The following is a 56285-nucleotide window of genomic DNA, read 5'->3' as shown; positions in this document are numbered from 1 at the left end:
GCCTCCCAGGATCTGCGGCACGGCGAAGCGGCCATCGGCGGCCTCGGGCGCCTCGGCCAGCGCCTCCCGCTGGGTCAGGCAGGGGGTCGGCTCGTCCGGGCGGGTGACGTTGACGTCCTTGAGCGGGTTGTCGGTCGCTTCGACGCCGGTGACGTCGACCGCCTGCACCTGGCTGACATGGGTCAGGATGGCGTCGAGCTGGCCGGCGAAGCTGTCGAGCTCGCTATCGGTCAGCGCCAACCGGGACAGCCGGGCCAGGTGCGCCACCTCGTCGCGGGAGATCTGAGACACGACACGAAAGCCTAGCCGCGAGTGTGCGGGCGGGTTCAGGCCCGTTGGTTCTGCGCAGAAATGCAGTCCACGCATCGCTGTGTAACAGTGTTGGCCGTGCCGTCGTATCTGTTGCGCATCGAGCTGGTCGACCGCCCGGGCAGCCTGGGCTCGCTGGCCCTGGCGCTCGGTTCGGTGGGCGCCGACATCCTGTCGCTCGACGTGGTCGAGCGCAGCGCGGGGTACGCGATCGACGACCTGGTGATCGAGTTGCCGCTGGGGGCGATGCCGGACACGCTGATCACCGCCGCCGAGTCGCTTTCCGGCGTCCGGGTGGAGAGCGTGCGCCCGCACACCGGATTGTTGGAAGCGCATCGCGAGCTCGAGCTGCTCGACCACGTCGCCGCGGCGGGCGACAAGGCGTCGCGGCTACAGGTGCTGGCCAACGAGGCGCCCAGGGTGCTGCGCGTCAGCTGGTGCACCGTGCTGCGCAGCACCGGCGATGAGCTGCAGCGCCTGGCCTTCAGCCCGGGTACGCCGGAGACGCGGGCGGATTCCGCCCCGTGGCTGCCCATCGAACGGGCCGCGACGCTGGACAGCACCGGCGAGTGGGTGCCACAGGCGTGGCGCGACATGGACACCACGATGGTCGCCGCCCCGCTGGGCGATCCGCACACGGCGGTTGTGCTCGGCCGCCCGGGCCCGGAATTTCGGCCTTCGGAGGTGGCTCGCCTCGGCTATTTGGCCGGGATCGTGGCCACCATGCTGCGCTGAACGCCGGCTACGCGGGCACCGGGTCCAACAGGCTGTTGTAGATGGCGATGATCTTCTCGGTTTGCACGGATTGACGGCCGCTGTCGCGGTGCTCGGTGGCGACGCCGGACATTTCCCGCAATCGGTCGCGGTCCGAGGAGAGCGCACGAATCGCCGCCGCCAGTGCGGACGGGGACGGGTCGGCGGCCAGGATGCCTCCCCCTTCCGGAACGGTTTCGCTCAGCGCGGGGTCACAGTAGATGACGGGCGACGACATGGCCACCGCTTCCAGCAGGACGAGCCCCTGGGTGTCGAAATCATATGAGGTGAACAGCAGCGCATCGCTCGATCCCATCGCGACCAGGCAGGCTTCGCGGTCGACCCGGCCGTGCAGGCGGATTCGGTGAGAGAGTCCCGCGGAGTGGATGAGTTTTTTCATCGACGCCTCGAGGTGGCCCTGGCCATAGATGTCGAGTCTGCAGTTGTCGACCTGGGCGACGGCCTCGATCGCTTCGAGAGCCCGCTTCTCCGACGATAGCCGCCCACACCAGACGAGTCGGAGCGGCTCGTCGTCCGACAAGGCGCCAACCACGGCCGTCCGGGCCCGGTCGACGACGTCATCGTCAAAGCCGTTGGAAATCGCCGATATTGGACGGGTCACCCCGCGTCTGGCCAGCGACCGCGCAAAATGCCGCGTCGGTGTGATCTGGTGGTCCACAGCTTGTGCGTTCGCAACCATGAACCGCCATGCCAGTCGGGAAGCCGCACTTTCCTTTTCGGGGGTCAGGTGGAATTCCTGCGCGAGGTATCGCTTTTGCACCCGACTGACCAACATCGCCAGGAAGAGCGGGGCCGGGGTGGCTTGCTCGAAATACGTGTCGTAGCGAGTGTGTTTGGTCTGAACCACCGGAATACCATGCCGGCGAGCGGCTTCCACGCCGGCTATCGCCACACCTAAGTCACCCTGGGTGTGCACGATATCGATGGGTCCTCGGCTGCCGAACGCCTCGTCGATGATCGCGCGATTCGCCTTGGAGGGCCACACCAGAACAAAGTCCTCATGCCTGCCCAATTTGCGCATGATCGGGTCGATGACGGGCACCGGCTTCAATTCGACGACGCAGGGGTCTGGATCGACCGCGCCGGGCATCGGTGCCGTGAAGACCGTGACCCGGTGCCCATACTGTTCGAGCGCACGACGCTGAGTGGCCACCGAAACCTGCGTCCCCCCGAGGCCGTCGGGGTGAAGATCGGTGAAAAGTGCGACATGCATGGGAGAACCTCGCGAAGAGTCGATTCGGGTGACGGTTGCCCGTCGGATTGGTCGGCAACCTACGATCGCCCCGCCCGCTCTGCCACGAGGGAGACCAAGCGGTCGTCGGACGCATCCTACTGACCGGTCCGGCGACATCCACAGGGTGTGGCGCCGCGACGGTTGCGACCGCGCTAGATCAGCACGCCTGCGAGTTCGATCGCGCCAGCACCGCATGGTCGTCGTCGTCCCACAGCAGCAGCTGTCGAACCGCCGGCCGCGGGCCATAGGGCCGCAGCATGGTGCTCGCCGGGCGAGGACGCACCCGCTGCGGCCACCAGAACCACCGCCCGAGAATTTTTGCGACAGAGGGCGTCATGAATGAGCGCACGATCAGCGTGTCGAACAGCAAGCCGAGGCCGATCGTCGTGCCGATCTGACCGAGAACCTGAAAACCGCTGAACACGAACGCACACATGGTGACGGCGAAGACGATGCCCGCCGAGGTGACCACCGATCCGGAGCCCGCCATCGCGCGGATGATGCCGGTGTTGAGGCCGGCTTGAATTTCTTCCTTGAAGCGTGAGATCAACAGCAGGTTGTAGTCGGATCCGACCGCCAGCAGCAGGATCACGGCAAGTGCGAGCACGACCCAATACAACTGGATGCCGAAGAGGTACTGCCACACCAGAACCGACAACCCGAACGAGGCGCCCAGCGACAGGGCAACGGTGCCCACGATGACAAGCGCGGCGATCAGGCTGCGCGTGATGATCATCATGATCAGCAGGATGAGACTCAGCGCGGCGAACGCCACGATCATCAGGTCGTACTTGGCGCCGTCCTGGATGTCCTTGTACGTCGAGGCGGTCCCACCGAGATAGATCCCCGCGCCCGCCATCGGCGTGCCCTTCAGGGCCTCGCGCGCGGCCTTGGCCATGGGATCGATGTGCGAAATGCCCTCTGGCGTCGCGGGATCTCCTTCGTGTGTGACGATCATGCGTGCGGCCTTGCCGTCGGGCGACAGGAACAGTTTCAGCCCGCGCTTGAAGTCGGGGTTGTTGAAAACGTCGGGCGGCAGGTAGAAGGTGTCGTCGTTCTTGGCGGCGTCGAAGGCCCGCCCCAACGCCGTCGCATTGTCGATCGCGGCCGCGGTCTGCGCGTAAATGCCGGACAGCGTGGCGTAATTGGCCAACGTCAGATCGCGATTGGTCTGCTGGCTGTCAATCTGCGGAGGTATGAGCGCCACCAGTTTCGGCTGCAGCGCATCGAGCTTGTCGAGCGAAGCCGTGAGGCCTTCAAACTTTTCGGTGAGTTGGTCAATGCCGTCGAGCGCGTCGAAGAGTGATCGGAACGCGAAGCAGATGGGAATGTCGAAGCAATGCCTTTCCCAATAGAAGTAACTTCGCACCGGCCGGAAGAAATCGTCGAAGTTGGCGATCTTGTCGCGCAGATCCTGAATTGTGCCGAGAGTGTCGTGGAAGCTTTGCGTTTCGTCGTGCGTGGTGTTCGCCAGCTGCTGCTGCAATACGTATTGCTGTCTGAGGATGTTGATGGTTTTGTTCAGTTCATTGGCCTGCTTGAGCGCATCCTCGGCCCGATCTCGTTGATAGGTAAGGTTTTCCTGCTGCGCCGCGCTGGAATTGCTGACCACGAACGCGAGCGAGCTGTGGACCAGTGGGGTGCCTAAGGGACGGGTGATGGTCTGCACCTGCGCGACGCCGGGAACGTGAAATACCGCCTTGGCCACCTTGTCCAGGATGAGCATGCTTTCCGGGTTACGCATGTCGTGATCGGTTTCGACCATGAGCAATTCGGGCTCCAGCCGGGCCCGCGAGAAATGCTTCTCGGCGGCGGTGTAGCCGACATTGGCCGGCGCGCTGGCGGGCATGTAGGGACGAGTGTCATAACTGGTCTTGTATCCGGGCAAGGCGATCAGACCCACCAGGGCCAGCGCGCAGGCCGCGGCGAGAACGGCACCGGGCCAGCGCACGATGGCGGTGCCGATCCGCCGCCAGCCGCGGGTTCTGACCGCCCGCTTGGGGTCGAAGATGCCCACCCTGGCGCCCAGGGTGAGGATCGCAGGCCCCAGGGTGAGCGCGGCGAACAGGGCGACGAGGATGCCCAGCGCGGCAGGAATACCCAAACTCTGGAAGTACGGCAGCCGGGTGAAGCTCAGACACGCGACCGCGCCGGCCACGGTCAGCCCAGATCCCAGCACGATATGGGTGGTGCCGTGATACATGGTGTAGAAAGCTCTTTCGCGGTCTTCACCGGTTCCGCGCGCTTCCTGGTAGCGGCCGACGAAAAATATCGCGTAGTCGGTGCCCGCGGCAATCACTAAGAGCGTCAACAGATTCGTCGCATACGTCGACAACCCGATGACCCCGGCGTTCCCGAGAAATGCGACCAGCCCCCGCGCGGCCGACATCTCGATCAGGACCGTGGCGAGCACCAGCAGCGTGGTGAGCACCGAACGGTAGACGAAAAACAGCATCAGCGCGATCACACCGACGGTGATCGCGGTGACCTTCGCGGTTCCCTTGCTGCCGACATCGAACTGGTCGGAGATCAGTGGCGCCGCGCCGGTCACGTAGGCCTTGACGCCGGGCGGCGGCTTCATGCGCTCGACGATGTCGCGCAGCGCCCCGACGCCCTCGTTCGCCAACGCCGAGCCCTGATTACCGGCAAGGTTCACCTGCACGTAAGCGGCCTTGCCGTCGCTGCTCTGCGACCCCGCCGCGGTCAGGGTGTCGCCCCAGTAGTCCTGGACATGCTCGACGTGTTTTTTGTCCTGCTCGAGCCGGCGGATCATCTCGTCGTAGAAACGGTGCGCGTCCGCGCCGAGCGGCTTGTCGCCCTCCAGCACGATCATGGCCGAGCTGTCGGTGTCGAACTCGTGGAACTTTTCACCGATGCGCTTGATGGCCTTGAGCGACGGAGCGTCGGGCGAGTTCAGCGCCACATTGTGCGTCTTACCAACCTCTTCCAACTGCGGCACCGCGATGTTGGTGATCGCGGCCAGCGCCACCCAGAACAGCAGGATGGGCAATGCGAGCCGGCGGATGGTGCGAGGGACGCGGGCCCGCGACTGTTCGTGGTTGCTCATGGTGGATTCATCCAGACTTGTCCAGGCAGAAGGTGTAGGCGTCGGCTTTGTCAACGGTGCGTTGGTCTTTCACTTCCCCGTTGACGGTGATGCGGCAGCCGAGGCTGTCTCCGTTGCCCTGTGCGACGACGTTGCCGATGACCGCGGGCTCTGTTGTGGTGATCGTGAACGACCACGGCAACGGGGCGTCCTTGACTTGCTGCGGCTGGGCGTTGACATCAAGGTAGTTGATGGTCGCGGTTGCGCCGGGCGTGCCAAAGACCTCGAGCACCACCTGCTTGGGGTTGAACGGGACGATCTCGTTGGCCAGGCCGCTGTCGGCGGAGGTCTTGCTCTGGGAACCGAAGATTCCGTGCAGGCGATAGATGGCGAATCCCGCGAGCACAACGACCAGCACCGCCACCATCACCATCCACCCGCGTCTGACGAGGGCAGTCAACGAAATCCCCTTCACCCGTTCACCTTTCGATCATCGGGCGACACCATCACCCCCGAACCGACGGCGACTGCCGGCGGGACGGGCGTGATCGACAGGTATGACAGTACGGTACGGGACCGTACTGTACAAGAGACGCGAGCGTACACATTCCGTCTCGGCGGGTTAACCCCGCGTTACGCGGTGGTTCTGGTCAGACCCGGGATGAGGAACCCGTCGACTAGCGCTTGCACGGTGCGGCGGGTGGGTGGCCGGCCGGGGATGAGGGACCGGAAGATGAGGTACCCCGGCAACAGGTCCCAGAGTTCGTCGGTGATGACTTCCTCGCTGATCTCACCGCGGTCGACGGCCTGGTGCAGCACATGCTGAATCAGCGCCTTGCGCTGCTTGAGGAATTGCTCCTGCATAGCGTCGTTGAGCGCCGGGTGCCGCGACACCTCGACCATCACCGCGCGAATGGTGCTGGCGTGCTCGGTGCCGTGCTGACCGCACGTCTCCCCCAGGCTCAACAGATCGCCTCGCAGAGTGCCGGTGTTCGGCGGAAGCGCCACCTCGCGTACGCCTTCGATGAAGGCGGCCAGGACCAGCTCGGCCTTCGAGGGCCACCGCCGGTACACCGTTGCCTTGCTGGCGTGGGCGGCACCGGCCACGGCTTCGACGGTCAGTTGGTCATAGCCGTGTTCTTGCAGCAGCCGCAGGGTCACCGCCAGTATCTCGGCCTCGCGAGGTGACCACGGCGATGCCTGCGTGCACTCCTCGGCCGTCTGCGTCATAGCGCCCACGATAGGACCGGTGCGGCGATGCGGGCCACTTTATGACCGGATAGCGGTGAGCGCCTGCTCGATGTCGGCGACCAGATCGTCGGTGTCTTCGATGCCCAGCGAGATGCGCGCGAACCCGTCGGCGACGTGATCGCCCCAGCGTGCGCGGCGGTCCACCGACGTGTGGAGGCCGCCAAAGCTGGTGGACGCGACGAGCAGCTCGCTGTTGTCGACGAGGGCGTGGACCGCGGCGGCGTCGGCCAATTCGACCGAGACCAGACCGCCGAACCGGCGCATCTGAACCATGGCCACGCGATGCGCCGGGTCTTCGGCCAACCCCGGGTAGCGCACCGCACGGACCGCGGGGTGGCGGGCCAACATCGTCGCCACCGCCCGGGCGTTCTGGCATTGACGCTCGAAGCGCAGACCGGCACTTGCCAAGCTGCGCAACAGCAGCCACGCCTCGAACCCGCCCAGGATCGCACCGGCGAGCAGTCGTTGGCGCTCCGCGCCGGCGAGCAACTCGGGATCGTTGGTGGCGACGTAGCCGGCCAGCAGGTCGCTGTGACCGGACAACGCCTTGGTGGCGCTGGCCACCACCGCGTCGGCGCCCAGCGACAGCGGCTGCTGACCCAAGGGGGTGGCGGCGGTGTTGTCGACGATCAAGCGCGCGCCGCGACCACGGCAGACGGTGGCCAACCGGTGCAGATCGATCACATCCAACGCCGGGTTGGTGGGAGTTTCGGCCAGCACCACGTCCGCGGCCGCGGCGGCGTCATAGATCTGCGAGATCGATGCCTCGATGACGGTCACACCCGCGGGCGCCAGGTCTTCCCTGGCCAAGCGGCGCACTTGGTAGTAGCCGTCGGCGGGCACCACCAGAGCCGATCCCGGCGTCGCCAGCGCCCGCAGAACGGCGCCGATGGCCGCCATACCCGAGCCGAACACCAGCGCGCCGGTCGCCCCCTCCAGCTCGGCGAGCGCCGACTCCGCTTGCCGCCATGTGGGATTCGAGCTGCGGCCGTAGCCGTCCGACGCACCGGTTTCGTCGCTGGATAGGTGGTAGGTGGCGGCCAGCACCGCCTGCGGCGCCACCGGTTGTCCCGAAATCGCCTGCGGGCTGGCCGCTTTGAGGCTGCGGGTGGAATCGCCGTAGCGACCGCTCATCGGCCTAGCCCGCCGGTGTTTCCGGCGGGCCCTCGGCCAACAGCTTCCGGAAGCCGTCCTCGTCGAGGACCGGCACGCCCAGCTCGATCGCCTTGTCGTACTTGGATCCCGGTGCATCCCCGGCGACGACGAAATCGGTCTTCTTCGACACCGAACCGGCGGCCTTTCCCCCGCGCGCGATGATCGCCTCCTTGGCGTCGTCGCGCGAAAAACCGGCCAGCGAACCGGTGACGACAATCGTCAGCCCTTCCAGGGTGCGGGGCACGCTGGCGTCGCGCTCGTCGGCCATCCGCACCCCGGCGGCCCGCCACTTGTCGACGATCGCGCGGTGCCAGTCGACGGTGAACCACTCGGTCAGCGCGGCCGCGATCGTCGGTCCGACGCCCTCGACCGCGGCCAACCGCTCGGTGGACGCCGACATGATCGCCTCCAGGCTGCCGAATTCGGTGGCCAGTGCGCGCGCGGCGGTCGGACCGACATGCCGGATCGACAGCGCCACCAGGACGCGCCACAGCGCCACCGACTTGGCCTTGTCCAGGTTGTCGAGCAGCCTCCTGCCGTTGGCGGACAATGCGCCGGCCTTGGTCCGGAAAAGCTCGGTGCGCAACAGGTCTTCCTCGGTGAGGGTGAACAGGTCGCCCTCGTCGGCGATCACCCCGGCCTTCAACAGTGCGATGGCCGCCTCGTAGCCCAGCCCCTCGATGTCGAGCGCTCCGCGGCCGGCGACGTGGAAGACGCGCTCGCGCAGCTGCGCCGGGCAGGACCGGGCATTGGGGCAGCGGATGTCGGCGTCACCCTCCTTGGCGGGCGCCAGCGTGGTTCCGCATTCGGGACACGTTGTGGGCATGACGAATTCGCGCTCGGACCCGTCCCGGAGGTCGACGACGGGACCGAGCACCTCCGGGATCACGTCGCCCGCTTTGCGGATCATCACCGTGTCGCCGATCAGCACCCCCTTGCGCTTGACCTCGGCGGCGTTGTGCAGGGTGGCCAGCCCCACTGTCGATCCGGCCACCTTCACCGGGGTCATGAAGGCGAATGGTGTGACGCGGCCGGTGCGTCCGACGTTCACCCGGATGTCGAGCAGCTTGGTCTGCGCCTCCTGGGGCGGATACTTGTACGCGACCGCCCAGCGCGGCGCCCGCGACGTCGTTCCCAGCCGGCGCTGCAGCGCAAAGTCATCGACTTTGACCACCACGCCATCGATTTCGTGGTCGATGTCATAGCGGTGCTCACCCCAATACCCGATCCGGTCCTCCACGGCGGCGAGGCCACGCACGCGCGCAGTCTCTTCGGCCACCGGCAGGCCCCAGGTTTTCAGCGCGGTGTAGGCCTCGTGCAGCGTCTTGGGCGCGAACCCGTCGGTGCGGCCGATGCCGTGACAGATCATTCGCAGCTTGCGACGGGCGGTGACCGCCGGGTTCTTCTGGCGCAGCGAACCGGCCGCGCTGTTACGCGGATTGGCGAACGGCGCCTTGCCGTCCTCGACCAGGCTGGCGTTGAGCACCTCGAAATCCGCGAGCATGAAGAAGACCTCGCCACGCACCTCGAGCACGGCGGGAATCGGCAAATCGGCACTGGCAGTGAGCCGCTCGGGCACGTCGTCGATGGTGCGCGCATTGAGCGTCACGTCCTCGCCCACCCGGCCGTCGCCGCGCGTGGCGGCCCGTTCCAGCCGGCCGTCACGGTACACCAGCGACAACGCCACCCCGTCGATCTTGAGTTCGCACAAGTAGTGCGGCTCACGGCCGATCTCGTTCTCGACGCGGTTGCTCCAGGCGACCAGCTCGTCGCGGTCGAACACGTCGTCGAGGCTCAACATGCGCTCGAGGTGCTCGGCCTCGGTGAAGTCGGTGGCAAAGCCCGCCCCGCCGACCAGCTGCGTCGGCGAATCCGGAACCCGCAGCTCCGGGTAACGGTCCTCCAGCGCGACAAGTTCGTTGAACATCTTGTCGAATTCGGCGTCGGAGACGATCGGCGCGTCCTTGATGTAGTAGCGGAACTGGTGTTCGCGGACTTCATCGGCCAGTTCCTGCCACTGTCGCCGGACCTCGGGCGCCACCGAATCAGCTTCTGGTGAGCTCACCCTCGCAGGCTATCCGAGAACGCCGACACTCCCGACTCAGTCCTCCACGTATGCCCGCAGCCGGTCCACCGCCGCATCCCACCGGCGCGACAACGCGGTGAGGTAGTCACTGGCCTGGGCCAAGGGAGCGGTCCGCACCGCCCAGACACGCTCGCGACCCCGCTTGCTGCTGGTCACCAAACCCGCCGACTCCAGCAGCTGCAGGTGTTTGCTGGCAGCCTGCCGGGTGACCGGGATGACGCCGGTGAGCTGCGATGTCGAGCTCGGGCCCAGATCGCAGAGCCGCACGATGATGCGCAGCCGGTTCGGATCACCGAGTGCGTCGAAGAACGGCGCGCCCACGGCGACGCGACCACTCATTCGCGGGCTTCTTCCAGATACCTGCGCACCAGGCCCGACTGGATAGCCCACCCCTCGGCGTTGGCCTCGAACGAGGACGGGCGGCGCGCTTCGGGAATGTCTTCGAATCCGGATTCGGTGATGCTGAGCAGCACGCCATCGGGAGCCTCCGACAAGGTGAACTCGACCAGCGTGGTCGGCTCTCGCTCGTAGTCGACGTCCGGGTCGACGGCGAAGGGATGCCAGCGATAGGCGAACCGCCGCTGCGGCTCGACCGCGACGATGTGCCAGGTGCTTTTCACCCCGGCGTGCGGCTCCTGACGCTTGGCGACCTCGTCGTCGACCGTGGTCGGGCTGATCACCGCGGCGACCGAAGTCCCGGCGACGAATGGCCCGTCGAAGCGGACGCCGAACCAGCGGCCGAACTCGTCGGCGTCGCTGATGGCCCGCCATACCCGATCCAACGGTGCGCGCAGCGTCACGCTCTTCTCAATCCTCATACGCAACCTCCTGGTTGCCTATGAGTCCATCACGCCACCAGAAAAAGCGCAATATTTTGGTTGCCTTTCAGATGGCGTCGGGATCCTTGGCGAACGCCTCGGCCGCCTTGCGGGCCAGCTCGATCGCCAGGCGGGCCCACTCGGGCGTCGCACCGGCCAGGCCACACGCCGGGGTGACGCCGATGCGGTCGCGCAACGCCGAGCGGGCGAAGCCGAGCCGATCCGTCACCGCAACGAGCGCGGCGGCCACCTCTTCGGTCGACGGCCGCCGTGGCGGTGCGCTGGCGGCAACCACACCCAGCATCACCGTGCGGCCCGATTCGACGAAGGCGGCGATACCGTCGAGATCCGTCGCGACCAAGGTGTTGGTGTCAACCGAAACCGCATTAAAGCTGCTGTCCTGCAACATCTTCCACGGCAGTTCCGGGGCGCAACTATGTAACAGCACCTCGCCTCCGACGGTGGCGACACAGGTGTCGAGCAGGGCGACGGCCACCGCTTCGTCGAGCGGGGCCACCGGGCTCAGCGCCGTCACACCGCCCAGCCGCCCGCCCAATGCCCTGGGCAGCGACGGCTCGTCGAACTGCACCACCACCGGTGTTTCGAGGCGGCGGGCCAGCGCCGCGCGATGGGCGGCGACGCCTTCGGCCAACGACGCCGCCAGATCCCGCACGGCGCCGGCGTCGGTGATCGCCCGGTGGCCGTTGGCCAGCTCGAGCTCGGCGGCCAGCGTGATCGGCCCGGGAGCCTGCACCTTGAGGACGCGGTCGGCACCGCCCAGGCCGGCTACCTCCCAGGCCTCTTCCAGTGCGTCCATGTCCTCCTCGAGGAGACTGACCGCGCGGCGGACGACCGCCCCCCGCCGAGCGGCAACGCGATAGCCGCGCGGCACGATGTCGATGGCCACATCGATCAGCAGCGCGCCGGCCCGGCCGAGCATGTCCGCACCCACTCCGCGGGCGGGCAGCTCGACGATGTGGGGCAGCCCGCCGGCCAGCTCCCCGACGACGACCTCGGCGGCCTCCCGGGGCTTGATGCCGGGCCACGACCCGATGCCGCTGCCGCTCGCGAAAACACTCACCCGCCCAACCGTATTCGACGCCACCTCGGACGCCCGTGGCCAGGGGTGTCTGCCGCGCGGCCGCACGGGTAGGTTCGACGCCAGAAGGGTGCGAAACGTGTCGCGGATGGCGAGATTGGCACGGCCGCTGCTGTGGTGCGGGGCAGTGGTGCTGGCTGCCGCGTGCACCCGGGTGGTGGACGGCGCGGCGGTGGCCGGATTCGGTGCCCCGCGCAGGGCCGTGCAGGGGGTCAATGTCGACACGGTCCTGCTGGACCAGTCGCGGATGCGCGCGATCACCGGCGCCGGCGAGCACCTCACGATCATCCCCTCCATGGACGGCACCAGCCTGGTTGACATCGACGCGCTCGCCGACACCACGCCGCACGAATGCCGATTCATCTACGCCGAGACGGCGACGTTCGGGCCCGAGGTCGAAGAGTTCCACAAAACGACCTTCCAGGACCCGCCCGACGGCGCGCTGATTTCTGAAGGGGCCGCGGCCTACCGGGACGCCGACACCGCACAGCGCGCGTTCGGCGCGTTGGTGAGCACGGTCGGGGACTGCGCGAACGACTCGTCCGGGCAGCAATACGTCGGCGACTGGACGGCCGACGCCGGTTCACTGCACCTGCGGCCGGGCGGCTGCGGCCGCGACTACCGGCTGCGTTCGGTGGCCATTCTGGAGGTCACGTTCTGCGGCTTTGCGCAATCGGTGTCCGACATCGTGATGACGAACATCGTCGCGAACGTGCCGAACTAGCGCGCGGTGTCGGCGATGATGGCGCTGCCGAGCACCTCGTCACCGTCCGAGTCGGGGCGGTACAGCACCAGCGTCTGACCGCACGCGACGCCGCGCAGCGGGGCGCGCAACCGCACGACCAGCTCGTCATCGACCAATTCCGCTACGGCACCTACGGTTTCACCGTGCGCCCGCACCTGCACCACGCACTCGACGGGACCAGACGGCGGCCGTCCCGCGGTGAAGACCGGCTCGCGCCCCCGCAACTCGCGTACGTCGAGGTCGGCCGCCTCCCCCACCCGCACGGTCGCGGTGTCGGCGTCGATGGCCGTCACGTAGCGCGGGCGGCCGTCGGGCCCCGGCCCGGCGATGCCCAGGCCTTTGCGCTGGCCGATGGTGAAGCCGTGCACCCCGTCGTGCTCGGCGACCACCGCGCCGTCGGCGCCGACGACGGTGCCGCGGCGGACCGCGATGCGCTCGCCCAGGAATGCCCGGGTATTCCCGGAAGGGATGAAGCAGATGTCGTGGCTGTCCGGCTTTTCCGCGACCGCGAGGCCGCGACGGGCGGCTTCGGCGCGGATCTGCGCCTTGGGGGTGTCGCCGATCGGGAACGTGGCGTGGCGTAGCTGGTCGGCGGTCAGCACGGCAAGCACGTAGGACTGGTCCTTGTCGCTATCGACCGCGCGGCGCAGCCGCCCGCCGGACAGCCTGGCGTAGTGGCCGGTGGCCACCGTGTCGAAGCCCAGCGCAAGAGCTTTCGCCGACAGCGCCGAGAACTTGATCCGCTGGTTGCACCGCACGCAGGGGTTGGGCGTTTCGCCGCGCGCGTATGACGATACGAAGTCGTCGATCACGTCCGCCTGGAATCTTTCGGCGAAATCCCAGACGTAGAAAGGGATTCCGAGGACATCAGCGACGCGGCTCGCGTCCGAGGCGTCTTCTTTGGAACAGCACCCCCGCGAGCCGGTGCGCAACGTGCCGGGCGCGGTCGACAGCGCCAGGTGCACGCCGACCACGTCGTGCCCAGCGTCGACCATGCGGGCGGCGGCGACCGACGAGTCGACGCCACCGCTCATCGCGGCGAGGACCTTCACTTAAGGAGCCCCCGCGGCGGCCAGTGCGGCCCGGCGGGCGCGGTCCACCGCCGCGGGCAGCACCCGTAACACCGCATCGACGTCGGAGTCGGCACTGGTGTGCCCCAACGAAAGTCGCAAGGACCCGCGGGCGCTGGTCGGGTCGGCCCCCATCGCGAGCAACACGTGCGACGGCTGCGCGACGCCGGCGGTGCACGCAGACCCGGTCGAACACTCGATTCCGTTGGCGTCCAACAGCATCAACAGCGCGTCACCTTCACAACCGCGGAAGGTGAAGTGCGCGTTGCCGGGCAACCGCAGCGGGTCGCGGGCACCGTTGAGGCCGACGTCCTCGATGCCAGTCAGCACTCCCTCAATTAGGCGATCGCGCAACGCCCGCAGCCGCACGCTGTTCGCCTCGAGGCCGTCCACCGCGATGCGGGCCGCGGCCGCCATGCCGACCGCGCCGGCGACATCGGCGGTGCCGGAACGAATGTCGCGCTCTTGGCCGCCCCCATGGGCCAGCGGCACACACGCCACGTCGCGGCGCAGCAGCAGCGCACCCACGCCCGGAGGGCCGCCGAATTTATGCGCGGCCACGCTCATCGCCGAGAGCCCGCTGGCGGCGAAGGCCACCGGCAGCTGCCCCACCGCCTGCACGGCGTCGCTGTGCATCGGAACCCCGAATTCGGCCGCGACGGCGGCGAGCTCGGGGGCCGGCATGACGGTGCCGACCTCGTTGTTGGCCCACATCACCGACACCAGGGCGACGTCGTCGTGGCCGCGCAGCGCCTCGCGCAGCGCGGTCGCCGACACCGAGCCGTCGGCGGCGGTCGGCAGCCAGGTCACCTCGGCGCCTTCGTGTTCGACGAGCCAGTTCACCGAGTCCAAGACGGCGTGGTGTTCCACCTCGCTGGTGATGATGCGCCGATGGCGTGGTTCGGCGTCGCGGCGGGCCCAATAGATGCCCTTGACCGCCAGGTTGTCGCTTTCGGTCCCGCCCGCGGTGAAGATGACCTCGGACGGACGGGCGCCCAGCCGGTCGGCGATCAGCTCGCGAGATTCCTCGATGCGCCGCCTCGCCGTCCGGCCGCTGGTGTGCAGCGAGGACGCGTTGCCGACAGTGCCGAGCACCGCCGTCATCGCCTCGACGGCGGCGGGGTGCATCGGCGTGGTGGCCGCGTGATCCAGGTAGACCATGACGCGACCCACGATACCGGCTGGTCGAAGGGCCTCCGGAGTCGCTATTCGACTAGGAGGCCACCAGCACGGGCCCGAGACCAGCGGTCCGGGTTGCGCCGACGCCCGCCACCGACTGGCAGCGGCTGGCCAGCGCTCGCCGATCGGTCCCCGGGAGCTGCAGAGATTCGACGTGCACCCGCGCCAGCGTGCGACGACCGGCGAGCAGCCGGCGGATGGACCCGATCAGCGTCTCGTCGCCGACGAAGGCCGGCACGGTCGAGACGCTGCCGTCGACGTGGTGGTAGGCCAGCCGAAGCGGCTGCACCGGACGGCCGGCGTCGATCGCGGCCTGGAACATCGCCGGGTAGAACGCCCCACGGTCCCGCCCACACCAGGTGGTGCCCTCCGGGAAGCACACGACCGTCTGGCCGTCGTGCAGCCGGCGGGCGACGGTGTCCACCACGGCGGGCAGCCGCCGCAAACTGGACCGCTCGATCGGGATGATCTTCAGGATGCGGGCCACGATCCCCGTGGCGGGCCCGGTGAACATATCGGCCCGGGCGACGAACGAACCGGGCAACACCGACCCGATGGCGAAGACGTCGAGCCAGGACGTGTGCGGGCTGACCACCAAGACCCCGCGCAGGTTGCGTATCGGGCTGCCGGTGACCGTGATCCGGATTCCGAAACAGCGCAACACCATCCGGCAATAGATGCGCTGCACGCGGGTCCGGCCCGGCAGCGGCATCGCCAGCAGCATCACCCCCGGCGCCAGCAGCAGCGCCAGCATGACGCGAAGCGTCACCCGCAGCGCCACCAACAGCGGCGGCGATGCGGCCACCTCGCCGAGACTTACACAACCGGCGTCACACGATGCGCGCGGTAACCAGGAGTGCCCGGTGCGGGCGGGGGTGTTCATCGGTCGCCGCCTGCCAGCTGCGTGGCCGCCGACACCGAGCGCAGCCGCTTCAGATATCGGGTATCGGCCCGCCGCTTGTCCAGCAGGACGCAGAAGTCGCCCACCCCGAAGTCGGGGTCGTGCGCGGGCTCGCCGCACACCTGGGCGCCCAGCCGCAGGTAGCCGCGCATCAGCGCCGGGACCGACGGCCGTGTGGGGGCCGGAATGTCGTCGAGGGCCTTCCCGTCGATGATCACCGGCCGGTGCGGACGCACCCGGTACTGCGCCGGGGCGGCGTGCCGGCTCAGGATGAAGTCGCGGACGCCGCGTAGCTGACGGCCCGGCGCGCGGTTTTCCGGGTCGTCGGAATCTCCCCCGATGGGCACCGACACGCAGCCGGTCACGTAGTCGTAGCCGTAGCGGTCCAGGTAGGCCAGGATGCCCGCCCACATCAGCAGTACAACGGCGCCGTTGCGGTGACCCTCGCGCACCACCGCGCGTCCCATCTCCACCAGCGACGGCCTGAGCGGGTCGAAAGCACGGATGTCGAATTCCGTCGCGGTGTAGAGGCCTCCGGCCGCGATCGCGCCTGCCGGGGCCAGCATGCGGTAACAACCCACCAGCTCGCCGGTGTCATCGTCGCGGACCAGCAGGTGGTCGCAGTGCTCGTCGAACCTGTCAACGTCGCGTGGCTGGAAGTCGTTTGCCGGCAGTGCGAAGCCGGGCGTACTGGTGAACACGTCGTACCGGAGCCGCTGCGCGGCCTCGATCATGCTGGCGTCGGTGGACAGCAAGAGCGAGTAGCGGGGCCCGGCGGGCGAGCCGGCCACCGGGCTTTCCGGTTTGTCACTGGGTATGAGGACAGAAGCAATGCTCATGACACACAACGTGGCCGAGCCGATGAGCTAGTCGGCATCGGGGCCGTGACATGTCGGTGCACGTCAGATGACGAACTGTGGCGAAATCTGGGGTAAAGAAACAGCTGGTCAACGGCGGGGAAAACATTTGTCTAGCGGGTCATCTCCGACCGCGTGCGGGGTCAGGGATTCTGCAACGGCGCGCTCCAGCGGACGCGGGTGCCGCCCCCGGCCGGACTGGTGATCGCGCAATTGCCGCCGAGGTCTTTGGCGCGGCGGGCGATATCGTCCAGCCCGCCGCAGGAGTGCTGATCCAAGGCGGCGCCCCGCCCGTCGTCGGTGATCTCGATGAGCAGCTCATCGGTGACGGCGACCTCGACGGCGATAGTCGCGGCGCGCGAGTGCCGCACCGCATTGCCGAGCGCTTCGCTGACGACGGATTCGGCGGTTTCGGCAAGTTCGTCGCTGACCGCGGTCATCGTCCCCGCCATGCGCAGCGTCGTCCCCTCGTTGTCGTCGTCGGTGAGGCGCGCGAACGCGTCCTGAACGCGCTCGGCAAGACTGCGCCGCCGCGCCGACGGGTGCTGCAGATCGAAGACCGTGCGCCGAATGTCGCCGATGACGGCCTGCAACTCGTCCACCGACTGGGTCACCCGCGCTGCGAGTTGCGGTGAGCGGAGGCGGGCGACGACGCCTTGCAGTTCCAGGCCGACGGCGAAGACGCGGCTGATGACCTGGTCGTGCAGATCGCGGGCGATGCGTTCCCGATCGACCAACACGTTCAGATCCCGCGCGTTGCGTCGTTCGCTAGCCAGCGTGAGCGCGATCGCGGCATGGTCGGCGAAGTCGCGAACGAGCTCGAGATGCTCTTCGTCGAAGGGGGGCGCGTCGGTATTGCGGGCCACCACGATCACGCCCAGCGTCTGCTGATCGGAGCGAAGTGGCATCAGGATCGCTGGTCGCTCGCCGACGTCGGTGAATGCAGGGATGGGACGGCGAAACGCCTCGGTGAGCAGGGGCCGACCGGACCGAAACACCTCGCCAGTGGTGGATCCGTGGACCGGAAGCTCTTGCCCGAGAACCTCATTGGCGTGCAGGCCGACCGCCGCGGAGATGACCAAGCAATCTACTTCATCGCTTGGCTGTTCGGGGTCGGCCGGTACCAGGACGATCGTCTGCTCGGCGTCCGTCAGCTCCGCTGCCCGTTCGGCGATCAGTTGCAGCGGTGGCAGATCCGGTCGCGACTCGGAGAGCAGGGCGGTGCTGATCTCGCGGCTGGCGTCGGTCCATCGGGCGCCCGCACGGACCCGGTCAAACATCCGGGCGTTGTCGATGGCCACCGATGCCGCCGACGCCAGCGCCTGCACAGTGATCTCGTCGGCCTCGCTGAAGGCGCGCCCGGGCCGGTCGTCGGTGACATACAGGCTGCCGAACACCGCGCCGCGGATGATGACGGGCATGCCAAGGAAGGCCCCCATCGGTGGGTGGTGCTCGGGGAACCCAACGGCGGTCGGATGGTCGGACAGCTGGGTCAGGCGCAGAGGCTCGGTGCGGTCGCGGAGGGCGCCGAGCACCCCTTTGCCCACCGGCAGATGACCGACCAGCCGCACCGTGTCGGATTCCATTCCGCTGTGCACGAAGGACGACAGGAATCCCTCCGAGCCCCACACCCCGATGGCCCCATAACGGGCGCCGGTCATGCCTATCGCCGCGGCCACGATGCGGTGCAACATCGCGTCCAGTTCAAGATCGGAGCCGATCTCGATCGCCACTTGCAGCAGCTGTGCCATCTGCTGACGGTCGGCAACCAACTCGTCGAGTTGCTCATGCATCCGGCTGAGATAATCGGGGCGACGCAGCCTAAAAGCCGATTTACCCTCGTCTTCGCGCATCTCCCGACCTTCCCCGACTGACGCCCGGCGGCCGGAAAGATAGTCGAAGCCCCAGCTGACAAAATGTTTGCTGGGCTGGGCAAGTCACCGTCTGGGGGTGGAGTCTTTTTCGTAGAAAACCCACTCTATCAGTTAAAAGTGCGGGCTGCCCCAATGTTGCTACGCGTTACGAATAGCCGTACCCTGCCGTTATGGCTGCGTGCCGCTTGCAGTGTTGGGAGTGCGGCACGGCCTTCTACGGTCGCGCTGACGCACACTATTGCAGCGGGGCGTGCCGACAGAAATCCCACCGCGCCAGCGCCCGGCGCCGTGCCGCCGAGGAGACGGTGCCCATGCAGGGCATGGCCGACGCCATCGCGCGGGCGCGGGAGGCCCGCGAGTCGGCTCGCGTCGTGTGCGAACGCTCGAGGGCCGCGCGCGAAGCATTGGCAGTCGCCGCGGTGGCCCGGTCGAGCGCTGGCGACGAGCCGGCCCCGCGTCGGCGCTCCACGCCCGAGTGACACCGGCCCGATGTGACGGTGCGCGCAATCGCGTTGGGCGCATCGCCGCAAGGCTGACCGAGCAGCACACTCTGATCGATGGGGCGACGTGGACCGGCGCTGTCGAATTCGAGTTGATACGCGAGAGCCCCCGACACATTGGTGTCGGGGGCTCTTGGGCTAAGCGACTCAGCCCTTGCGTGCCTTGACGGCGTCGGTCAGCTGCGGAGCGACCTTGAACAGGTCGCCCACCACGCCGTAGTCGGCGATCTCGAAGATGGGCGCCTCTTCGTCCTTGTTGACCGCGACGATGGTCTTGGACGTCTGCATGCCCGCGCGGTGCTGGATGGCTCCCGAGATGCCCAGCGCGATGTAGAGCTGCGGCGACACCGTCTTGCCGGTCTGGCCGACCTGGAACTGGCCCGGGTAGTAGCCGGAGTCGACCGCGGCGCGCGACGCACCGACGGCGGCGCCCAGCGAGTCGGCCAGGGCCTCGACAACGCTGAAGTTCTCCGCGCTGCCGACCCCGCGACCACCGGACACCACGATCGTGGCCTCGGTGAGCTCCGGCCGGTCGCCGGCGACAGCCGGCTCGCGGGCCGTGATCTTGGTGGCGTTCTCCGCGGGCGCGGGTACCTCGACGGTCACCTGCTCGCCGGCGCCGGCCTGCGGCTCGGCGTCGATGGCGCCACCGCGCACCGTGATGACCGGGGTGTCGCCGTTGGCCTGCGACTCGACGGTGAACGCCCCACCGAAGATGGAGTGCACCGCCTTGTTGCCTTCCTGGACGCCAACCACGTCGACCAGCAGGCCGGATCCGATCCGGGCGGCGAGGCGGCCCGCGATCTCCTTGCCGTCCGCGTTGGCGGAAAGCAGGACGGCGGCGGGCGCGTTCGACTCGGCCAGCGCGGCCAGCACGTCGACCACCGGCGTAATCAGGTAGTTCTCGGCGTCGTCGGACTCGGCGACGTAGATCTTGGCGGCACCCGCCTCCTTCAACCCGTCCACCAGCGGCGCGGCCGTTCCGGGCTTGCCGACGACGACCGCGACCGGATCGCCCAGCGCGCGGGCGGCGGTGATCAATTCGGAGGTGACTTTCTTCAGTGCGCCTTCGGCGTGCTCAACGAGCACCAAAACTTCAGCCATGGTTTCTTCGCTCTTCTCGTCTGTGGGATGGGTGCTCGTCTAGATGATCTTCTGGCCAACCAGGTACTGGGAGATCTGGTTACCGCCCTCACCCTCGTCGGTGACCTTCTCACCCGCGGTCTTCGGCGGCTTCGGCGTCGACGACAGCACCGTCGACCCGGCGTTCTGAAGCCCGACCTCGTCGCTTTCGACGCCGATCTCGGCGAGGGTCAGCACCGTGACCTCTTTCTTCTTGGCCGCCATGATGCCCTTGAAGGACGGGAAGCGCGGCTCGTTGATCTTCTCGGTCACACTCACCACCGCGGGCAACGACGCCTCGAGCGTGAACACGCCGTCGTCGGTCTCGCGTTCGCCGGTGATCTTGCCGCCCTCGATGGACAGCTTGCGCAGGTGGGTCAGCTGCGGCAGGCCCAGGTACTCGGCGATGATGGCCGGCACGGCGCCGCCGGAGCCGTCGGTCGACTCGTTACCGGCGATGACGAGCTCGGTGCCCTCGATGGTGCCCAGCGCGCGCGCCAGCGCCCATGCGGTTTGCACCACGCAGGAACCGCGCATGCCGTCGTCCTTGAGGTGGACGGCCTTGTCGGCGCCCATCGACAGCGCCTTGCGGATCGCCTCGGTGGCGCGTTCGGGGCCCGCGGTCAGCACGGTCACCGAACCGTCGCCGCCCTCCCGCTCGCGAATCTGCAAGGCCTCTTCGACGGCGCGCTCGTTGATCTCGTCCAGCACCGCGTCGGCAGCCTCGCGGTCCAGCGTGTAATCGCCGTCGTTCAGCTTGCGCTCCGACCAGGTGTCTGGGACCTGCTTGATCAGGACCACGATGTTCGTCATGAGTGTGGTTCGTCCTCCTATTGAAGGAGCCTCGCAGCATTCGACCACGAGACTTTCAGTACGCGTTTAGCAGCGCACGGTCGTGTTACTACTCGGTAACTTTGTGCAGCCTGCATTCACACCATAGCGGGTCGTACTGCACGTTCTTGCGGCGTGTCTGCCCTCGGCGGCCGGGGGCGCCCGGCTCGCGGTTCGCGAATCCGACACTTCGCGTTAGCCTGCCTATGCGATGAGCGCAACCGTCCCCGACGACCCCCGACGCAGCCCCGGTGATCCCCCGCCGTCGGCTGACTCCGTGCTGACGTTGACGGGCGAGCGCACCATCCCGGATCTGGACGTCGAAAACTACTGGTTTCGCCGCCACCAGGTGGTTTACCAGCGGTTGGCCGGGCGCTGCGCGGGCCGCGAGGTGCTCGAGGCGGGCTGCGGCGAGGGGTACGGCGCCGATCTGATCGCCGGCGTCGCTCGTCGGGTGGTGGCCGTGGATTACGACGAGGCCGCGGTGGCACACGTGCGCGCGCGCTACCCGCAGGTGGAGGTGATGCGGGCGAACCTGGCCGAGCTGCCACTGCCCGACGCGTCGGTGGATATTGTGGTCAACTTCCAAGTCATCGAGCACCTGTGGGATCAGGCACAATTCGTGACCGAGTGCGCGCGGGTGCTGCGGCGCGGCGGGTTGCTGATGGTGTCCACCCCCAACCGGATCACCTTCTCCCCCGGCCGCGACACCCCGATCAACCCCTTCCACACCCGCGAACTCAACGCCGGCGAGTTGACCGAGTTGCTGGTCGACGCCGGCTTCCGCGAGGTGTCGGTCAGCGGGGTGTTCCACGGTCCGCGGCTGCGGGAGCTGGACGCCCGCCACGGCGGCTCGATTATCGAGGCGCAGATCGAGCTCGCGATGGCCGGCGCACCCTGGCCGGCCGAGCTGGCCGCCGACGTCGCCGCAGTGACGTGTGACGACTTCGAGATACTGGAAAGCGGCCGCCGTGACATCGACGACAGCCTGGATCTGATCGCAATCGCGGTAGCGCCGTGAGTAATTCGCATGAGCGGGTGCCCGGCATGTTCACCCTGGTCCTGCACACCCACCTGCCGTGGCTGGCACATCATGGGCGGTGGCCGGTCGGCGAGGAGTGGCTCTACCAATCCTGGGCGGCGGCCTATCTACCGCTGATGCGGGTGCTGACCACGCTGGCCGACGAGGACCGCCAGCGGCTGGTCACGCTCGGCGTCACTCCGGTGGTCAACGCGCAGCTCGACGACCCGTACTGCCTCGATGGCATGCATCACTGGCTGGCCAACTGGCGGCTGCGGGCGGCCGAGGCCGCCAGCGTGCGGTCCGCTCCCCGCTCAAAATCCGCCGGCTTCGCGTCATGCACACCGGAAGCGTTGCGCGACTTGGGCATTCGCGAATGTGCCGAGGCGGATCGGGCGCTGGACGAATTTGCCACCCACTGGCGGCACGGCGGCAGTCCGCTGTTGCGGGGCCTGATCGACGCCGGCACCGTGGAGTTGCTCGGCGGCCCGCTGGCTCACCCGTTCCAACCGCTGCTCGCGCCGCGGCTACGCGAGTTCGCCCTGCGCGAGGGGCTGGCCGATCCTCAGCAGCGGATGGCGCATCGCCCGACCGGAATCTGGGCGCCCGAATGTGCCTACGCGCCCGGCTTGGAGCACGACTACGCCGCCGCGGGTGTCACTCACTTCATGGTCGACGGCCCGTCGCTGCACGGCGATACCGCGCTGGGCCGGCCGGTCGGCGACACCGACGTGGTCGCGTTCGGGCGCGACCTGCAGGTCAGCTATCGGGTGTGGTCACCGAAATCGGGCTACCCGGGGCACGCCGCCTACCGCGACTTCCACACCTACGACCACCTCACCGGGCTCAAGCCGGCGCGGGTGACCGGCCGTAACGTGCCGTCGGAGGCCAAGGCGCCCTACGATCCCGAGCGCGCCGACCACGCGGTCGACAGCCATGTCGCCGACTTCGTCGACGTGGTCCGCAACCGGCTGACGAGCGAATCCGAGCGGATCGGGCGGCCCGCCCACGTGGTCGCCGCATTCGACACCGAACTGTTCGGCCACTGGTGGTACGAGGGCCCCACGTGGCTGCAGCGGGTGCTGCGCGAGCTGCCCGCCGCCGGTGTGCGGGTGGGAACGTTGAACGACGCCATCGCGGACGGATTCGTCGGGCGCGCAGTGCAATTGCCACCCAGTTCGTGGGGTTCGGGCAAGGACTGGCAGGTGTGGGCCGGCGACAAGGTGGCCGATCTCGTCCAGCTCAACAACGAAGTGGTCGACATGGCGCTCAGCACCGTGGACAAGGCGCTGTCGCAGCGGGCGTCGCTGGACGGGCCGCTCCCCCGCGACCACGTCGCCGACCAGATCCTGCGCGAGACCCTGCTCACCGTCTCCAGCGACTGGCCGTTCATGGTGAGTAAGGACTCGGCCGCCGACTACGCGCGGTACCGCGCCCACCTGCACGCCCACGCCACCCGCGAGATCGCGGGCGCGCTGGCGTCCGGCCGGCGCGACGCCGCCGGGCGGCTGGCCGACGGATGGAACCGCGCCGATGGACTTTTCGGCGCACTGGACGCGCGCAGGCTGCCCCGATGAGTGGGGCGACACCGTGAAAATCCTGATGGTGTCGTGGGAGTACCCGCCGGTGGTGATCGGCGGGCTCGGCCGGCACGTGCATCACCTGTCGACCGCGCTGGCCGCCGCCGGCCACGAGGTCGTCGTGCTGTCCCGCCAACCCACGGGCACCGACCCCAGCACGCACCCGTCGTCCGACGAGGTGGTCGACGGTGTCCGGGTGATCGCGGCCGCCCAGGACCCGCACGAATTCTCGTTCGGCGCCGACATGATGGCGTGGACGCTGGCGATGGGCCATTCCATGATCCGCGCCGGGCTGTCGCTGAAGAAGCGGGGCACCACCCGGTCGTGGCGTCCGGACGTCGTGCACGCGCACGATTGGCTGGTGGCCCATCCCGCGATCACACTCGCCCAGTTCTACGACGTGCCAATGGTTTCCACCATTCACGCCACCGAGGCCGGACGGCATTCCGGCTGGATCTCCGGTGCCATCAGTCGTCAGGTGCACGCCCTGGAGTCGTGGTTGGTTCGCGAATCCGATTCGCTGATCACGTGTTCGGCGTCAATGGGCGACGAGATCACCGAACTGTTCGGTCCGGGCCTGGCCGCAATCACGGTCATCCGCAACGGTATCGACGCCGCGCGCTGGCCGTTCGCCGAGCGGCGGGCGCGCACCGGTCCCGCCGAACTGCTCTACCTCGGGCGGCTGGAGTACGAGAAGGGCGTGCACGACGTCATATCCGCCCTGCCGCGGATCAGGCGCACCCATCCCGGGACCACATTGACCATCGCCGGCGAGGGCACCCAGCAGGAGTGGCTCGTCGAGCAGGCCCGAAAGCACCGCGTGCTCAAGGCAACTCGGTTCGCCGGGCACCTCGACCACGCCAAGCTGCTCGCGGTGCTGCATCGGGCCGACGTCGCGGTGCTGCCCAGCCACTACGAGCCGTTCGGGATCGTCGCCCTGGAGGCCGCCGCGGCGGGCACTCCGCTCGTGACGTCGAACATCGGCGGCCTGGGCGAGGCGGTGATCAACGGCCGGACCGGGGTGTCGTGTGCGCCCCGCGACATCACCGGGCTGGCCTCGGCCGTGCGGATCGTGCTCGACGATCCGGCTGCCGCTCAGCGCCGCGCCCGCGCCGCCCGCGAGCGACTCACCTCGGACTTCGACTGGAAAACCGTGGCCCGCGAGACCGCGCAGGTGTATCTGGCGGCCAAGCGCGCCGAACGGCAGCCGCGGGCGCGCATGCCCATCATCGAGAATCCCCTGCCGAACCGCTAACCTGCAGTATGGGGTTGGAATATTCGAGCGTGGTCGACGCGCCGATCGCCGACGTCTTCGCCTGGCATGCCCGCCCCGGCGCGTTCGCCCGGCTCTCGCCGCCGTGGCAGCCGATGCGACTGGTCACCGAGGCCTCGTCACTGAAGGACGGTCGGGCGACGCTGGCGCTACCGGGCGGCCTGCGCTGGGTCGCCGTGCACCAGGCGGGGGGCTACGACCCGCCGCGGCGCTTCGTCGACGCGATCGGTGGCGACGGCTTGGCCGCGCTGCCGGCACGAATGGCGGTGCGCTGGCGGCACACCCACGACTTCGAAGACGTCGGCGACGGCCGCACCAGGGTCATCGACAGGGTCGACACGCCGGTGCCCGGGTCATTGCTGCGCCCCATGTTCGTCTACCGGCACCGTCAGCTGGCCGACGATCTGGCCGCGCACCGGCTGGCCGCAGAGAATGGGCTGGCACCGGCGACGTTCGCGATCACCGGTGCGTCGGGGTTGGTGGGTTCGGCGTTGACGGCGTTTCTGAGCACCGGCGGCCATCGCGTCGTCCGGTTGGTTCGCCACGCCCCGCGGACCGACGACGAGCGGGAGTGGAATCCCGACGAGCCCGACCCGGGACTGTTCGATCAGGTGGACGCGGTCATCCATCTGGCGGGCGCCTCGATCGCCGGCCGGTTCACCGAGAAGCATCGACAGGCCATCCGCGACAGCAGGATTGGCCCGACTCGCCGGCTGGCTGAAGCTGTGGGCCGCGGCCCACAGCGGCCGGCCGTGTTCATCTCGGCTTCGGCGATCGGGTTCTACGGATATGACCGCGGTGATGACATTTTGACCGAGGACAGCGACCGCGGCGAGGGCTTCCTCGCCGATCTCGTGGCGGATTGGGAGGCGGCGACCGCACCTGCGGCACAGGCCGGGGTGCGGGTGGTGCAGGTGCGCACCGGCATCGTGCAATCCCCACGCGGCGGCACGTTGAAGCTGATGCGTCCGTTGTTCAGTGCCGGCCTGGGTGGCCGGCTCGGCGACGGCAGGCAATGGCTCTCGTGGATCGGCATCGACGACCTGGTCGACATCTACCACCGCGCCCTATGGGACGAAGCCCTGGCGGGTCCCGTGAACGCCGTTGCCCCTCAACCGGTTCGCAACAGCGAATACACCGCCACCCTGGCTCACGTCGTGCACCGGCCCGCGGTGTTGCCGGTGCCGGCGCTGGGGCCTCGGCTGCTGCTCGGCGAGCAGGGCGCCCGCGAGCTCGCGTGCGCCAATCAGCGAGTGACCCCGCAAAAGCTGACTGCCGCCGGGCACCGGTTTCGCCAGCCAGACCTCGACCAGGCCCTGCGTCACCTGCTCGGGCGCACCGGCTGAGGAAGAAGACCTACCGCACTTGGGGCCTGATCAAGCCCAATCCGCGCGACTAAATGGTTCAATTTCTTAATGATCTCCGGTTCGCTGATCCGGCGCGCCCGTCGCACCAGCGCGGCCGCAATGTGCATCACCGCGGTGGCCGCCGCGATGCTTGCCCCGCGCCAGGCCCGCGCCGAATCCACGGAAGCGGACAGCACGACCGACGTCGCATGCGCAACCGAGACCCGGGCGGTTCCGACGACATGGTATTTCCCGAGCACGCCGCCGCTGGGATTGGTCTGGCTGCAGCACGGCTTCGTCGAGGGCGCGAAGGTCTGGTCCGCCTTCGCCGCCGAGGTTGCCGCCAGCGGCTACCTCGTGATGGCCACCAAGCTGTCCACCATCAACCTCTCCGGCTGCACCGTGGAGCACCTCATCGACAACACGGGCTTCCTGAACAACATCGCCGATGTCCTTGCCCACAAAGACGATCCGAATGGCGCGTTGGCGTCGTCCTTCGCGATGGCGGCCGCCAAGGCCGGCCGATCTGTCACGCCGCTACCCGAGAAGTTGGTATTCGTGGGGCATTCGGCGGGGGCCGAGGCCGTCGAATATGTCGCCGAGCGCCTGCACACGGCTTACCCGGACACCTTCGCCCAGATGCGCGGCATCGTCAGCGAAGACGGCGTGAAGTCGTTCCTCGGTTCCAATACCGACCAAGCGCTGGCAGGTCTGGCAGGCACCACGCTGCCTATCTACGCCACGGCGTCGCCCCATCTGCTGTGCAACTTCTTCCAACTCGGTACGAAGGCGATCGAACGGTTCCTGTCGGACCGGACATTTCATGGGGTGAAGATCGTCACCGGCGCGCACGGCGACGCGCTCGGCCCGTCGTCGCCGGCTTACGAAAACCTGGTGTGTGGCCGTCCGAAGCCGGGCAATGTCGCGGCGGTATGGGGCCTAACGCGAGGCTGGATCGCCGATATGTTCGCGGGCACACTGACGCCCGATTTCTACCCGGGCGGAGGCTATTACACCGAACTCTTGACGGACGGCACCATCAGCACGCTGCCGTGACGGGTCAGGGCACCGGTCGGGCCGTAACCGCCCCGCGGATGCCTCACGGGCGACCGCGTCGACGAACGACCTCGAATCCAGGACCTCGCTCTGCGTGCCGGCTCCCTAGTTCGCGTCTCGGCCGTGACGGCTCCGCCGATAAGCCCGGGCCCGCAGATCGGCGAGCCACCGCGGGTGCAGGCTCACGCCGGGTGGAGTGTTGATGACGGGGTCGAACGATACGTCCCCCGCCCGTTCGGGGTCGATGACGCCGGTCAGCGTGAGCCGGCCCAGCGGTGTGAAATCGCCTGTGCCGCAAGCCTGATCGACTGACACCTCGATTTTGTCATGGTCGAGCCGCTTGCGGACGCTGTCCAACGACAGGCCGGGGCCGTCGATCTCGCTCACGATCCGGGCCCTGAGCCACCAGTTGTCTCCCTGATAGTGCAGCGGCATCAGGGTGGTCAGAGTCTGACCGCTCCAGGAGATGGCCGGCCGCAGTGCCAGCGCCCGGGAAAGCACCCCTGAGCCCGAGGAAACGACCAGGATGTCCCACGGCCCGGGAGCCTGCGGCGGCGTTGACCGGAAGGCCAGGCCGATGAAGTCCGGCAAGGCGCCCGGGGTGCCCCCGGCCTTGGACACCCGCGCGACAATCTCGGACGACGAAATGGGCAGCCCCTGGCCGGAGGGCGCGAGACGTTCGAAGAAGCCTTCCGCCAGCACCCCGATGGGATGGAACAACCGTTTTCCCCGGATAGCGGAGCCCCACTGGAAGGGCGCCGCGACAAGATCGGAAACGTTCACCGGCGGCGGGTTCCCGTTTCCCGGCGAAGAAAACGCGGCGAGTTTCCGCTCGGGGCGTTGCCTCTGGCCGAGCCTCAATGTTCCAGGGCGCTCACGCGGCCAGCCGACGCCCGATCATCCGCGCTTCACCGGGCGGTTGTTGCTGCTGATTCTGTGAGCGGCCGTCGATGTAGACCTGCTGCATGACCGCCTGCCACGACTCCATCTCGGGCACCGATCCCCATATTCCCTCGAACAACCCGACGATCACCGCCGAGTTGTTGTCCGTCAGCGCATAAACGGGACCGCCGAAGTCGCGGCTGTCCACGGCGACGTCGGCAATGATGAAGCGGCCACCGCTGACGGAGCTGATCGATCCGCACCACTGGCCGACCGCTCGGCGGAACTGGCACACCGGCAGCCCGGGTTGCGCGCGCAGGCCGGGCGATGACGTCAGTTGCCGGCCGGTCGGCAGCACGTCCGAGGCCGTCACGGACGCGCCAAGCGCAATGACTTCGTATTCGACGGGCAGCATCGCGCCGTTCGCCGCCGTGTCGTCGGCGGCCTGGCGGCGCGCGAGCACCACCGTTCCCACCGGGTTTCCGTCCCGGTCGGTGACCTCCGACGCTCCGCTCTCGCATTGGCCGCTGGTCACCGCGACCCGCAGTCGGGGCTCCACCAGACCGACCATGCAAACTGTGCCGCCTTGCCGAATCTCCATACCGGGAAACACCGTGACGGCTTGATCGGCGCTCGCCGGGCTGGGGGATCCGACGACCATCACCGCGAACGCGAACGCGATCGCCAGGCGACCGCACCGGCAGCTGACCGCTTCCATTGGGCCACACCACCCTTCACGTAAGTCCGAGCGATTTTGCCGGACACGCTAATGAGCCGTGGATACCCGCCGGCAATGCCGTCAAACCGGCAAAAAGCCAGCTCGGAGGTCCCCCGATCAAGGCCGGGGCCCGCTTGCCTCGGCCTGGAATCGCTGCATCGCGTGGATCATCGCGCCGAGCACCCGATGGGCGGCCATCAAGTCCGCATCGGGCAGCTCCTCCAGGGCGACACGGGTGAGGGCGCCCAGCGGACTGAAGAAGGACCGGGCGGTGGCCAGGCCGGTTTCGCCATGACGCAGGACGACCTTACGACGATCGTCTGGGTGTGAATCGCGACGGATGTGTCCCGAATCGATCAACCGATCGACGAGGTAGGTGATGGCCGAACCGGACAGTCCCATCCGCTGGCTGAGATCACCCGAGGTCATCGGGCGCCCGGCGCCTTCTGCCACCATGACATACATCAATGCACGGAAGTCGTTGGGCCGCAGATGATGTGACATCGCGAACTGCCGACCGATCTGGTCGGATTCGGCTGATATCTCTCGCAGATCGGCAGAGATCAGCGACTCCAGCGCATCGCGGCTCCCGCGCTGCCCGTCAGCTTCCATAACACTGTGAGCATATCCCTGAACCGCCATACAGTTCAGTTCGTTAATGGTTAATTGACTGAAATGATCCTCGGTGACGACCTCGCCGGGAGCGCGAAGGGTTCACGACGATGCCGCTCCCGACTGGCGGACCGAGAAGAGTTTCAGTAAATTAATGTTTAAGTTATTGAAGGTGATGGGTAGGATCGTCCGAGGTTGAGAAGGGTCGATCGGAGCGGCTGCAGGGTTGACGTAAGGCCGGTTTAACGCTCCGAGCAGCGGTGCTGACCGCGTGTGTTTGAGCCGATCTAGCCTGGGAATGCCAAGCCGTCCAGGAGGGAGCGCGTGGCCAAGATGGGTGCTTTGTCGTTGACACCCGCCACCGAGTCGCCGCTCATCGCGGCGGAACGGCCAGATATCCAGGACTTCGACGAATGGCGCTCGCACGTGCGGCACGTAGTTCTCGCCCACCTCGCCGACTTCGTCGCGCCACGGCGTCGCGAGCTCGACGACACGCGCGTCGATGCTGCGAGCGACATCCTGACGGCGTTCATCTCTGGCGGCAAATGCGTGCGATCGACGTTCGCGTACCTCGGATGGCTGTGCGGTGGCGCGCCCGGCGAATCCGCGTTGCGGGCGGCCGCCAGTTTCGAGTTGCTGCACGTGTTTGCGCTGCTGCAGGACGATGTCATGGACGGTTCGCCCGAACGGCGGGGGCGCCCCTCGGCACACCTTCAATTCGCCCAATGGCACCGCGAGCGCGGGTTATCCGGCTCGGCGCGGCGCTTCGGTGAATCGGCCGCCATCCTGCTGGGTGACCTCTGCCTGATCTGGTCCGAGCAGATGCTGCGCGAGAGCGGCGTCGAACCCGGGCGCCTGCAGCGGGCGTGGCCCCACTACGACACGATGCGCACCGAGCTGGCGATGGGTCAGTTCGGCGACCTGACGAGCGACGTCCGGCACATGCCTACGCTGGACGCCGTGCTCGACGTGGCGCGGCGCAAGTCGGGTAACTACACCGTGCGGCGACCGCTGGAAATCGGCGCGGCGATGTCCGATTGCGACGATCGAACAATGACACGGCTGGGCCGGTACGGCGCCGACGTCGGGGAAGCGTTCCAGCTTCGCGACGACGTCCTCGGCATCTTCGGCTCGCCGGCGACCACGGGAAAGCCGTGTGCCGGAGACCTGCTGGAACGCAAGGCAACTAGCGTCGTGGTGACCGCACACCAGCTGGCCGATCCGACCACCCGCGCCGAAATGAACGAACTGATGAACGGCCACGTCCTCGACGACGATGCGCTCGACCGGTGGAAGGCGCTGATCGTCAAGACCGGGGCCGTCGCGATGATCGAGGAGATGATCAACGACCGGGTCGCGTCGGCGCGCGAACACCTCGGCGACGCACCGATCGAGGAGCCCGTCCGTGCCGGGCTGGACGAAATGGCGGCCGCGTGTACGGATCGCGCCGTATGAGTGCCACAAGTTTGGGAGCATGCTGATATGCGGACTGTCGGAGGACGCAGCGAGCACGTGGTGGTGATCGGCGCCGGCCTGGCGGGCCTGTCCGCCGCGTTGCACCTGGCCGGACGGGGGCGGGCGGTCACGGTAGTTGAGCGCGAGCCGTGGCCGGGCGGCCGTGCCGGCCGGCTCGACATCGACGGCTACCGCATCGACACCGGGCCGACGGTGCTCACGATGCCGGACATCGTCGATGAGACTTTGGCGGCCGTGGGCCGCAGCCGGTCGGGCCGGCTGGAGCTGCTGCCGCTTGATCCGGCCTACCGGGCGGTGTTCGCCGACGGCAGCGCACTTGACGTGCACACCGATCCGGACCGGATGGCAACCGCCATCGAAGAGTTCGCTGGCTTCGGGCAGGCAGCGGGCTACCGGAGGCTGCGCGAGTGGCTGAAGCGGTTGTACCGGATCGAATTCGACGGGTTCATCGCCGCGAATTTCGATTCCCCGCTGTCGTTGCTCACGCCGCAGTTGGCGCGGCTGGCCGCGATCGGCGGGTTCCGCAAATGGGATCGCGTGGTCAGGCGCCACATCAGCGATCCCCGGCTGCAGCGGGTCTTCACGTTTCAATCGCTGTACGCCGGCGTGGCGCCGCGCAACGCTCTGGCCGTCTACGCGGTCATCGCCTACATGGACACCGTCGCGGGCGTGTTCTTTCCGCGTGGCGGTGTTCGCGCGCTCCCCGACGCCCTGGCCTCGGCGGCCGCCGAGGCCGGGGTCCAGTTCCGTTACAACGCGACGGTGACCGGGCTCGACCGCGTCGGAGGGCGGGTCAGCACCGTCCGAACGGATCGCTTGGACCCCATCGCCTGCGACGCGGTGGTGCTGACCACCGAACTGCCGAAGACCTACGAATTGTTGGGCCGCACACCGCGTCGCCCCGTGCGGCTGCGGCACGCGCCGTCGGCGGTCGTGGCTCACCTGGGCTGCCGCCGCGTCGCGTCGGACACGGCGCATCACACCATCCTGTTCGGTGAGTCCTGGGATCAGACGTTCACCGACATCATCCGCGACGGACGGCTGATGCAAGACCCGTCGCTCCTGGTCACCCGCCCCACCGCGACCGATCCGACGCTGGCCCCCGACGGGCGCGATCTGCTGTACGTGCTCGCCCCGGCGCCGAACCTGGATCGCGGGAACATCGACTGGGGCAGCGTCGGCGATCTCTATGTCCACGACCTCATCGGCGATGTGGCGGCGCGGTTGTTGCCCGGGTTGCCCGACGATGCAACGGTATTGGACGTGGTCACACCCGCCGACTGGGCGCGGCAGGGCATGGCCGCGGGCAGCCCCTTCGCGCTGGCCCACACCTTCGGGCAGACCGGTCCGTTCCGGCCGGCCAACATGGTGCGCGGCGTCGAGAACGCGGTGCTCGCCGGGTCGTCGACCGTGCCCGGTGTCGGTGTGCCCACCACACTGATCTCGGGCCGGCTCGCCGCCGACCGCATCACCGGCCCGAATGCCGGGCGAGCCGACCGGATGGCGACACACCACGACATGGGAGCCGGGCTGACATGATCCGCAGCGAATTGGACGCGGCCGGAATCGATGATCCGCGCCTGCGTGCAGGGTATCGGCGCTGCCGCGAACTCAACGCCGCGCACGGGCGCACCTTCTTCTTGGCCACCCGGCTGCTGGCGCCCGACCAACGGCCGGCGGTGCACGCCCTTTACGGTTTCGCGCGCTACGCCGACGACATCCTCGACGACCTGGATCCCCAGCTGCGCACCGACATCCGCGCCCAACGACTCCAGCAACTGGCCGACCAGTTCTTTGCGGGCGGAGACCACCTGGACAATCCCGTGCTCGCCGCGGTGACCCACACCGCGCGCCGGTACCGGATCGGCACCGAGTTGTTCGACGATTTCCTGGCGTCGATGCGGATGGATCTCACGGTCACCGACTATCCGGACCGTAAGGCGCTCAACCTCTACATGCGCGGTTCCGCCGAAGCCATTGGGCTGCAAGTACTTCCCGTACTGGGGACGGTGGTGCCGGTCGAGGAGGCCGCGCCCTATGCCGCCGCGCTGGGCAGGGCATTCCAGCTCACCAACTTCCTGCGCGACATCGACGAAGACCTGCTGCGGCAGCGGGTCTACCTGCCGGCCGACGAACTCACCGCCCATGGCGTCGACCGCGAGCTGTTGACCTGGTGTCACGAACACCGCCGCACCGATCCGCGGGTCAAGGAGGCGCTGGCGGCTCAACACGAGATCACCCGGGAGACTTACCGTTTCGCCGCTCCCGGCATCGCGATGCTCAGCCCCCGTTCGCAACCGTGCGTCGCGGCCGCGGCAGCGCTGTACTCGGAAATCCTGGACCGCATCGAAGAAAGCGACTTCGCGGTCTTCAATCACCGGGCGACGGTCGGCAGGGCTCGACGACTGCGGGTCGCCGGCATCGGGCTGATACGGTCGTGGCGGGCGCGCAATGGTTCGCCCGGTGTTTCGGATCGCCCGGGGGCCGCATGACCGATCGCTGGCAATATCTGTTGGTCCTGGCCGCATGCCTGGCGATCACCGCGCCCCTGGAGATGTTCGGTCCCGGCGTCTACCGGCAATGGCGGCGGCTCGTGAAGGCGGTCTGGCCCGTGGCCGCGGTATTCCTGCTCTGGGACGAGATCGCCATCGCCGCGCACGTGTGGGCGTACAACCGCGCCTACATCACCGGCCTCAGCATCCCGTTCCATGTGCCGATCGAAGAGGTGCTGTTCTTCATCGTCATCCCGATATGCGCGCTGCTCACCTACAACGCCGTCAGCACCATTCTGGAAAGGGTCAACCGCCGATGACGGGAGTGGGCTACACCGTTCCGGCCGTGGCGGCCGTATTGGCCGTGATCGCACTGGAATTGGCGGTGCTGCGCACGGGGCTCTTCCGGCGGCCGGCCTACTGGCTGTCGATGCTGATCATTCTCGGCTTCCAGGTCCCGGTCGACGGCTGGCTGACCAAGCTCAGCTCCCCCATCGTCAGCTACGACGCTCGACACATCACCGGCCTGCGTTTCCCGTTCGACATCCCGGTCGAGGATTTCTTGTTCGGCTTCGCGCTGGCCACCGCCGTGCTGCTGGGATGGGAACGCCAACGTGCGCGTCGATGAGGCGGGTCCCACCCCCGACCAGTTGTCGGCCGCCTTCGATGCGGGAGCGACGGCCTACGACCGGCTGGTCGGCGCCAGCCCCGGTTACCACGACCAACTGCTGCTCTCCGCCCGCCGCATGCGAATCCGCGACCGCGGCAAGGGCTTACGGCTGCTCGACGTCGGGTGCGGCACCGGCGCCTCGACGGCCGCGCTGCTCGCCGTGGCACCCGAGGCCGATATCGTCGCCGTCGACGCTTCGCGGGGCATGCTCGACGCGGCGGAAGCGAAGGACTGGCCCCCGTCGGTGCGATTCGTGCACACCCCCGTCGAGCAGCTGGCAGAGCACGGCATCACCGGACCGTTCGACGGCATCCTGGCCGCCTACCTGATTCGCAACCTCGCCGACCGGGACGGCCAATTGCGCAAACTCCGGATGCTGCTGCGACCCGGCGCCACCCTGGCGGTGCACGAATACTCGGTGCGCGACTCCGCGACCGCCACCCGAATCTGGCACGCCGTGTGCTGGGGCATCATCATTCCCACCGGGTGGTGGCGCACCCGGGACACGGCGCTGTACCGCTACCTGTGGCGCAGCGTGCTGGAGTTCGACGGCGCAGCACGATTCCGTGCCCGCCTCGCCGATGCGGGCTTCACCGCGGTGCACAGCGAAACGATGCCCGGCTGGGAGGCCAACATCGTGCACACCTTCCTGGCGGATGCGCCATGACGGCCATCGGAACCGATCGACGGCGCGAAACACTACCCGCGACAACCGGATTGCCGGATGCGAGTGCGCTGGAGTCACAACCCCGGGTGGTCGTCGTGGGCGGCGGCATCGCGGGCCTGACCGCCGCCACCGGACTGGCCGAACGCGGCGTCGCCGTCGAGGTGATCGAGCGCGAACCCTACCTCGGCGGCCGGGTGGGCGGCTGGACGGACCAGCACGAGGGGACCGGCCTCGCGATGAATCGCGGCTTCCACGCGTTCTTCCGGCAGTATTACAACCTGCGGTCCCTGCTTGGGCGCATCGATCCGCAGTTGCGGATGCTCACGCCCGTCGCCGACTATCCGCTGATCGACGGGGCGGGCCGGCGCGACACCTTCCGGGGGCTGCCGCGGACCCCGCCGTGGAACGCGGTGGCCTTCGCGGCGCGCAGCCCGACCTTCCGGCTCCGCGACTTCCTGCAGATCGACGCTCGTGCGGCCGCGCCCCTGGCGGCGGTCTCGGTGCCGGGAATCTATGAGCGCCTCGACCACTTCGACGCCGCGACGTTCCTGAAGAGCATCCGATTCCCCGAGGCGGCAAGGCATCTGGCGTTCGAGGTGTTCTCTCGCAGCTTCTTCGCCGACCCCTCGAAGCTTTCCGCGGCCGAGTTGGCGACCATGTTCCACATCTACTTCCTCGGGTCGTCCGAGGGCCTGATCTTCGACGTCCCCACGTCGAACTACGACAGCGCGCTCTGGGAGCCGCTGCGGCGCTACCTCGAGGCGCGGGGCGTGCGCTTCCGGCTCGGCACTGGCGCCTCGCACATCGACACGGGGCCGTCGAAACCGTTCCGGGTGCAGACCGATTCGGGCGACCAGGTGGAGGCGGATGGCGTGGTGCTCGCCACCGACGTGGCCGGTCTGCAGCGCATCGTCGCGGCATCGACCGGCCTGGCCACCGACGACTGGCGCGCACAGATCGCACAGCTGCGCACCGCACCGCCATTCGCCGTGTATCGGTTGTGGCTCGATCGGTCCGTCGCCGCCCGACGGCCGGCGTTCCTGGGCACGGCCGGCCACGAACCACTGGACAACATCAGCGTGTTGGAGCGCTACGAACTTCAGGCCGCGGAATGGTCACGCGCTCGCCATGGGTCCGTCGTCGAATTGCATTCCTACGCCCTCGACGCCGCGCCGTCGCGCGCCGCCATGCTGCGCCAGCTGCACAAGATCTATCCGGAAACCGCGGCGGCGCAAATCGTTTGCGAGCGGCTGCTGCAACGCAACGATTGCCCGCTGTTTTCGCCCGGATCCTATGCGCACCGCCCCCCGGTGGTCACGCCGCAGCCCGGTCTGCTGTTGGCCGGCGACGCCGTCCGCATCGATTTGCCCGTCGCACTCATGGAGCGGGCCGCGACCACGGGATGGTGCGCGGCGAACCATTTGCTGGGAAGATGGGGGCTGGCCGGTCACCCGTTGGTCACGGTGCCCACCCGTGGCCGGTCACCCCTGTTGCGATGGCTCGCCAGCCGCGAAGGACCTGCCCAACGATGAATATTCGTGAACAGCTGCAACACCTGTTGCCGGCCACTCGAGCCAAAGACTGGCCGTTGCAGGTGATTCCGCGTACGCCGTGGGCCGAGCAGCCCCCGACCTATCGGGACGCACAACCGGCCATCATCGACGCCGCGCTGGAACGCGCCCTGAAAAGGCCCACCGGGAACTGGTTCGCGTTCGCAGGCAGCGCCGACGTGCGTCCGGGGCGGCCGTTCGGCGCCCGGGTCGCCGGAGTCGACGTCGTCGCCTGGCGCGACGAGGCACACCGGCTTTGCGTCGGGCCCCGCAGTTGCCCGCACCTGGGGGCCGACCTGGCCACCGGGACCGTGCACGGCGGGACACTGATCTGCCGATGGCACGGGCTGGCCCTGGACGGCCGCTCGGGTGAATTCGGCTGGAGCCCCTTGCCCAGCCACGACGACGGCATCCTGGTGTGGGTGCGGCTCGACGGCGTGGGTGGGGAGACCCCGTTGGAGGAGCCGGTGATCCCGGCCCGGCCGGCCGGTGACACCATGGCCGCCGTCGCCCGCATGGTGGGCGTGTGCGAGCCCGCCGACATCATCGCCAATCGGCTTGACCCCTGGCACGGCACATGGTTCCACCCGTACTCGTTCGCCCGGCTCGAAGTGCTCACCACGCCAACCGAACACATCGATCGCTTCTTGGTGGCGGTGACCTTCCGGATGGGCCGCCTGGGCGTTCCCGTTGTCGCGGAGTTCAGCTGCCCCGAGGCACGCACCATCGTCATGCGCATCGTGGACGGCGAGGGAACCGGCAGCACCGTGGAAACCCACGCCACACCGGTCGGTTCAGGCCCCGACGGGCGGCCACGCACCGCCGTGCTGGAAGCCACCATCGCGCATTCGGACCGTCCCGGGTTCAAGCGGGCGTCTCGGGCGGCGCCGCTGATCACACCGCTCATGCGCTTCGCGGCCGGCAGGCTCTGGCGCGACGATCTGGCCTACGCCGAGCGCCGCTACCAGGTGCGTGCCGGCGTCGGCTGACGGCTTGGCGATGAGAAGAGGGTATGCCGCCGCGGTCGTGGTGACGGTCGGCGTGCACCTCGCCTACCTGGCCTACGTGCCGGCAGGCGGCTTCCTCGCGCTGCGCTGGCCGCGAACCATCGTGCTGCACCGGGCGGCCGTCGCCTGGGGTGCCGCCGTCGTCGCGCTCAGGCTGCCATGCCCGCTGACATCACTGGAGTCATGGGCCCGTCGCCGCGCCGACATGGATCCGTTGCCCAGCACGGGGTTCGTCGACCGTTATGTCGCAGGGCTTTTCGTTCCGTCCGGCCGCATCGGTGTCGCACAGGCATTCGCGTTCCTGTCGGCGGCCGTCTCCTGGAGGCTGTTCGCGAGACGCGTCAGCCGCTGAGGCCGGCCTGCGGCCGCGGCGCGCCGGCCCATGAAGGATCCGTGACGGGCGGCACCGCGTCGGGTTGACTCCGACGAGACTTGCGTTGCCACTTTCGTTGCCACAAAGCCCAAGTGAGCGCCGAAAGCAGAACGGCCGACACGATCAACGTCGGCCAGAGGGCCAACTGCGCAAGCCACAGGTCTCGTTGCAACCGCATCACCTTGCGCCGGCCGCGCCAGACATGCTGCGGTACCTCTTTCACAGTCATCGCAGGCCACATACCCCAGAACCGACGGATTAAACGGCGGGGCACGAGACGATCGCGAGGTTCCAGCGTGTTTGGCCCACTGCGTGAGGGGCTAGTCACCAGCATGAGCACTGAGCCGCACGTTCCCTCCGAGCCGTCATCCCGATCGTTCACCCGGCTGGCGGCCGCCTGGTGGGCGCTCGTCGTCGGCTTGGTGATCTTGATCATTCTGCTTATCTTCGTCGCGCAGAACACCGAATCCATAACCGTCCACTTCCTTGGCTTCCACTGGAACCTGCCGGTCGGGGTCGGCTACCTACTGGCGGCGGTTGCCGGTGCGACCACGACGGTGCTCGTCGGCGCCGCGCGGATGATCCAGCTGCGCAGGGCGACCAAGAAGCATCTCAAGGCGGTTTGATCCCTGGCGGGCCGGCGCCTAAACCCTTGCTCGGCAAGCCATCACGAGTGGACCACCATGGCGATGCCGGATTTATTCCAGTAGCTTAAATATTAAGTTAATTAAGCCATGGACGCCGGGTACGGGGATTCGGCCCCTATCCCAGGGGGAATGCCATAGCGACCGGTCGGGGAGGAAGCCATGGATCACGCAGACACGAGCGACGCCGTCGCCGAGGCGGTCGGCAAAGTCACCGAGGCTATGGAAACCGTCGAGCGCGCCCGGGGCCACCTGTACTCCTTCCACCAGCTGACCGGGCGGGCCGACCTGCAACTCGACGCCGCGGTCGCCCAGCTGTACGAGCTTGGCCACTCCGATCTGGCGCAACACATCAGCCGCGAACTGATCGGGCGCAACGTGTTACCCGGCCGGTGGACCTTTCAGGTCGTCGACGATTACGACGAGGGTTACTACCGGTGCTTCCGAGATGTCGAACGCCTGGTGCGTAGCCGGCTCACGGACGGTCGTCGCCACGCCTACGAAGCGCGGCTGAAGGAGCGCCGGCGCACGTCGGGGCATCCTGCCCACACCGCCACCCCCAACGACCAATCGGCTGAAGGAGCGAATTGATGCACTGCGTCGTGTTCGGGGCCACGGGATACCTGGGCACGCGGCTCATCCCCGAGCTGCTCGAGAACGGTCACACCGTGCGCGTGCTGGCCCGAGACCCCGCCAAGCTTGACGACGTCGCCTGGCGTGGCCAGGTGGACGTCGTTCAGGGTGACGTCATCGACGCCACCGCAGTGCGCCGGGCGCTGGAAGGCCAACAAGTCTTGTACTACCTGGTGCATTCGCTGATGCGCCCCGACTTCGTGGACTTCGACGAACGCGCGGCCCGCAATGTGGCCGAGTGCGCGGCCGAGGCGGGGTTGTCGCGGATCGTCTACGTCGGCGGCATCACGCCCGACGGGCAGAAGCTCTCCGATCATCTGGCCTCGCGCGCGCAGGTAGGGCGCCTGCTGAGAATTTCGGGCGTGCCCTCCGTCGAGTTGCGCGCGGCCGCCATCATCGGGGCGGGGTCGGCCAGCTTCGAGTTGCTGCGGTACCTCACCGAACGGCTTCCGCTCATCGTCGCACCGCGCTGGTTGCGTACGTGCGTCCAGCCCATCGCGGTGTGCGACGTGCTCTATTACCTGGTCCGCCCGGCGGAGCTGCCGGCGGAGGTGAACCGGCCATTCGACATCGGCGGGCCGGACCGCTTCGCCTACACCGAAATGATCCGCAAGTACGCCGTGATCGCGGGCCTGCCCAGGCGGCCCGCGGTGCCGGTGCCCTTATTGAGCCCCCGGCTGTCGGCGCCGTGGGTCGACTTGCTCACCCCCATTCCTCGCCAACTGGCCTTCTCGCTGATGGAGTCGCTGGAAAACGACGTGGTGTGCGCCAACCACGACATCGCCCGGTACATACCCGATCCCGACAGCGGACTGATGCACTACGAGGAGGCCGTCGAACTCGCCCTCGCGCACGTGCGCGAAAAAGATCTGCGCACCCGGTGGTCGCGCGCCGACATGAACGGTGCACCTTCCCAGCCGCTGCCCACCGATCCGCAGTGGGCCGGCGGATCGCTGTATGAGGATGTGCGTCAACGCAATAGCAGCACCGATCCCGAAACGCTATGGTGGGCCATCCAAACGGCCGTCGCCGAGCGCAACTGGTCGGCGTTTCCGTTGGAATGGCCCCTGCGCGGCTGGATCAACGGCGCGCTGGGCGCCGTCCGGTTTCTGCGCCGGCCGCTGGACGGGCAGCAGTTACATGAGGGCGAGGCCCTGGACTGGTGGCGGGTGGAGCGCATCGACACGCCGCGGCTGGTCCGGTTGCGCGCCGATATCCCGTTGCCGGGTCGGCTCTGGCTGGAGCTGTCCGCGCGCCCCGACGGCAATGGCGGCTCCCAGTACCGCCAGCGGGCGTTGTTTCAGCCGTATGGCCTTGCGGGGCAGCTTTTTTGGAACGCGTCGGCACCCTACCGCGACGTGGTGTTCGGCGGCATCGCCCGCGATGTCACCGCTACCGCGCGCGGTGGCGTAAGGCCCGCGGCGGCACCGTCGCACTGTTGAAAGGAGAAGCGACATGGGTGACAAGAAATTTCACGAGGGCGACAAGGTTGAGTGGCGGAGCCACGGCAGCACCGTCCGGGGAACGGTCGAGGGCGAAATCACCTCGGACACCGAGGCTGCCGGACGCACCGTGCGGGCCTCCGAAGACGAGCCGCAGTACAAGGTCCGCAGCGACAAGACGGGCGCGGATGCGGTGCACAAGCCCGGCGCGCTGCGCCCCCGGGGCTGAGGTCACCGATGGCCGACGATGACGAGGAGACCACCTGGGACCGCTTCCAGGGGACCCAACATGACCGCTCGCGAGCTGGAGAAGTGGCTTCGCTGATGAACTGGGGTCACGACCCGACCAAGTGCTGAACCCCCCGCTCGGCCGGTGTATTCACCGGCCAATCGGGTGTAAACGCGAGACACTTGGCGGGGTAGGCGGGCCGCGCGCGGCGGTCGCCGATACGCTGAGCGGCGAATCTTGCAGAAGGACACAGGTAAGTGACCAAGCGCGGCGCCGCTGATCGGCGACTAGACCGAGCCGAACTCGAGAAGTTGATGTCGGCCGACATGCGCGCACTCACAGCGCAATCGGACCGCATCGGACGGCACTTCGCCCGTCAGCACGATGTCGGCGGCACCGACTTGCACGCCTTGCTGCACATCATGGTCGCCGAAACCGCCGGGACGCCGCTGACGCCGGCGCAGTTGCGACAGCGGCTGGACGTGTCCCCCGCCGCGATCACCTACCTGGTCGACCGCATGATCGACTCCGGCCACCTGCGGCGCGAGCCCGATCCCGTCGACCGGCGCAAGACGCTGCTCCGCTACGAAGAGCCGGGCATGGCGTTGGCCCGCTCGTTCTTCACCCCCCTGGGCGCGGAACTGCGCGCGGCCCTTGCCGACCTGTCCGACCGTGATCTGGCCGCCGCGCACCGGGTTTTCGTGGCGATGATGGAGGCGATGTCCACCTTCGAATCGCAATTCGACGCGGCGACCCCCAAGCCGTCGGCTAGCGAAGCCAAACGCGCGCCGGCCAAGGGCCGGCGCCGGTCGGTGAGTAAGACCGGCGATCGCACGACCTAGCGCACCGGTCGCCGGGCCGCCGGGCCGAGCACGCGCTGCTCGATCAGGTCCGCCCCGCGCTGCACACCTCCGGTCGCGGCGAACCCGGCAGCCACGCGGCGCGCGCCGTCCGCCATGGTCATCGCCGCGCGTACCTTCGCCCTCAGCCGTGCCACCGTGAGGTGTTTGGCCGCCAGGCGGGTACCGCAGCGAGCGACCTCGACGCGCCGGGCGACTTCGGCCTGGTCCCGCGCGAACGGCACGACGCAGACGGGTACGCCGCGGTCGAGGGCTTTCAGCGTCGTTCCCATCCCCCCGTGCGTGATGGCGCAGCTGGCGCGCTCCAGCACCGCCCCGTGGGGGACGAAGCGGCATATGGTCGCGTTGGGTGGTCGCGGAAGATCGGGTGGTATGCCCGCGGGGAACGTCGCCACCACGTGGACGGGCTCATCGGCCAGCGCCCGCAGCGCGGTCCGCCCCAGGGCGGCGTCCGGCTGTCTGATCGAGGACGTGTTTACCAGCACCACCGGGCGCTCGATGGCGGCGACCCACTCCGGCGTGGCCCGCTGGGCGGGTTCGAATACACACGCGCCGATGTGGTGAACCAAACCGGCCCAGCCGGGATGCCGATACTCGAAGGGCTCGCCGCCGACGGCCAGCAGCAGCGGTGCGCGCCGCACGAAGTCGTCGACCGAGGCGACCGGCGGCACCCCCAGCCCGGTGCGAATGGCGTTGACTCGCGGCAGCATTGGCCGGTCGAACAGGTGCCGGACGATCGGTCGCACCGAGGCGTCCCGGAAGTCGCCGACAATGCCGGGAAGCGGTCGAAAGCCCGGACCGAAGGGCGGAACGCCACGGGACCGCAGGTACGGCGTGAAGGGCGAGAACACCAGCCATGGGATGCTTCCGGCATCCGCGGCCGACATCGCCCCCCAGCAGTTCGCGTCCACGATGATCGCATCCGGCCGGACCGCGTCCACCGCGCGCCGCAGGTCCTCGACTTCGAGCACCGCGCGCCGGCAGAGCACGTCGATGGTTAACTTCAACACTTCCAAGGCGTTTCGGGCCCGCCAATCCTCGCCGACGATCGCCTCGATGTCCGGGGCGACGGGGTCGGCGTGCACGCCGACCCCGCGCATCGTCGCGACGCCGGCCGCCATGGTGCGGGCGTGAACCTCGTGACCGCGGGCGGCGAGCTCGGCGAGCAGCGCCCCGACCGGCAGCAGGTGCCCGAGGGCCGGCGACCCGTAGGCCAGTATCACCGCCATGTCACACGCCGCTACGAGACTGGCGTGAGCTCGACGGCGCGCAACCCGGAAAGGCTTGCGACTCCGCAGCCATGCAGGCAGACGCGAAGCTCGTCGATGAACGGCTGCAGCCAATCGACAACGGCCGCAGCGGAATCGATCGCGGCGGGCAGCAGCGGCCGAGCCACCGCCACGACGTCGGCGCCCAGCGCGATCGCCTTGGCCGCGTCCATACCCGTGCGGATACCGCCCGAAGCCACCAGCGGGATCTCCGGCAGCACCTCCCGCACCTCCACGATCGCCGTGGCGGTCGGGATGCCCCAATCCGCCAGGTGCGGGTACCGCAGCTCGCCGTAGCGGACGAACTGCTCGACCCGCGACCATGACGTGCCGCCGGCGCCCGCGACGTCTATCCCGGAAACCGGCAAGTCCCCTTCGGCCCCAACGAGTTCCGCGGCCGCCACGCCGCCGATCCCGTGACCGACCTCCTTGAGCAGGACGGGGCAATCTATTGCGTCGGCCACATCCCGCAGCCTGGCCAACGACCCCGAGAAGTCCGTGTCACCGTTGCTCTGCATCGCTTCCTGCAACGGATTGGTGTGCACCGCAAGCGCATCGGCGCCTACCCGATCGAGAGCCTTCGCGAGCTCGGGCACGGCGGCCTCGGTCAGCTGGGCCAGGCCGATGTTGCCGAACAGCAAGACATCCGGGGCCACATCACGAACGGTGAAGCTGGCCGCCGCCCGCTCACCGAGCGCGCTGTCGAGCATTATCCGCTGCGAGCCGAGCATCATCCCGACGCCAAGCTGTTGAGCGGCGACGGCCAAATTCCGGTTGATGGTGCCCGACAACTCGGCGCCGCCGGTCATCGCTCCGATCAGAATCGGCGACCGCAGGTTCGCACCGAAGAATTTGGTGGACAGGTCGATGTCGCCGAGGCTGGTCTGGGTCAGCGCGTTGTAGGGCAACTGGTAGCGCTCCAGCCCCGTACTGAGCTGCTCGTAGTTGACCTGCTCACCGAGGCACACGTCGATGTGCCGCCGTTTGCGAGTGGTCAGCGGCCCGCGGTCGGCCGTCACAGCGGGCACCCCGGCGCGACGAACCCCCGGCCCCTCACATCCATAATGTTCATAGTGCCCCTTGTTGCGTGCCGTCGGCGCCCGAATGCGTGACGATGCGTAATTTCAGTTGATTAATGTTTAATATACTGAAAGACTTTGATCCGTGGTGTGGGATGGCTTGGCCGCAGCCCTGACGGGACGGCGCTCGTGGCTGTTCGCGCTGGGTGCGGTGCTACTCGGCATCGGTTTCATGGTGGTCGTCGGCGCAAACGCGGCGGCGGGCCAGGCGCCGTTGTCCGTGCCGACGACGTCCGATTCGGCCAGGGTCGACGCCATGGCCCGCCAGTTTCCCGGCGGGGACCACGTTCCGTTGATCATGGTCATCAGCCGCACCGACGGCGCCGCGCTCGCCCCCGCCGACATCACCGCCGCACAGGCGGCCCGCGACCGCATGCAGGCCGCCATACGGCCGGACGGTGCCGCCGTGCCGGCGCAGGTGTCGGCCGACGGCAAGGCGACCATCGGGGTGGTGCCCGTCAGCGCCGATCTGTCGGGCCTCACCCTGAGCGACGCGGTCGCCAACCTGCGCAAAACCGCTTCCACCGGCCTGCCGGCGGAGCTGCAGGCCCACGTCACGGGCGGCCCGGCGTTCGGCGCCGACATCGCCGGCGCATTCACCAATGCCAACATCACCCTGCTCGCGGTGACGGCCTCGGTGGTGGCACTGCTGCTGATCGTCACCTATCGCTCCCCGGTGCTATGGCTGCTGCCCCTGGTGGTGGTCGGGTTCGCCGACCGGGTCGCCGCGGCGCTGGGTACGGCCGTGGCGTCGCTGACCGGGCTGAGCTTCGACGGCGCCACCTCCGGAATTACCAGCGTCCTGGTCTTCGGCGCGGGCACCAACTACGCGCTGCTGTTGATTTCGCGCTATCGGCAGGAGCTTCCGCACGCAAGCGAACATCGAGACGCCTTGCGCCGCGCGGTGCGGATGGCCGGCCCCGCGATCGTCGCCAGCAATGCCACCGTGGTGCTGGCGTTGCTCACCTTGCTGTTCGCCTCGACGCCGAGCACACGCAGCCTGGGCGCGCTGGGGGCGTGCGGACTCGTGATCGCCGCGGTGTCGGCCCTGGTGATACTGCCACCGCTGCTGGGACTGTGCGGTCGTCGATTGTTCTGGCCCTTCATTCCCCGCCCCGAGGACAACCCGACCACGGACTCCGGTGCCTGGCATCGCGTCGGGGAGTGGGTGAACCGGCGTCCGGCGCTGGTCGCGGTCGTCGCGATCGCCGGTCTGGCGGCCCTTGCCACCGGCCTAATGGGCACGCGCATCGGTTTGTCGCAGACCGAGCAGTTCCGGGTGCACGCGGATTCGGTGGCCGGTTACGACATTGTGGCCGCGCATTTTCCGGCCGGCCTGGCCAACCCCACGCTCGTCGTCGCCCCCACCGACCCGCGGGTGCCGCAGGCCATCAAGGCGACCCCCGGCGTGATCTCGGCGACCGATTCCGGCCACTCGGCGTCCGGGCTGACCAAGTGGTCGGTGGTGATCGACGCGCCGCCATCATCCGATCGGGCGTTCGATACCGTTGCCGCGCTGCGTGATACGACCAAGTCCGCCAACCCGGCGGCGCTGGTGGGCGGAGCGGATGCGCAGGCACTCGATGTTCGCAACGCGGCCACCCACGACCGGCATCTGCTGATCCCGGCGATTCTTGCGGTCATCCTCGTCGTGCTCTATGTCCTGCTGCGCTCCGCACTTGCGCCGCCCACGCTGCTCGCGGCGACGATCCTCGGGGCGCTGGCCGCGCTCGGCCTGGGCGGATGGGCCAGCAGCCACGTTTTCGGCTTTCCGGCGCTGGACAACAGCACGCCGCTGTTCGCCTTCCTGTTCCTGGCCGCCCTCGGGGTGGACTACACCATCTTTCTGGTCACCCGCGCGCGCGAGGAGTCCGCGCGGCGCGGCGCGCGTGCCGGGATGGTCGCGGCGGTGTCGGCCACCGGCGGCGTCATCACCAGCGCGGGAATCGTGTTGGCCGCCGTCTTCTGCGTGCTCGGCGTGCTGCCGCTGATCGTGCTGACCCAGCTGGGAATCATCGTCGGCCTGGGCATCCTGCTGGACACCTTCGTGGTCCGCACACTGGTCATCCCCGCGCTGTTCGCCATCATCGGTGACCGTATCTGGTGGCCCACCGCACCGAAACCCGCCAAAGCCGTTGCAGCGCAAGTCGAATATCAACACGAACGGAGCACGCCGTGAACAAGTCAACTCTGGCCGCGACAAGCCTCGCCGTCGCCGTCGCCGGCGGATCCGGAAGCATCGCGAGCGCCAAGGCCGTTTCCAGCTGGTACGCGCGGCTGCGCAAGCCGCCGTACCAGCCCCCCAACGCCGCCTTCCCGGTGGCGTGGACCACCCTTTACGGCGACATCGCGGTTACGTCCGCCGTGGCCATCGACCGGTTTCGCGCGGCGGGACAACACAACAAGGCACGCGGCTACGCCGCGGCGCTCGGGCTCAATCTTGTTCTCAACGCCGCATGGAGCTGGCTCTTCTTCCGTTTCCACAAACTCGGCGCGTCCGCGGTCGGTGCCGCCGCCCTGACGGCCAGCAGCGTCGACCTCGCGCGTCGGACCGCGCAAGCCGACCCGCGGGCCGGACTGGCCCTGTCGGCGTACCCGCTGTGGTGTTCCTTCGCGACCGTCCTGGCGACCCATGTATGGCGGTTGAACCGCTGAGGAAACCATCGGATCATGTCGACCCTCTTATGGTTTCGCCGCGACCTGCGGCTGGGTGACCATCCGGCGCTGAATGCCGCGGCCGACGACGGCGAAGTGCTCGCCTGTTTCGTGCTCGATCCGAAGCTCGAGGCTTCCTCCGGCCGGCGCCGCCTCCAGTTCCTGGGTGACTCGCTGCGACAGCTGCGTGACGACCTGGATGGCCGGCTACTGGTGGCCCGTGGGCGGCCCGACAAGGTGATCCCGCGCATCGCCGGGGAGATCGGCGCGTCGGCCGTGCACATCTCCGAGGATTTCGCGCCGTACGGCAAGCGCCGTGACGAAAAGGTTTGTGCCGCATTGGATTCCGTTCCCCTGGTGGCCACCGGATCGCCGTACCTGGTCTCGCCGGGCCGGGTCACCAAGAAGGACGGCACCCCCTACCAGGTGTTCACCCCGTTTCTGCGCCAGTGGCGCGAGTCCGGCTGGCGGGCACCGGCGAAATCGAGCGCCGGCTCCGCGCGCTGGCTCGATCCGGCGGAGCTGCCGTTCGAGCAAGCCGAAATCCCGGATCCCGGCGCCGAACTCGACATCGCTGCCGGCGAGGCCGCGGCCCGCAAACAGTGGAAGTCGTTCGTGGACAACGGGTTGCAACGCTACGCCGAGGAACGTAATCGGCCCGATATGCACGGCACCAGCCGGATGTCGGCGTACCTGAAGTTCGGCAGCGTCCATCCCCGCACCATGGTCGCCGATCTCGACCTCCGTCACGACGGGGCCCAGGCTTATGTGCGCGAGTTGGCGTTCCGCGACTTCTACGCCGATGTGCTGCATCACCGGCCGGCCAGCGCCTGGCGCAATTGGAACAGCCAGTTCGACGGCATCCGTACCGACACGGGTTCCGACGCGAAACGCCGCTTCGAGTCCTGGAAGGCCGGCGAAACCGGCTTCCCGATGGTCGACGCCGGGATGCGTCAACTGCGCGAGACCGGCTTCATGCACAACCGGGTGCGGATGATCGTCGCATCGTTTCTGGTCAAAGACCTGCACCTGCCCTGGCAGTGGGGCGCCGAGTGGTTCCTGGATCAGCTGGTCGACGGGGATATGGCAAACAACCAGCATGGGTGGCAGTGGTGCGCGGGCTGCGGTACCGATGCCGCGCCGTACTTTCGGGTGTTCAACCCGACCACCCAGGGCGAGAAGTTCGACCCGTCCGGGGAGTACATCCGGCGGTGGGTGTCGGAGCTCCGATCGGCCGACGACGCACACCTGCGCAAGGGCGACCGGCCGGCCGACTACCCGGCGCCGATAGTCGACCACGGCGCCGAGCGCGCCGAAGCGCTGCGGCGCTACCAGAGCATCTGAGCCACGGGCCTGCCCCGGCTCGCTCAGCAACGAATTGTCGCCTGCGTGAATGTTTGCTCAATCGCCTACCCCGAGCTAGTTGGCATGCAATTATCAGCCGATTCACAGTTGTCAAGCCGCCCGGGAGGCACCAATGACGCACTTCATCGTTCGGACGTTGCTGGTCTCCGGTGCCGCCGCGGGGTTGCTGGCCGGCGTCAGCGCCTGCTCGTGTTCCGTGGGCTCGTCGCACACGGTCAGCAAGAGCGATGTGGCCGGCCAGATCACCTCGAAGCTCACCGACGCCGCGGGCAACAAGCCCGATTCGGTGACCTGCCCGAACGATCTGCCGGCAAAGGTTGGGGCGCAACTCAATTGCGAGATGAAGGTCAAGGACCAGACGTTCAATGTCAACGTGACCGTGACGAGCGTGAACGGCAATGACGTCAAGTTCGACATGGCCGAGACGGTCGACAAGAACCAGGTCGCCAGCATCATCAGCAACAAGCTGACCCAACAGGTGGGCAGGCGACCGGACGCGGTGACCTGCCCCGACAACTTGAAGGGCGTCCAGGGCGCGACGCTACGGTGCCAACTCGTCGACGGCAACGACAAATACGGCATAGCGGTGACCGTCACCAACGTCGACGCCGGCGACGTCAACTTCGATTTCAAGGTCGACGACCACGCTGAGCCGGCTGCCTAGCGGTGATCGCGAGCGCGGCGAAGCCGGGCGCTGCGGGTCACCGCCGGCTGCCTAGCCAACTTTCTAGCGCGCAGCCTTCTTGCGCTCGATGTCGGCCAGCGCCGCGGCCAGTTCCGCGCGCTGGGCGGCCGAGCTCTCCCAGGCGAGCTGGCGGTTCTTGACCACCTTGGCCGGCGCGCCGACCGCGATCGAGTAGTCGGGGATGACACCGCGGACCACGGCGTGTGACCCCAGCACGCAGCCGCGCCCGATGGCCGTGCCGCGCAGCACCGTCGCCTTCACCCCCACCCAGGTGTCGGGCCCGATCCGCACCGGCGACTTCACGATGCCCTGGTCCTTGATCGGCAGGTTGATGTTGTCCATGCGGTGGTCGAAGTCGCAGACGTAGCACCAGTCGGCCATCAGGACCGAATCGCCGAGCTCGATGTCGAGGTAGGCGTTGATGACGTTGTCGCGGCCCAGCACCACCTTGTCGCCGAACCGCAGCGAGCCCTCGTGGGCACGGATCGTGTTCTTGTCGCCGATGTGCACCCAGCGACCGATCTCCAGCTGCGCGAGTTCGGGCGTCGCGTGGATCTCCACGTCCTTGCCCAGGAAAACCATCCCCCGGGTGATGATGTGCGGGTTGGCGAGCTTGAACTTCAGCAGCCGCCAATAGCGCACCAGGTACCAGGGTGTGTAGGCGCGGTTGCGCAACACCCATTTCAGCGACGCCAGCGTGAGGAACTTGGCCTGGCGCGGGTCCCGCAGGTTCGATCCACGCCAGCGGCGATGGACCGGCGCGCCCCACATGCTCGTCATGGCCGGACAGCCTAGCGATCAACCGCGCCGAGATCTCCACGGGTTACCCTCACCTGTACTCGATCGCTGCCCATGCCGACGTCCGCGGAAAGGATCTGGGGAATCCAAGTGCGTGCCCGACATCTGCTGCGTGGGCTTCGGCGTTGGTCATCCGCGCTGCTGGCCGCCGCGATCACGATGGGGCTCGGCGGCTGCGCCAACACCGACTCGTGGGTGGAGGCGTCAGCGTCGGCCGGTTGGCCCGCGCAATACGGCGACGCTGCCAACAGCAGCTACACCGGCACCAACGGCGCCACCAAGCTGGCGCTGGGGTGGACGCGCTCCGTCAAGGGGAGCTTGGCCGCGGGCCCGGCGCTGAGCGCGCGCGGCTACCTGGCCCTCAACGCGCAGACGCCGGCCGGATGTTCGCTGATGGAGTGGGAGAACGACCACAACGGCCGGCAGCGCTGGTGCGTGCGGCTGTTCCAGGGCGGCGGCTTTGGGGGCCCGCTCTTCGACGGGTTCGACAACCTCTACGTCGGCCAGCCCGGCGCGTTCCTCTCCTTCCCAGTGACGCAGTGGACGCGGTGGCGGCAGCCGGTGATCGGAATGCCCGCGACGCCGCGGTTTCTGGGACACGGGCAGCTGCTCGTGGCGACGCACCTGGGTCAGGTGCTGGTCTTCGAGGCGCACCGCGGCGCGGTGGTCGGCAGCCCGATGGATCTGGTCGACGGCGTCGATCCAACCGACGCGACGCGCGGGCTGGCCGATTGCGCGCCGGCGCGGCAGGGATGCCCGGTGGCCGCCGCACCCGCTTTTTCGGCGGCCAGCCAGATGGCGGTGCTCGGCGTCTGGCAGCCGGGCGCCCCGGGCGCGGGGCTGGTCGGGCTGAAGTATCACCCAGGGCAGACCCCGCTGCTGTCCCGGGAGTGGACCAGCGACGCCGTCGGGGACGGTGTCATCGCCAGCCCGGTGCTGTCCGCCGACGGGTCGACCGTCTACGTCAACGGCCGCGACCAACGACTGTGGGCCGTGCACGCCGCCGACGGGAAAGTGAAATGGTCGGCGCCGCTGGGGTTCCTGGCACAGACGCCGCCCGCGGTCACGCCCGACGGCCTCATCGTGGCGGGTGCCGGGCCCGACACCCGGCTGGTGGCATTCAAGGACGCGGGCGATCACGCCGATCAGGCGTGGCGCCGCGACGACGTCGTCCCGCTGTCGTCGTCGAGCCTGGCCGGCGCCGGCGTCGGGTACACGGTCGTCAGCGCCCCGGCCGCAAACGGCGCGCCCGGTATGTCGCTGCTGGCCTTCGATCCGGGTAATGGCCACACGCAGGGCAGTTATCCGCTTCCGGCAGCCACCGGCTATCCGGTGGGGGTCGCGGTCGGCACCGATCGCCGCGTGGTGGCCGCGACCAGCGATGGCCAGGTGTACGGTTTCGCACCGGCATGACCGGGCCATACTGAGCCCATGGCCACCGATGACGGCGAGATGCAGGGCGCTGTCGCCGCCTACTCCGGAAAAAGCGAGCGCAACCTGGCGGTGGACCGCACCGCGACCATTGCGCTGCTCGCCGTCCACGCTTTCCTGGTCGCCGTCACAATCGGCGTGTTGAGCCTGTTCGTCATGGGCACCGACCCATGCGGCTCCCAGAAGTGCGGCGACCCGGCATGGATCGATCGCGCCATGTTCCTCGGTCTCGGCGGCGGCGCCGTCGTCTTCGTCATCGCCCTGGTGGTCGCCATCCGCCGCCTCACCCGGCGCCGCACCGCGTTCTTCGTTCCACTGCTCGGTTGCCTCGCGCAGGTGGCGCTGGCCGTCGGCGCCGCGGCGATGGAGACACTGGCCGGGCCGGTCTAGCTGTCAGAGCGCCAGCGGCGGGACGGCGTTGCGGGGCACCTCGGCTTGGACCGGCCCGGCAAACGCCGGCAGCATCTCACCGGGCGCGAAGTAGAAGATCAGCTGGTCGTCGGTGATGGCAAAGTTCTGATAGTGCGTCGGATCGTGACCGGTCGAGGGGAAAATGGTTGCGCCCAAAGGGGTTTGGCGTGCCAGGTCGCGCTGCACGACCGGGAAGATGCTGTCCAGCGGCGTGGTACCCGGCGCAAACAGGTTGTCGAAGGTGATGGGCTGCTTCTTCCCCAGGTTGTAGTTGAACGCCTTGTACCAGATGGAGGGGTGCGACCCGCCGAGGTCCTGGAAGAGCTTGAGCACCACGCTGCGGGTGTTGTGCGGCGGCTGACCGGAGCTGCGTTGCTCGGTGGTCGCCTCCAATTGGTAGGGCTGATCGCGCGACCCGGAACTCTGCGCGACGTTGACGAAACCGTCCCGGTTTTGCGTGATGTAGTCGGTCAGCGCCTGCTCGTCGGGATAGTCGGCGGGAAACACCATGTTGAGCATGTAGGTGGGGCCGGTGGCGCGCACGCGGCACATCTGGCCGTCCTCCATGGCGCCGCCGAGGCTGGCGCACGACGGTGGGGCGGCGGCGGCCGGCCAACCTAACAGGGCCGCCGATGCGAGCACCACGGCCGCTATCAGATAACGCATCCTTCTATTGTCCTTGCAGATTAGGCGGGGCTGGCGCCTCCAAGAGCGATCCCACCAGCCTACCGCGAGGGCCTGCATACGAACGCCGTCGCGCGACCGGCGGCCCCCGACCCGATGCGCGTGATGACCACGGACAGCGGCCGGCTACCGCGCAGCCGCATCCGTCGCCGCAGCGCGTCGGGGTCGACCCGTACTCCGCGAACCAGGACCTCCAGCGTCCCGCAGTCCAGCGCTGACAACGCCTGGCGGAGCCGTCGCTCGTCGAACGCCAGCCGCTCGAGCACCTCGAAGCCGCGGACCGCCGCCGGCAGTGAGTCCCCCGACAGGTAGGCGATGTCGGGGTCGAGTTGCCACAGCCCGTGCCGCGCCGCGTAATGGCGAACCAGCCCCGCCCGGACCACCGCACCGTCGGGATCGACTATCCATCGCCCGGCCGGCCGCACCGGGCAGTCGTCCGGGTCGGTGTCGGTGATCTGCTCGCCGCGATCGAGGACGCTGGCCCGCCGGCGAACACCGCCCTGCCCCAGTCCGCGCGACCACAGGCACGCCTCCCGCACCGCGCCGCGATAGGACGTCACCTCGATCTCGCCATCGAAGCCGAGTCGGCTCACTTCGTCGAAGTCTATTCCGGGAGCGCACTTTACGACGAGATCACGATCCTGATAGGTGTCGATCAAGGCACCGAGGCCCGGCCGGTAGTCATCGACGCGGAAGCGGCGGCGCCCGCCGCCACGTCGCGCCGGGTCCACGAGCACCGCGGCGTCGCGGGTCACCGGCACCAGCGCATCGGCGCGGCAGAGATCGGCCGCCCCGCCCAGGTTGTGCCGGGCCATCGCCAGCCGCACCGCATCGATGTCGCTGCCCACCGCCCGGACCCCGACCCGGCGCAGCGCGGCCAACTCGGTGCCGATCGAACAGGTCGCGTCGTGCACGACGACTCCCGCTTCGGCGAGCCGCCTGGCGCGGTGCAAAGCCACCGGCGCCGCGGTGGCCTGCTGCAGCGCCTCATCGGTGAAAAGCCATTCTGACACCGGGATTTCGGAGCCCAGCCCGCTCAACTTCTCGGCGGCGCGCCGGCGCAGCAACGTCGTCTCCACCAACACCGCCGCCCGGTCGCCGAACCGGGCGCGCACCGCGGCGACATCGGTCACCCGGGTGGCGTCGGTCAGCTTGAGCTCGGCGACCTCCGCCAGCGCCGCGGCGCCCGATTCCGACCGCAGATAACGGACGTCCCCGGCGCCGAACGTGAGGCCGTCACTCAGGAGGGCTTGACCCCGGTGATCATCACGTTGTAGAACCAGCCCTTCGGCGCCAGGTGGCGCATGACGTTGGCGTCGAGCCAACTCAGTGTCTTCCAGCTGGTGAACGCGAACCTCGCCCAGCCCCAGCCGAGCCGCCCGGGCGGCACCGCGCATTCGAACGTGCGCAGGGGCCAGCCCAGCATCGCGGCGGTGAATTCCACGGTGGCCGTTTGAACTTCGGCCGCACCGGCGTCGACGGCGAGCCGCTCCAGGTCGCCCGGGGTGAAGGTGTGTAGGTCGACGAGGGCCTCCAACGCCGCGGCGCGGGAGGATTCGTCGAGTTCGGCCTGCGGTCGCCGCCAGCCGTCCAGACCGGGCAGCTTGGTGACGTTGGTGGCGACGCGCCAGGTCAGGGTCGACAACGTGCGGGCGTAGGTGTCGCCGACGGTGGTCGGCTCGCCGGCGAACACGAACCGGCCGCCCGGCCGCAGCACCCGGACGACCTCCCGCAGCGCCAGCTCGACGTCGGGGATGTGGTGGAGCACGGCGTGCCCGACTACCAGGTCGAAGGTGTTGTCGTCGTACGGAATGCCCTCGGCGTCGGCGACCCGGCCGTCGATGTCCAGCCCCAGCGACTGCCCGTTTCGGGTGGCGACCTTGACCATCCCGGGCGACAGGTCGGTGACCGATCCGCGGCGGGCGACCCCGGACTGGATCAGGTTGAGCAGGAAAAACCCGGTGCCACAGCCTAATTCGAGGGCCCGATCGTAGGGGAGCTCGCGTTGCGCCTCGTCGGGCACGATGGCGTCGAAGCAGTCCCGCGCGTAGTTCACGCAGCGCTGGTCGTAAGAGATCGACCACTTCTCGTCGTAGGACTCCGCTTCCCAGTCGTGGTAGAGGACCTGGGCCAGCTTGCTGTCATGCCGGGCGGCTTCCACTTGCTCGGCTGTGGCATGGGGCGTCGGAGCCGCTTCAGCGGCGACATCCTTCCCGGGAACGGCATCGGTCGAACTCGTCGTCATGCAGGGCAGCCTAACGGGCGCCGGATTCGGAGTCGTCTTCACCGCTGCCACCAGCGGCGAACACGTCGACGTAGCGGCGCCGCTCGGCGGCGGCCCGGTCGGCCGGACTCAGCTCGAACACGTCGTTGATGCCGGCCTTCGCGGCGGCCAACGCGTGCCGCGGGCCGTCGAGGAAGCGGCGCGCCCAGCCCGCGGCGGCGTCGTACACGTCGTCGGGGGCCACCATCTCGTCGATCAGGCCCAGCTCCAGCGCCTCCTCGGCGTCGAAAAACCGGCCGCTGAACACCAGTTCCTTCGCCTTGCTCGCCCCGGCCGCGCGGGTCAGCCGGGCCATGCCGTCACCGCCGGGGATGAGGCCGGCCAGGACCTCCGTCGCGCCGAACTTCACGTTGTCACCGCTGACGCGCCAATCGGCGGCCAGGGCCAGCGTCAGCCCGGCACCCAGCGCGTATCCGGTGATCGCGGCAACGGTCGGCTTCGGGATCCGCGCGACGGCGTCGATGGCCTGCTGCCGCGCCCGGGCCGCCGTCTCGGCCTCCGGTCCGGTCAGCGTCCGCAGTTCGGGCATGTCGTCGCCGGCCGAGAAAATCTCGTGGCCGCCGAACAGGATGACTGCTGCCACGTCGTCGCGCTCCCCCAGCTCGGCGGCCGCGGAGACGATCTCCCGGTAGAGCTGGCGGGTCATCGCGTTCGTCGGCGGTCGCGACAGCAACAGCATGGCCAGCCCGGCGTCTCGTGAGCCGTCGCTGACCACGGTGCTGACGAACTCGCTCAATGCCGCCACCCCATCCCGCCGGCTTCGCGTGCTTGGTGGTAGCGGTCCGAGTCGAAGAACTCGAAGACCCAGTTGTCGCCCTGGATCTCCAGGTGCGGCTGCACCGTGACGATCTGCCGTTCGACGGCCAGCACTTCCGCGACGGTCCGCCCCGCCAGCGAATCCAGCTGGGTCCACGTCGGCGGCAGCAGAAAACAGCGGCCGGCGGAGAAGTCGCCGATGGCGGCCTGCGGCGTGGTCCAGCCGGCGCGGTCGGATTCGGTGTTCTCGCCATCGGCCCGCTGCCCGTGCGGCAGGGCGCCCACAAAGAAGTAGGTGTCATAGCGCCGGGTGCGCTCGGCTTCGGGGGTGACCCAGTTGGCCCACGGCCGGAGCAGGTCGGAGCGCAGCTCGAGGTTCTCCCGGCGCAGGAAATCCGCGAACGACAACGTGCCGTCGGCGAGCGCGCGGCGGGCGTCGGCGTACACCGAGGCGTCGCCGACGATACCGTCCGGGTCGCCCGCGGGCCCCGCGAACAGCACCCCGGATTCCTCGAAGGTCTCCCGGGCTGCCGCGCAGACCAGCGCCTCGGCCAGGTCGGGCTCGATGCCGAACCGCTGCGCCCACCACTGTGGCGGCGGGCCGGCCCACGCGATGTCGGCGTTGCGGTCGCGGTCATCGACGCCGCCGCCGGGGAACACCATCGTGCCGGCCGCGAATTCCATCTTGGCGTGCCGGCGCATCAGGAAGACGGCGATCCCGCCCGGGTCGTCGCGGACCAGCATCACGGTCGCCGCGGGGCGCGGCACCAGTGGGGTCTCTTCGTTTGGTGACGTCATAGCTGCCTCCGGTGGGCTGCGCGGGTGCGGACGCGGCGGGCGAAATAGCGCCCGTCGACGACGTCGAGGGCGATCGACTGGCCGAACGCGGTGGACAGGTTCTCTGAGGTCAGGACGTCGGTCAGCAACCCCGCGGCGACCACCTTTCCTTCGGACAGCAGCATGCAGTGACTGAAGCCGGGCGGGATCTCCTCGACGTGGTGGGTGACCAGCACCAGCGCGGGCGCGTCGGGGTCGGCCGCGAGGTCGGCCAGCCGCGCCACCAACTCCTCGCGCCCACCCAGGTCCAAGCCGGCGGCCGGTTCGTCGAGCAGCAGCAGCTCCGGATCGGTCATCAAAGCGCGGGCAATCAACACCCGCTTGCGCTCGCCTTCCGACAGCGTTCCGTAGCTCCGGTCCGCGAGGTGCTCGGCGCCCAGGCTCTCCAGCATGTCGATGGCCCGGCGGTAGTCGACGTCCTCGTAGCGCTCCCGCCAGCGGCCCAGCACCGCGTAACCGGCCGAGACCACCAGGTCGCGCACCACCTCGTCGGTGGGCACCCGCTGCGCCAGGGCCGACGAACTCAGACCGATCCGGGAGCGCAACTCCGACACGTCGACCCGGCCCAGCCGCTCGCCGAGCACGAAGGCCGCGCCCGACGAGGGGTGCTCGGCGGCCGCGGCAATCCGCAGCAGCGACGTCTTGCCGGC

The 56285-nt window shown here is 68.5% G+C and carries 57 protein-coding genes (1 of these 57 running past the window's edge); 28 read left to right on the top strand and 29 right to left on the bottom strand.

Annotated elements, in window-relative coordinates:
• Window positions 1–291: the 5' portion of an Asp-tRNA(Asn)/Glu-tRNA(Gln) amidotransferase subunit GatC gene (gatC, locus tag A5781_RS20420; protein ID WP_067210815.1), read on the bottom strand. Its footprint begins 9 nt before the window's first position; the window shows 291 of its 300 coding nt (coding positions 1–291); it begins with the start codon at window positions 289–291; its stop codon lies off the left edge, out of view.
• 96 nt (window positions 292–387) lie between these two features.
• Here gatC and A5781_RS20415 point away from each other — a divergent pair, with 96 nt between their 5' ends.
• Complete coding sequence (locus tag A5781_RS20415; RefSeq protein WP_156622499.1) at window positions 388–1044, top strand: amino acid-binding protein; 657 nt, start codon at window positions 388–390, stop codon at window positions 1042–1044.
• 7 nt (window positions 1045–1051) lie between these two features.
• Here the strand turns inward: A5781_RS20415 and A5781_RS20410 are convergent, their stop codons facing one another.
• The 9 genes from A5781_RS20410 to A5781_RS20370 all read right to left on the bottom strand — a co-directional run bounded on the left by A5781_RS20410 (window position 1052) and on the right by A5781_RS20370 (window position 11754).
• Window positions 1052–2296, bottom strand: a complete 1245-nt coding sequence (locus tag A5781_RS20410; protein WP_067210807.1) for a glycosyltransferase — start codon at window positions 2294–2296, stop codon at window positions 1052–1054.
• Window positions 2297–2474: 178 nt separating this feature from the next.
• Window positions 2475–5384: an RND family transporter gene (locus tag A5781_RS20405; protein ID WP_067210804.1), complete on the bottom strand. Its 2910-nt coding sequence runs from the start codon at window positions 5382–5384 to the stop codon at window positions 2475–2477.
• 7 nt (window positions 5385–5391) lie between these two features.
• Window positions 5392–5823, bottom strand: a complete 432-nt coding sequence (locus A5781_RS20400; RefSeq protein WP_369817771.1) for an MmpS family transport accessory protein — start codon at window positions 5821–5823, stop codon at window positions 5392–5394.
• Between the two features lie 173 nt (window positions 5824–5996).
• Window positions 5997–6593 (bottom strand): TetR/AcrR family transcriptional regulator, encoded by a 597-nt coding sequence (locus A5781_RS20395; protein ID WP_067210797.1) that lies wholly within the window; start codon window positions 6591–6593, stop codon window positions 5997–5999.
• Between the two features lie 39 nt (window positions 6594–6632).
• The gene (locus A5781_RS20390; RefSeq protein ID WP_067210793.1) at window positions 6633–7748 is read right to left on the bottom strand and encodes a cystathionine gamma-lyase; all 1116 of its coding nucleotides are present in this window, start codon (window positions 7746–7748) and stop codon (window positions 6633–6635) included.
• A 4-nt stretch (window positions 7749–7752) separates the two neighbouring features.
• A complete protein-coding gene (gene ligA, locus A5781_RS20385; protein ID WP_067210789.1) occupies window positions 7753–9834 on the bottom strand; it encodes an NAD-dependent DNA ligase LigA in 2082 nt (693 codons plus the stop codon).
• A gap of 36 nt (window positions 9835–9870) precedes the next feature.
• Complete coding sequence (locus A5781_RS20380) at window positions 9871–10194, bottom strand: helix-turn-helix transcriptional regulator (protein ID WP_067210786.1); 324 nt, start codon at window positions 10192–10194, stop codon at window positions 9871–9873.
• A complete protein-coding gene (locus A5781_RS20375; protein WP_067210782.1) occupies window positions 10191–10673 on the bottom strand; it encodes an SRPBCC family protein in 483 nt (160 codons plus the stop codon). Before A5781_RS20375 ends, A5781_RS20380 begins: the two co-directional genes overlap by 4 nt.
• Before the next feature lie 67 nt (window positions 10674–10740).
• Window positions 10741–11754, bottom strand: a complete 1014-nt coding sequence (locus A5781_RS20370) for a methionine synthase (RefSeq protein ID WP_067210778.1) — start codon at window positions 11752–11754, stop codon at window positions 10741–10743.
• A gap of 106 nt (window positions 11755–11860) precedes the next feature.
• Between A5781_RS20370 and A5781_RS20365 the strand changes: the two genes are divergently transcribed.
• Window positions 11861–12496, top strand: coding sequence for a sensor domain-containing protein (locus A5781_RS20365; RefSeq protein ID WP_067210775.1), 636 nt, complete (start codon window positions 11861–11863; stop codon window positions 12494–12496).
• Here the strand turns inward: A5781_RS20365 and mnmA are convergent.
• From mnmA to A5781_RS20340, 5 genes are all read right to left on the bottom strand, one after another.
• Entirely contained in the window at window positions 12493–13569 is a 1077-nt protein-coding gene (gene mnmA / locus A5781_RS20360) for a tRNA 2-thiouridine(34) synthase MnmA (protein ID WP_067210772.1), read from the bottom strand. The two genes, A5781_RS20365 and mnmA, sit on opposite strands and share 4 nt — an antisense overlap.
• Window positions 13570–14748 carry a cysteine desulfurase family protein gene (locus A5781_RS20355; protein WP_067210768.1) on the bottom strand — a complete coding sequence of 393 codons (1179 nt, stop codon included), beginning with the start codon at window positions 14746–14748 and terminating at the stop codon, window positions 13570–13572.
• Window positions 14749–14800: 52 nt separating this feature from the next.
• Window positions 14801–15649, bottom strand: coding sequence for a 1-acyl-sn-glycerol-3-phosphate acyltransferase (locus A5781_RS20350; RefSeq protein WP_067210764.1), 849 nt, complete (start codon window positions 15647–15649; stop codon window positions 14801–14803).
• Window positions 15646–16506, bottom strand: a complete 861-nt coding sequence (locus A5781_RS20345; RefSeq protein WP_067210760.1) for a GNAT family N-acetyltransferase — start codon at window positions 16504–16506, stop codon at window positions 15646–15648. The genes A5781_RS20350 and A5781_RS20345 overlap by 4 nt, the downstream gene beginning before the upstream one ends.
• Before the next feature lie 161 nt (window positions 16507–16667).
• The gene (locus A5781_RS20340; RefSeq protein ID WP_231990764.1) at window positions 16668–18317 is read right to left on the bottom strand and encodes a GAF domain-containing protein; all 1650 of its coding nucleotides are present in this window, start codon (window positions 18315–18317) and stop codon (window positions 16668–16670) included.
• A gap of 251 nt (window positions 18318–18568) precedes the next feature.
• Between A5781_RS20340 and A5781_RS20335 the strand changes: the two genes are divergently transcribed.
• A complete protein-coding gene (locus A5781_RS20335; RefSeq protein ID WP_067210752.1) occupies window positions 18569–18877 on the top strand; it encodes a hypothetical protein in 309 nt (102 codons plus the stop codon).
• A 168-nt stretch (window positions 18878–19045) separates the two neighbouring features.
• Here the strand turns inward: A5781_RS20335 and A5781_RS20330 are convergent, their stop codons facing one another.
• Both A5781_RS20330 and A5781_RS20325 read right to left on the bottom strand, forming a co-directional pair.
• Window positions 19046–20002, bottom strand: coding sequence for an electron transfer flavoprotein subunit alpha/FixB family protein (locus A5781_RS20330; protein WP_067210748.1), 957 nt, complete (start codon window positions 20000–20002; stop codon window positions 19046–19048).
• 39 nt (window positions 20003–20041) lie between these two features.
• A complete protein-coding gene (locus A5781_RS20325; RefSeq protein ID WP_067210745.1) occupies window positions 20042–20833 on the bottom strand; it encodes an electron transfer flavoprotein subunit beta/FixA family protein in 792 nt (263 codons plus the stop codon).
• Between the two features lie 229 nt (window positions 20834–21062).
• Between A5781_RS20325 and A5781_RS20320 the strand changes: the two genes are divergently transcribed.
• The 5 genes from A5781_RS20320 (at window position 21063) to A5781_RS20300 (ending at window position 27127) form a co-directional block, all read left to right on the top strand.
• A complete protein-coding gene (locus A5781_RS20320; RefSeq protein WP_067210742.1) occupies window positions 21063–21872 on the top strand; it encodes a bifunctional 2-polyprenyl-6-hydroxyphenol methylase/3-demethylubiquinol 3-O-methyltransferase UbiG in 810 nt (269 codons plus the stop codon).
• Between the two features lie 26 nt (window positions 21873–21898).
• Complete coding sequence (locus tag A5781_RS20315) at window positions 21899–23449, top strand: glycoside hydrolase family 57 protein (protein ID WP_156622507.1); 1551 nt, start codon at window positions 21899–21901, stop codon at window positions 23447–23449.
• A 13-nt stretch (window positions 23450–23462) separates the two neighbouring features.
• Entirely contained in the window at window positions 23463–24707 is a 1245-nt protein-coding gene (locus A5781_RS20310) for a glycosyltransferase family 4 protein (protein WP_067210849.1), read from the top strand.
• An 8-nt stretch (window positions 24708–24715) separates the two neighbouring features.
• Complete coding sequence (locus tag A5781_RS20305) at window positions 24716–26071, top strand: TIGR01777 family oxidoreductase (protein ID WP_067210735.1); 1356 nt, start codon at window positions 24716–24718, stop codon at window positions 26069–26071.
• Between the two features lie 69 nt (window positions 26072–26140).
• On the top strand, window positions 26141–27127 hold the full coding sequence (locus A5781_RS20300) for a hypothetical protein (protein ID WP_067210731.1): 987 nt from the start codon (window positions 26141–26143) through the stop codon (window positions 27125–27127).
• Window positions 27128–27232: 105 nt separating this feature from the next.
• Here A5781_RS20300 and A5781_RS20295 read toward each other — a convergent pair whose 3' ends face one another.
• From A5781_RS20295 to A5781_RS20285, 3 genes are all read right to left on the bottom strand, one after another.
• Window positions 27233–27910 (bottom strand): phosphodiesterase, encoded by a 678-nt coding sequence (locus A5781_RS20295; RefSeq protein WP_067210728.1) that lies wholly within the window; start codon window positions 27908–27910, stop codon window positions 27233–27235.
• A gap of 91 nt (window positions 27911–28001) precedes the next feature.
• Complete coding sequence (locus A5781_RS20290) at window positions 28002–28727, bottom strand: hypothetical protein (protein ID WP_067210724.1); 726 nt, start codon at window positions 28725–28727, stop codon at window positions 28002–28004.
• Between the two features lie 117 nt (window positions 28728–28844).
• Window positions 28845–29339 (bottom strand): MarR family winged helix-turn-helix transcriptional regulator, encoded by a 495-nt coding sequence (locus A5781_RS20285; protein ID WP_067210721.1) that lies wholly within the window; start codon window positions 29337–29339, stop codon window positions 28845–28847.
• 333 nt (window positions 29340–29672) lie between these two features.
• Here A5781_RS20285 and A5781_RS20280 point away from each other — a divergent pair, with 333 nt between their 5' ends.
• The 14 genes from A5781_RS20280 to A5781_RS20210 all read left to right on the top strand — a co-directional run bounded on the left by A5781_RS20280 (window position 29673) and on the right by A5781_RS20210 (window position 41364).
• Window positions 29673–30794, top strand: coding sequence for a polyprenyl synthetase family protein (locus tag A5781_RS20280; protein ID WP_082939455.1), 1122 nt, complete (start codon window positions 29673–29675; stop codon window positions 30792–30794).
• A 27-nt stretch (window positions 30795–30821) separates the two neighbouring features.
• Window positions 30822–32354: a phytoene desaturase family protein gene (gene crtI / locus A5781_RS20275; RefSeq protein WP_067210716.1), complete on the top strand. Its 1533-nt coding sequence runs from the start codon at window positions 30822–30824 to the stop codon at window positions 32352–32354.
• Complete coding sequence (locus A5781_RS20270) at window positions 32351–33307, top strand: phytoene/squalene synthase family protein (protein ID WP_067210713.1); 957 nt, start codon at window positions 32351–32353, stop codon at window positions 33305–33307. Before crtI ends, A5781_RS20270 begins: the two co-directional genes overlap by 4 nt.
• Window positions 33304–33627 carry a lycopene cyclase domain-containing protein gene (locus tag A5781_RS20265; protein ID WP_067210710.1) on the top strand — a complete coding sequence of 108 codons (324 nt, stop codon included), beginning with the start codon at window positions 33304–33306 and terminating at the stop codon, window positions 33625–33627. The genes A5781_RS20270 and A5781_RS20265 overlap by 4 nt, the downstream gene beginning before the upstream one ends.
• A complete protein-coding gene (locus tag A5781_RS20260; RefSeq protein WP_067210706.1) occupies window positions 33624–33935 on the top strand; it encodes a lycopene cyclase domain-containing protein in 312 nt (103 codons plus the stop codon). Before A5781_RS20265 ends, A5781_RS20260 begins: the two co-directional genes overlap by 4 nt.
• Window positions 33922–34644: a class I SAM-dependent methyltransferase gene (locus tag A5781_RS20255; protein ID WP_067210703.1), complete on the top strand. Its 723-nt coding sequence runs from the start codon at window positions 33922–33924 to the stop codon at window positions 34642–34644. Before A5781_RS20260 ends, A5781_RS20255 begins: the two co-directional genes overlap by 14 nt.
• Window positions 34641–36176, top strand: a complete 1536-nt coding sequence (locus A5781_RS20250) for an FAD-dependent oxidoreductase (protein WP_067210699.1) — start codon at window positions 34641–34643, stop codon at window positions 36174–36176. The genes A5781_RS20255 and A5781_RS20250 overlap by 4 nt, the downstream gene beginning before the upstream one ends.
• The gene (locus tag A5781_RS20245; protein WP_067210696.1) at window positions 36173–37183 is read left to right on the top strand and encodes a DUF5914 domain-containing protein; all 1011 of its coding nucleotides are present in this window, start codon (window positions 36173–36175) and stop codon (window positions 37181–37183) included. Before A5781_RS20250 ends, A5781_RS20245 begins: the two co-directional genes overlap by 4 nt.
• A gap of 10 nt (window positions 37184–37193) precedes the next feature.
• On the top strand, window positions 37194–37553 hold the full coding sequence (locus A5781_RS20240) for a DUF2784 domain-containing protein (protein ID WP_067210836.1): 360 nt from the start codon (window positions 37194–37196) through the stop codon (window positions 37551–37553).
• A 353-nt stretch (window positions 37554–37906) separates the two neighbouring features.
• Window positions 37907–38200, top strand: coding sequence for a lipopolysaccharide assembly LapA domain-containing protein (locus A5781_RS20230; RefSeq protein WP_067210689.1), 294 nt, complete (start codon window positions 37907–37909; stop codon window positions 38198–38200).
• A gap of 180 nt (window positions 38201–38380) precedes the next feature.
• Complete coding sequence (locus tag A5781_RS20225) at window positions 38381–38809, top strand: hypothetical protein (protein WP_067210686.1); 429 nt, start codon at window positions 38381–38383, stop codon at window positions 38807–38809.
• Window positions 38809–40293 carry a DUF2867 domain-containing protein gene (locus tag A5781_RS20220; protein WP_067210683.1) on the top strand — a complete coding sequence of 495 codons (1485 nt, stop codon included), beginning with the start codon at window positions 38809–38811 and terminating at the stop codon, window positions 40291–40293. Before A5781_RS20225 ends, A5781_RS20220 begins: the two co-directional genes overlap by 1 nt.
• A 13-nt stretch (window positions 40294–40306) precedes the next feature.
• Window positions 40307–40522, top strand: coding sequence for a DUF2945 domain-containing protein (locus A5781_RS20215; RefSeq protein WP_067210672.1), 216 nt, complete (start codon window positions 40307–40309; stop codon window positions 40520–40522).
• Between the two features lie 257 nt (window positions 40523–40779).
• Complete coding sequence (locus A5781_RS20210; protein WP_067210669.1) at window positions 40780–41364, top strand: MarR family winged helix-turn-helix transcriptional regulator; 585 nt, start codon at window positions 40780–40782, stop codon at window positions 41362–41364.
• On the opposite strand, the gene A5781_RS20205 is transcribed toward A5781_RS20210, so the two are convergent.
• Together A5781_RS20205 and fni are read right to left on the bottom strand one after the other, a co-directional pair.
• Window positions 41361–42611 carry a glycosyltransferase gene (locus A5781_RS20205; protein ID WP_067210666.1) on the bottom strand — a complete coding sequence of 417 codons (1251 nt, stop codon included), beginning with the start codon at window positions 42609–42611 and terminating at the stop codon, window positions 41361–41363. The genes A5781_RS20210 and A5781_RS20205 overlap by 4 nt on opposite strands.
• A gap of 11 nt (window positions 42612–42622) precedes the next feature.
• Complete coding sequence (gene fni / locus A5781_RS20200; RefSeq protein WP_067210662.1) at window positions 42623–43669, bottom strand: type 2 isopentenyl-diphosphate Delta-isomerase; 1047 nt, start codon at window positions 43667–43669, stop codon at window positions 42623–42625.
• Between the two features lie 145 nt (window positions 43670–43814).
• Here fni and A5781_RS20195 point away from each other — a divergent pair, with 145 nt between their 5' ends.
• The 4 genes from A5781_RS20195 to A5781_RS20180 all read left to right on the top strand — a co-directional run bounded on the left by A5781_RS20195 (window position 43815) and on the right by A5781_RS20180 (window position 48413).
• Window positions 43815–45908, top strand: coding sequence for an MMPL family transporter (locus A5781_RS20195; protein WP_067210659.1), 2094 nt, complete (start codon window positions 43815–43817; stop codon window positions 45906–45908).
• On the top strand, window positions 45905–46384 hold the full coding sequence (locus tag A5781_RS20190; RefSeq protein WP_067210654.1) for a TspO/MBR family protein: 480 nt from the start codon (window positions 45905–45907) through the stop codon (window positions 46382–46384). The genes A5781_RS20195 and A5781_RS20190 overlap by 4 nt, the downstream gene beginning before the upstream one ends.
• A 15-nt stretch (window positions 46385–46399) precedes the next feature.
• Entirely contained in the window at window positions 46400–47728 is a 1329-nt protein-coding gene (locus A5781_RS20185; RefSeq protein WP_067210651.1) for a deoxyribodipyrimidine photo-lyase, read from the top strand.
• Between the two features lie 133 nt (window positions 47729–47861).
• Window positions 47862–48413, top strand: coding sequence for a DUF4333 domain-containing protein (locus tag A5781_RS20180; protein ID WP_067210648.1), 552 nt, complete (start codon window positions 47862–47864; stop codon window positions 48411–48413).
• Between the two features lie 63 nt (window positions 48414–48476).
• Here the strand turns inward: A5781_RS20180 and A5781_RS20175 are convergent, their stop codons facing one another.
• Entirely contained in the window at window positions 48477–49214 is a 738-nt protein-coding gene (locus A5781_RS20175) for an acyltransferase (protein ID WP_067210645.1), read from the bottom strand.
• A gap of 177 nt (window positions 49215–49391) precedes the next feature.
• On the opposite strand from A5781_RS20175, the gene A5781_RS20170 reads away from it, so the two are divergent.
• Both A5781_RS20170 and A5781_RS20165 read left to right on the top strand, forming a co-directional pair.
• Complete coding sequence (locus tag A5781_RS20170; RefSeq protein ID WP_067210832.1) at window positions 49392–50645, top strand: PQQ-binding-like beta-propeller repeat protein; 1254 nt, start codon at window positions 49392–49394, stop codon at window positions 50643–50645.
• A gap of 18 nt (window positions 50646–50663) precedes the next feature.
• A complete protein-coding gene (locus A5781_RS20165) occupies window positions 50664–51053 on the top strand; it encodes a DUF6264 family protein (RefSeq protein ID WP_067210642.1) in 390 nt (129 codons plus the stop codon).
• A 3-nt stretch (window positions 51054–51056) separates the two neighbouring features.
• On the opposite strand, the gene A5781_RS20160 is transcribed toward A5781_RS20165, so the two are convergent.
• The 6 genes from A5781_RS20160 to A5781_RS20135 all read right to left on the bottom strand — a co-directional run.
• Window positions 51057–51740 carry an esterase gene (locus tag A5781_RS20160; protein ID WP_067210638.1) on the bottom strand — a complete coding sequence of 228 codons (684 nt, stop codon included), beginning with the start codon at window positions 51738–51740 and terminating at the stop codon, window positions 51057–51059.
• Window positions 51741–51799: 59 nt separating this feature from the next.
• Window positions 51800–53002: a class I SAM-dependent methyltransferase gene (locus A5781_RS20155; protein WP_197503997.1), complete on the bottom strand. Its 1203-nt coding sequence runs from the start codon at window positions 53000–53002 to the stop codon at window positions 51800–51802.
• Window positions 52999–54003: a class I SAM-dependent methyltransferase gene (locus A5781_RS20150; protein WP_067210634.1), complete on the bottom strand. Its 1005-nt coding sequence runs from the start codon at window positions 54001–54003 to the stop codon at window positions 52999–53001. The genes A5781_RS20155 and A5781_RS20150 overlap by 4 nt, the downstream gene beginning before the upstream one ends.
• A gap of 10 nt (window positions 54004–54013) precedes the next feature.
• Window positions 54014–54778, bottom strand: coding sequence for an enoyl-CoA hydratase (locus A5781_RS20145; RefSeq protein WP_067210824.1), 765 nt, complete (start codon window positions 54776–54778; stop codon window positions 54014–54016).
• Window positions 54775–55596, bottom strand: a complete 822-nt coding sequence (locus A5781_RS20140) for an NUDIX domain-containing protein (RefSeq protein ID WP_067210630.1) — start codon at window positions 55594–55596, stop codon at window positions 54775–54777. Before A5781_RS20140 ends, A5781_RS20145 begins: the two co-directional genes overlap by 4 nt.
• Window positions 55593–56285: ABC transporter ATP-binding protein (locus tag A5781_RS20135; RefSeq protein ID WP_067210627.1), on the bottom strand; the 693-nt coding region annotated here is incomplete at its 5' end. The genes A5781_RS20140 and A5781_RS20135, both read right to left, overlap by 4 nt.

The organism is Mycobacterium sp. 852002-30065_SCH5024008, assembly GCF_001665645.1.
In the GTDB taxonomy this organism is placed as follows: Bacteria; Actinomycetota; Actinomycetes; order Mycobacteriales; family Mycobacteriaceae; genus Mycobacterium; species Mycobacterium paraffinicum.
This window is presented reverse-complemented; position numbering and strand designations above follow the sequence as displayed.

Excerpts from the sequence above, each read along its gene's own strand:
- A5781_RS20265 (WP_067210710.1), top strand. The coding sequence starts at position 33,304 with ATGACCGATCGCTGGCAATATCTGTTGGTCCTGGCCGCATGCCTGGCG.
- A5781_RS20350 (WP_067210764.1), bottom strand. The coding sequence starts at position 15,649 with ATGAACACCCCCGCCCGCACCGGGCACTCCTGGTTACCGCGCGCATCG.
- A5781_RS20410 (WP_067210807.1), bottom strand. The coding sequence starts at position 2,296 with ATGCATGTCGCACTTTTCACCGATCTTCACCCCGACGGCCTCGGGGGG.
- A5781_RS20305 (WP_067210735.1), top strand. The coding sequence starts at position 24,716 with ATGGGGTTGGAATATTCGAGCGTGGTCGACGCGCCGATCGCCGACGTC.
- A5781_RS20230 (WP_067210689.1), top strand. The coding sequence starts at position 37,907 with ATGAGCACTGAGCCGCACGTTCCCTCCGAGCCGTCATCCCGATCGTTC.
- A5781_RS20300 (WP_067210731.1), top strand. The coding sequence starts at position 26,141 with ATGATCTCCGGTTCGCTGATCCGGCGCGCCCGTCGCACCAGCGCGGCC.
- A5781_RS20330 (WP_067210748.1), bottom strand. The coding sequence starts at position 20,002 with ATGGCTGAAGTTTTGGTGCTCGTTGAGCACGCCGAAGGCGCACTGAAG.
- A5781_RS20325 (WP_067210745.1), bottom strand. The coding sequence starts at position 20,833 with ATGACGAACATCGTGGTCCTGATCAAGCAGGTCCCAGACACCTGGTCG.
- A5781_RS20205 (WP_067210666.1), bottom strand. The coding sequence starts at position 42,611 with ATGGCGGTGATACTGGCCTACGGGTCGCCGGCCCTCGGGCACCTGCTG.
- A5781_RS20345 (WP_067210760.1), bottom strand. The coding sequence starts at position 16,506 with ATGAGCATTGCTTCTGTCCTCATACCCAGTGACAAACCGGAAAGCCCG.
- A5781_RS20290 (WP_067210724.1), bottom strand. The coding sequence starts at position 28,727 with ATGGAAGCGGTCAGCTGCCGGTGCGGTCGCCTGGCGATCGCGTTCGCG.
- A5781_RS20405 (WP_067210804.1), bottom strand. The coding sequence starts at position 5,384 with ATGAGCAACCACGAACAGTCGCGGGCCCGCGTCCCTCGCACCATCCGC.
- A5781_RS20150 (WP_067210634.1), bottom strand. The coding sequence starts at position 54,003 with ATGACGACGAGTTCGACCGATGCCGTTCCCGGGAAGGATGTCGCCGCT.
- A5781_RS20175 (WP_067210645.1), bottom strand. The coding sequence starts at position 49,214 with ATGACGAGCATGTGGGGCGCGCCGGTCCATCGCCGCTGGCGTGGATCG.
- A5781_RS20395 (WP_067210797.1), bottom strand. The coding sequence starts at position 6,593 with ATGACGCAGACGGCCGAGGAGTGCACGCAGGCATCGCCGTGGTCACCT.
- A5781_RS20140 (WP_067210630.1), bottom strand. The coding sequence starts at position 55,596 with ATGACGTCACCAAACGAAGAGACCCCACTGGTGCCGCGCCCCGCGGCG.
- A5781_RS20165 (WP_067210642.1), top strand. The coding sequence starts at position 50,664 with ATGGCCACCGATGACGGCGAGATGCAGGGCGCTGTCGCCGCCTACTCC.
- A5781_RS20365 (WP_067210775.1), top strand. The coding sequence starts at position 11,861 with ATGGCGAGATTGGCACGGCCGCTGCTGTGGTGCGGGGCAGTGGTGCTG.
- A5781_RS20390 (WP_067210793.1), bottom strand. The coding sequence starts at position 7,748 with ATGAGCGGTCGCTACGGCGATTCCACCCGCAGCCTCAAAGCGGCCAGC.
- A5781_RS20320 (WP_067210742.1), top strand. The coding sequence starts at position 21,063 with ATGAGCGCAACCGTCCCCGACGACCCCCGACGCAGCCCCGGTGATCCC.
- A5781_RS20170 (WP_067210832.1), top strand. The coding sequence starts at position 49,392 with ATGGGGCTCGGCGGCTGCGCCAACACCGACTCGTGGGTGGAGGCGTCA.
- A5781_RS20315 (WP_156622507.1), top strand. The coding sequence starts at position 21,899 with ATGTTCACCCTGGTCCTGCACACCCACCTGCCGTGGCTGGCACATCAT.
- A5781_RS20260 (WP_067210706.1), top strand. The coding sequence starts at position 33,624 with ATGACGGGAGTGGGCTACACCGTTCCGGCCGTGGCGGCCGTATTGGCC.
- A5781_RS20245 (WP_067210696.1), top strand. The coding sequence starts at position 36,173 with ATGAATATTCGTGAACAGCTGCAACACCTGTTGCCGGCCACTCGAGCC.
- A5781_RS20335 (WP_067210752.1), top strand. The coding sequence starts at position 18,569 with ATGGCTGCGTGCCGCTTGCAGTGTTGGGAGTGCGGCACGGCCTTCTAC.
- A5781_RS20160 (WP_067210638.1), bottom strand. The coding sequence starts at position 51,740 with ATGCGTTATCTGATAGCGGCCGTGGTGCTCGCATCGGCGGCCCTGTTA.
- A5781_RS20380 (WP_067210786.1), bottom strand. The coding sequence starts at position 10,194 with ATGAGTGGTCGCGTCGCCGTGGGCGCGCCGTTCTTCGACGCACTCGGT.
- A5781_RS20375 (WP_067210782.1), bottom strand. The coding sequence starts at position 10,673 with ATGAGGATTGAGAAGAGCGTGACGCTGCGCGCACCGTTGGATCGGGTA.
- crtI (WP_067210716.1), top strand. The coding sequence starts at position 30,822 with ATGCGGACTGTCGGAGGACGCAGCGAGCACGTGGTGGTGATCGGCGCC.
- A5781_RS20250 (WP_067210699.1), top strand. The coding sequence starts at position 34,641 with ATGACGGCCATCGGAACCGATCGACGGCGCGAAACACTACCCGCGACA.
- A5781_RS20225 (WP_067210686.1), top strand. The coding sequence starts at position 38,381 with ATGGATCACGCAGACACGAGCGACGCCGTCGCCGAGGCGGTCGGCAAA.
- A5781_RS20185 (WP_067210651.1), top strand. The coding sequence starts at position 46,400 with ATGTCGACCCTCTTATGGTTTCGCCGCGACCTGCGGCTGGGTGACCAT.
- A5781_RS20285 (WP_067210721.1), bottom strand. The coding sequence starts at position 29,339 with ATGGAAGCTGACGGGCAGCGCGGGAGCCGCGATGCGCTGGAGTCGCTG.
- A5781_RS20270 (WP_067210713.1), top strand. The coding sequence starts at position 32,351 with ATGATCCGCAGCGAATTGGACGCGGCCGGAATCGATGATCCGCGCCTG.
- A5781_RS20220 (WP_067210683.1), top strand. The coding sequence starts at position 38,809 with ATGCACTGCGTCGTGTTCGGGGCCACGGGATACCTGGGCACGCGGCTC.
- A5781_RS20240 (WP_067210836.1), top strand. The coding sequence starts at position 37,194 with ATGAGAAGAGGGTATGCCGCCGCGGTCGTGGTGACGGTCGGCGTGCAC.
- A5781_RS20180 (WP_067210648.1), top strand. The coding sequence starts at position 47,862 with ATGACGCACTTCATCGTTCGGACGTTGCTGGTCTCCGGTGCCGCCGCG.
- A5781_RS20340 (WP_231990764.1), bottom strand. The coding sequence starts at position 18,317 with ATGCATGAGCAACTCGACGAGTTGGTTGCCGACCGTCAGCAGATGGCA.
- A5781_RS20280 (WP_082939455.1), top strand. The coding sequence starts at position 29,673 with ATGGGTGCTTTGTCGTTGACACCCGCCACCGAGTCGCCGCTCATCGCG.
- A5781_RS20355 (WP_067210768.1), bottom strand. The coding sequence starts at position 14,748 with ATGGTCTACCTGGATCACGCGGCCACCACGCCGATGCACCCCGCCGCC.
- A5781_RS20215 (WP_067210672.1), top strand. The coding sequence starts at position 40,307 with ATGGGTGACAAGAAATTTCACGAGGGCGACAAGGTTGAGTGGCGGAGC.